Genomic DNA, 57,671 nt, shown 5'->3' on the forward strand with positions numbered 1-57,671 from the left:
TTGGCTTTGGAAACATGGGACAAACCTACGCAAATAGTTTTGTAGGTTCAGGCTTTGTAGCTTCGTCCGATATTATGGTGTTGAATCGCAGCGAAATTGTGGAAAAAGAAAAATTCCCGGTTAATGCTGCTAATTTTTTCACGCAACCCAACCCCAATGTTTTTGATGTCGATATTATTATTCTGGCTGTAAAACCTCAAGATTTTAATACGTTAGCACAAAGCGTAAAACCGTTCATTCATAAAGATCATTTATTGCTTTCTGTTATGGCTGGAATTACAATAAATAGTATTAGTCAAGCGTTTGCTAATACTAAAGTAGTGCGTTCAATGCCTAATATTCCAACGCAAATCGGGTTGGGAATGACCGTATTTTGCGCCTCAACTGATTTAGATCGAAAGGAATTGTTCATTATTCAAAATTTAATAAACACCACCGGAAAGTCAATTTATGTTGAAAAAGAAGAAATGCTGAATGCTGCAACTGCCGTTTCGGGAAGTGGTCCTGCTTATGTGTTTTATTTTATGAATGCAATGGTGGAATCGGCACTGAAATTAGGTTTTTCAAAATCAGAAGCTGAGTTTTTGGTAAACCAAACCTTTTTAGGAGCTGTTCAGTTGCAAAACAGAAGTAAGATTTCGCATCAGCAATGGATTGACAAAGTGGCATCTAAAGGAGGAACGACTGAAGCCGCATTAAAAGTTTTTACTCAATTTAACCTTTTTAATGGCATAGAAAATGGAGTAGAAGCTGCCAATACAAGAGCCATTGAACTTGGCAAACTATTTGATAATTTATAAGAAAAATAAAATATGCGATATATCCTTTTATTCATTTTAAGTTCGTTTCTAGTAACAGCTCAAGAGAAAATCAATCAGGTAGATACTAACGGCAAGCGCCACGGTTTGTGGAAAGGAACTCATGAAGAGTCAAAGCGTCCTCGCTATGAAGGAACTTTTGAGCACGGAAAAGAAGTGGGCGTTTTTAAATATTTTGACGATACCAAAGCGGGAACGGTTATAGCAACTCGCGATTTCTCTAAAGGAGACGGAACGTGTTATGTGATTTTTTACAATCAAAAGAGCAATAAAGTAAGCGAAGGTATTTTAAAGAATAAATTACCGGAAGGGCAATGGAAATACTATCATTTAGATAGTCCTCAGTTAATGACGGTCGAATTTTATAAAGCGGGAAAATTAGAAGGCGAAAGAAAAGTGTTTTATAAAGACGGTTCTCTTGCCGAGATTTCGCATTACAAAAATGGATTGTTGGAGGGAAATTATAAAAAATATGGTAAAAATGAAAAGTTGCTAGAGGATTTAAATTATAAAAAAGGAGAACTTCACGGAGCTGTCACTTATTATGATGGGAATGGACATATAGAGTTTAAGGGAACGTATAATAACGGACGTAAAGTGGGGTATTGGGAAACCTACGAAAAAGGAAAATTAGTTAAAAAAGAAAAAGTGACTCATTACACGCGTAAGACTTTCAAAATGGAAAATCCGGGTGAAATGGAAACTAAAAATGATAAAAAATAAATGAAACGAGTTGTAGTTGGACTTTCTGGAGGTGTGGACTCGAGTGTTGCGGCTTATTTGCTAAAAGAACAAGGTTATGAAGTTATTGGCTTGTTTATGAAAAATTGGCACGATGATTCCGTAACGATTTCTAACGAATGTCCATGGTTGGAAGATAGTAATGATGCATTATTGGTTGCCGAAAAATTAGGAATACCTTTTCAGACGGTTGATTTGTCGGAGCAATACAAAGAACGTATTGTAGATTATATGTTTCACGAATACGAGCAAGGACGCACGCCCAATCCGGATGTGTTGTGTAATCGCGAAATCAAATTCGATGTTTTCATGAAAATCGCCTTGTCTTTAGGAGCTGATTATGTGGCCACCGGACATTATTGCCGTAAAGGGACTATTGAAAAAGACGGTCAAGAAGTGTATCAGTTGTTAGCGGGTAAAGACGGGAATAAAGATCAATCGTATTTCTTATGCCAATTGTCACAAGAACAGTTGTCAAAAGCATTGTTTCCTATTGGTGAATTGACCAAACCGGAAGTACGCGAAATTGCAGCCCGATTAGATTTGGTTACTGCCGAAAAGAAAGATTCGCAAGGTTTGTGCTTCATCGGAAAAGTACGTTTACCTGAGTTCTTACAACAAAAATTAAAACCGAAAGAAGGCATAATTGTTGAAATAGCTGCTGAAGCTCCGATGTACGAAATTGAAAAACCGGAATTCCATTCGTTAGAAGAAGAATTAGAATTTGAAGCTCAAAATCGTTCGTATTCACAAGATTCAGGAAAAGTCGTTGGAAAACATCAAGGAGCTCATTATTTCACTAAAGGACAACGCAAAGGATTGAACGTTGGCGGAACAAAAGAAGGACTCTATGTAATTGAAACTGATGTGGAATCCAATGTGATCTATACCGGTCAAGGCAATCAACATCCTGGCTTGTTTAAAAAAGCACTGTTTATTCAACAAAGCGAAGTGCATTGGATTCGTGAAGATTTAGCTTTACAACCCGGAGAAACAATGGAAGTAAAAGCTAGAATTCGTTACAGACAACCTTTACAAAAAGCTACTTTATATCAGTTTGAAAACGGAATGTATGTTGTTTTTGAAGAACCGCAATCCGCTATAACAGAAGGGCAATTTGTGGCTTGGCATCACGAAGACGAAGTTTTAGGAAGTGGTGTTATTTCGTAACAACTAAAAAAATATTTTGAAAAGATTAAGGACTGTGGTTTTTAATCTTTTTTTGTTTTTATAAACATTAAGCTTCAACAAATAATTATCTTCGTATTATAAATACAAAACATGAATCTACTTTATATCGCAATCGGATTAACCTTGTTGGTTTTAGGAGGAAATTGGCTTTTAAAATCAGCAGTTGGCTTATCACTCAAGTTTAATGTTTCCAAAATTATTATAGGTTTAACCGTAGTTTCCTTTGCTACTTCGGCACCGGAAATGATTGTGAGTATCGAAGCGGCTTTAGATGGTTTTCCGGATATTGCAGTGGGAAATGTGGTAGGTTCAAACATTGGAAATATCGGTTTGGTTTTAGGAGTTGTTTTGTTGATTAATGCCATTCAGGTGGAAACCAGTTTTTATGCTACGGATTGGCCAATGAAAATGTTAGCTTCTTTCCTATTGTATATTTTTCTGATTGTTGATGGCATTTTGAGTCGAATAGAAGGCTTTATTTTTATGGTAATTTTAATTGCTTTTATTCTTTATCTGGTAAAGAAGAACAAGCAAATTACAGCCGAAACGGAAGAAATAAACGAAGAAGATAATATCAGTTATGTAATGATTTTTGGCTTGTTAATTGTGGGAAGTTTTGCGCTTTGGGCAGGTTCTGAATTGTTAGTAAAAGGAGCGGTTAACTTAGCAGAAAGCGTAGGGGTAAGCAAGCGTATTATAGCGATTACAGTGGTTTCTGTTGGAACAAGCATTCCTGAGTTAGCATCTTCTGTTATTGCTGCTTTAAAAAAGGAAAATGATATTTCTATTGGTAATATAATTGGTTCCAATATTTTTAATATCCTTAGCGTTTTAGGAATTACAGCTATGATAAAACCTATCGATCACATCGATCCGCAAATCATCAATAACGATATTTATTGGATGCTTGGTTTTGCAGTAGCGCTTTTGCCTTTAGTGTTTTTACCTAAGCGAAATAGCTTAAGTTTAAAAGAAGGTATTTTATTACTTTCAGCGTATTGTATTTTTATTTATTTGACTATTAAATAATTTGAAGTTTTCGTAAAGAAAAGTTGGTATCATTTCTGAGCTATTTTAGTTACCTTTACCAAAACTATAAATGGAAAAGAACAATGCTTAAAAAATTACTTTGTAGTGTACTATTTTTCGTTTCCCTAACGGTATTTGCTCAGGAAGATGCATGGGTATATTTTAACGATAAACCGGATACTGCTTATTATTTAGCCAATCCGCTTCAAATGCTTTCTCAAAGAGCATTAGACAGAAGAACAGCTCAAGGAATAGGTCTTGATGAAACAGATGTTCCCGTTTCCATAGCGTATGTCAATCAAGTGGCTGCTGCAACAGGAATTACCGTTATGGCTCAATCCAAATGGATGAATGCTGTACATGTAAGAGGAACACAAGCTGATATTCAAGCTTTAAATTCACTGGATTTTGTGGATTATATTTATTATGCTGATCATTCACTCAATAGTTTAACCGGAAATAGAGGAAGTTCAATTCCTACGGGATCAAGTAAAGTTGGAAAGGCAAAAGATAAATTTGAAATAGAAGCCAATTTTAATTATGGAAATTCTTCTAATCAAATTCAAATGTTGAATGGTCAATATTTGCACCAACAAGATTACACCGGTTCAGGTAAAATTATTGCGGTTTTAGATGCTGGTTTTCCTGGAGTAGATACGGCTGCACCTTTTCAAAGATTACACGATAATAACCTAATTTTAGGAGGATATAATTTTCCGGATGCCAATACTAATTTCTATACGCGTAATAGTCATGGAACAAATGTGTTATCTACCATGGGCGGCTATGTAGAAGGACAATTAGTAGGAACCGCTCCTGATGCCGCATATTACTTGTTTATTACCGAAGACGTGAATAGCGAAAATCCTGTCGAAGAATCGTATTGGGTAGAAGCTGCGGAAAGAGCCGATAGTTTAGGGGTTGATGTGATCAATTCTTCTTTAGGTTACGGAACCTATGATAATGATACATATTCGTATACTTATGCTATGCGAAACGGACAAATAGGATTTGCTTCCAGAGGAGCTTCCATGGCTTTTCAAAAAGGGATTGTTTGCGTAATTAGTGCCGGAAATGAAGGGAATGCATCTGAACCTCATATAGGTATTCCTGCTGATGCAGATAATATTTTAACAGTAGGAGCTGTAAATAGTACCGAAAATTATGTATCCTTTAGTTCTATAGGAAATACAGCTGATGGCAGAGTAAAACCCGATGTTTGCGCCAAGGGAGCGAGTGCAACAATTAGTTCTACAACAGGAACAATTACCACAGCAAATGGAACATCGTTTTCAAGCCCTATTTTAGCGGGAATGGTGGCTTCTTTTTGGTCGGCTTTGCCCAATTTAACTGCGGCAGAAGTCATTCAATTTGTCAAAGAATCGGCCGATCAATATACTACTCCCGATATTTATAAAGGATATGGCGTGCCCGATTTTCAATTGGCTTTAACCAATGCTTTGGATGTCGCTTCTTTTGAACAAAATAAGATTCGTCTTTATCCTAATCCGGTATCCGATTTTTTAACGATTCAGTCGGAAGATGCTTTTATAGGAACGATAGAAATTTACAATCAATTAGGACAAAAAGTTCTAACGCAATATGTTAATAGTGGAGTAATTCAAATACCAACACACGATTGGTCTTCCGGAATTTACTTTTATGATTTTTCTTCGAATAATGGTAAATTGCGAGGAAAATTAATCAAACAATAATGAACAGAATAACTCAACTTTTCAATATACAATATCCTATTATTCAAGGTGGAATGATTTGGAATAGTGGTTACAAATTAGCAAGTGCTGTGAGCAATGCCGGCGGTTTAGGTTTAATTGGCGCAGGTTCCATGTATCCCGATGTTTTGCGAGAGCACATCCAAAAATGCAAAAAAACCACAGATAAACCTTTCGGAGTGAATGTTCCCATGTTGTATCCCAATATTGAGGAAATCATGCAGATCATAAAGGAAGAAAGCGTGAAGATTGTTTTTACTTCGGCCGGAAATCCTAAAACGTGGACACCTTTTTTGAAGGAAAACGGAATTACCGTAGTACATGTGGTAAGTAGTACAAAATTTGCGTTAAAAGCTCAGGAAGCCGGCGTAGATGCTATTGTAGCGGAAGGATTTGAAGCCGGAGGACATAACGGAAGAGATGAAACCACAACGCTGACATTAATTCCTATGGTGAAAGAACAAATAACTATTCCATTAATTGCTGCCGGAGGTATTGCAACTGGAAGAGGGATGTTAGCAGCTATGGCTTTAGGCGCTGATGGCGTTCAAATGGGAAGTCGCTTTGCTGCTTCTGTCGAATCAAGTGCGCATGATAATTATAAGCAAACCATTTTGAATACTAACGAAGGCGATACAATGTTGACGTTAAAAGAGTTGGCACCTGTTCGTTTAATCAAAAATAAATTTTATAACGATTTACAGGAATTATATAAGCAATGTCCTACACCTGAGGATTTAAAAAATCTTTTAGGCCGAGCGAGAGCTAAAAAAGGAATGTTTGAGGGTGACTTAGTAGAAGGTGAATTGGAAGTTGGACAAATTGCAGGAGTGATTCACGACATTCTTCCGGTAGAAACCATTGTTAAAAATGTGATGGCTGAATTTAAACAAGCTCAACAGGAAATTACTAAAATTGAATTTTAAGAATTATGAAGTTTTTTAAATATTTTGTGCTTTTATTGTTGTTTAGCGGAGTTTTTGTTTCTGCACAATCGTTTCGTTTTAAAACATCAACAATTTCTATTTTAGAGAAAGATCGTTACGGAAAGTGGAAAAAGTGGTCGACACCCAAACCAACAGAAGTTATCGTCACACTAGATTATGATAAGAATAAAATTGTGATTTATTCCACAGAAATTCAGTATTATAAAATTGTAGAATATTTAGGGAAAGAAATTTCAGAGACAGACGAAATCAATTCGTATTTATGTAAAAACCCGGAAGGAATTGCAGTTAAAATTTCCTTCTTCGTTCGTAAAGACAAGAATAACAAAACACAATTGTATGTGTATCACAAAGATTTTTCTTTCTGCTACGATATTGAAGAAATTACAGAATAAAAAATAAAAAATGAAAACTAAAATCAGTGCTGTACTTTTGGCTTTAGCGAGTACATTTTCACAAGCACAAGAAAAGCCAAAACTAGTTGTAGGAATTGTAGTTGACCAAATGAAAATGGAATATCTGTATCGTTTTGCAGATGATTTTTCAAACGATGGTTTTAAGCGTTTAATGAACAAAGGTTACACTTTTCACAACACGCATTACAATTACATGCCCACATACACGGCACCAGGACATGCTTCGGTTTACACAGGAACAACACCTTCTGTTCACGGAATTGTAGGGAACGATTGGTTCAACAAAGCAACCGGAAAAGAAATGTACTGTACCGACGATGCCTCAGTAGCAACTCTTGGTGGCGGAACAAAAAGCGAAGGTGAAATGTCGCCTCGCAATTTACAAGCAACGACAATTACTGACGAATTGAAATTGGCTACTAAATTTGAGGGAAAAGTCATTGGAATCAGTATAAAAGACAGAGGAGCAATTCTTCCGGCCGGACATTTTGCCGATTGGGCATTTTGGTACAGCAAAACCGGAAATTTTGTAACTAGTACGTATTACGGCGAAAATATGCCAAAATGGGCTCAACAATTTAATGACGAAAAGCATTATTTGGAGTATACCAATCAAACTTGGGATCTGTTGAAACCAAAAGAAACGTATAACGAAAGTTTAAATGATAACAATCCTTACGAAGGGAAATTGTTTAAAAAACAAGCATTTTTTCCATACAATATGAAAGAAATGTACGAAAGCAACGATGCAGGAGTATTAAGAACCAGTCCTTTCGGGAATAATTTAATAGTTGATTTTGCAAAGAAAGCCATTCAAGGAGAGCAATTAGGACAAGATGCGATAACTGACTTTTTAACCGTGAGTTTTTCGTCAACCGATTATATCGGGCATGCTTTGGGACCACGTTCTATTGAATTGCAAGACACCTATTTGCGTTTGGATTTGGCTATTGCCGATTTCTTAAACTATTTGGATAAAACCGTAGGTAAAAATCAATATTTAGTATTTTTAACGGCAGATCATGCCGGAGCTGAAAACGTAACATACTTGAAAGATAACAAGTATGATGTAGATAATATTTTGTCTAAAAACTTTGAAAATTCATTACATGCTTTTTCAGAAGAGCATTTTGGAGCTGATTTGTTGTTGAACTATTCAAATTTCAATTTATTTTTCAATAAAGAATTAATTCAGCAAAAAGGCTTAGAATTGACTAAAGTAAAAGAAGCTTTCAAAACCTTTTTGTACCAACAGAAATTCATCAAACGCGTATATACAGAAGAAGAGATCATGAGTAATGGAGGAACCGATTATTACTTAAACTGTATTTCTCGTGGCTATGATCCGGTTCAAAACGGAGAATTGGTTTTTGTTTTCAAACCCGCTTATATTGAATATTCTTCAACCGGAACTTCTCATGGTTCGCCTTATGCTTATGATACGCATGTTCCTTTGCTTTTCTATGGTTGGAAAGTGCCAAAAGGAGAAAGTCATCAAAAGAAATACATTACACAAATTGCACCGACACTAGCACAAAAATTGAAGATTACCTTACCTAACGGAACAGAAGCTGAAGTTTTAGAAGAAGTGTTGACAAACAAATAATAAAACTTTAACAAAATATACAGAAAAACTGTACCGATATTAACATTTGACATCCTAACTTTGATATCGGTTAATAGCAGTAATTTTATTTCTTATCAAAGAAACATTGAGTCCCGAATCCTTCGGGACTTTTTGCTTTAAAATTTTTTCCTACAATAGATAAAATTTGATAATTAACATTTTTAATAGATAAAATATGTTTTTAGAGGAAAATATAATATATTTGAATTGTAGAACGTTTTAATTTATCACTTAATGAAACAACAACTATTCAAAAAATTCTCACTACTTTTAGTCTCAGTACTAGCTGTTTCCTGTTCTATGGAAGAAGACTACATTCAAAAACAAAACAGCGCTCAGCAGACGCAAGATTTTAAAATATCGCTTCTTACTAAAAGCGAGATCCATAAAAGAACTTCTTTGGCTGAAAGAATTAATCGGATTTCCGGTCTTAATCGTTCCAATGGTCTCAACAGAGTGGTATATGATTCCATATATGATTTTTATATTGATACAGACCAAGCCCTTTTGATAGAGAACGATTCTCTAACGTCATATACCTTTTCTGTAGTGAGACCGGAGCAAGAAATACAGACAGAAAACCTTGTAATTCAAACTAAAAATGACAGCACCGTTGTGTATTTAGTGGATTATCAAGAGGATTTGAACGTTGTGAAAAACATGACGGCGGAGGAAGCCATGACATTAAACACGCTTTTTTATGAATTGAACGGAACTGCCGACAGGTGTTCTGCTACCATCATTTGTAAGGACATTTATACCTACGAATATGGTGTTCCTTGTAACGAAGGAAATAATACAGGGGGACAGGTCTATTGTGACGGCTGGGTTTATCAGGGGTCTTCTTGTACTCTGGTGAGGTGTGGCGGAGGGGATTCCGGTAATGAAGAAGACAGCGGTACGACTTCTTTTCCTAATAATACAGGCGGTAGCAATCCTGATCCTGACGAGGAGGAAATAGTAACGACACCTTTACCTGTATTGGAGGAAAATTCAGGAACTACTCCTTGTGATGAACTTAATAAATTGACCAAAGCACCTTCTTATCCTACCAATCCCTATATGGACGACAACGACGTTCGCATAAGAACAGCCATCATCAACATGGCAGACGGTATGTCTACCAATGGAGAAGTCGGTTATGGCTTTTACAATCAGGGAAATTACCCTGAATATGGTCCTTTTGCCAACTATACGGAATCAACAAACGGAAGACATGTAAACTTTCCGACAAGAGGCTACCAGTTCGGTACCATACATACACATCCCAGTGAAGGGCATTTGCCCATGTTTTCACATGATGATATTTACAACTTGTATACTATAGCTTCACATTATGCTCTAAATACACCCGAATATAATCCAGCCGGAAATAATCTTTTTGTATGTGTTATGGTGGTCAAAATAGGCGTTTACTATTACACTTATGCCATTAAAATTGAAAATTTCTCTAAATTGGCAACGTTGAGTGCTATACATCCTTATTTTAACGGACTTGGAAGTGGAACAAAAACAACATGGAAAGATTATGGTGAAAAATTAGGAAGATATTACCAAAATAAAGCTAATGGAATCAATGGAACTCCTATGCAATATGAAAGAGCTTTGCTTCAATTTATCAAAGATCAGGACTTAGGAGTTTCGTTATATGAAATGGAACAAACCGGTTTTGGAACGCCTTTTGTAAAAGAAAATTGGAAAAAACTGGAGCTTGGAAGCGATAACAATACGATAAACGAAATACCGTGTAAATAAAAACGAAACATTATGAAAAATATATTTTTTACAATACTGACAATTTTTACAATCATTTCTTGTAAAGCGCAACAAATAGTGTCTTTAGATGCAAGTTATTGGGAATATCCACACGGAACATATATTAAAGATATAAATAATGAAATGGATAAATATGCAGGAACCTGGCAATATACTCATGGAACAGATACTTTGACTATTGTTCTTCAAAAAAATACTCATATTTATAATGGAGAATATTATTTTGATTTTCTAATAGGTGAATATCGTTTTGTTAATAATGGAATTGAAGTTGTTAATACTTTACCTGTATTAAATGATCCTGCAAACATAAATGGTGAGAATTGTAATATTCAAGGAGGGTTTATTCTTCCGAATAATATGTATCCTATCTGTAATGATTGTAATTCAAATGAAAAAAGATTTAAATTAAGTTTTTGGGATCCGGAACGTAATTATTTGTCCCTCTCTTTGGTTTTGCGATACTTGCCGCAAAGTTTTGGCACACCGGAAAAAATGACAGCAACACTTATTGATAATGATAGCGTTATGTTACCTGATGAGAACTCGCTTACCGTTCCTCGTGTTCCTTATGGCGAATATCTAATGGTAAAACAGTAAAACTCTTGGCAGATGTATGGCTATGGATCAATATTTTTTAGAAATGTTCCTTTCTCAAATGAGAAAAAAAATATTTTTTACAATACTGACAATTTTTACAATCATTTCTTGTAAAGCACAAACTGTAGCGTTAAACACTTACTATGAAGATGTTAATATAGGCGCATATTTTAAAGATTTAGACAATGAAATGGATAAATATGTAGGAACCTGGCAATATACCCATGGAACAGATACTCTAACCATTGTTCTTCAAAAGAATATACATGTTTTTGATGGGGAATATTATGAGGATTTATTAGTCGGTGAATATAGATTTGTAAATAACAATCAAGAAATAGTTAATACACTACCTAGATTTAGTGACTTTTCAATTCTAGGAAGAAAACATCTAATATCAGGAAGACGTCAAATAGCAAATAATATATATTTAGTCTGTAATGATTGTAATTCAAATGAAAAAAGATTTATGTTAAATTTTCATGATCCGGAACGCAATTATTTGTCCCTCTCTTTGGTTTTGCGATACTTGCCACAAAGTTTTGGTACACCGGAAAGAATGACAGCAACATTTATTGATAATGATAGCGTTATGTTACCTGATGAGAACTCGCCTACCGTTCCTCGTGTTCCTTATGGCGAATATCTAATGGTAAAACAGTAAAACTCTTGGCAGATGTATGGCTATGGATCAATGTTTTTTAGAAATGTTACTTTCTCAAATGAAAAAATATATATATATTACAATACTGACAATTTTCAGCTTTATTTCTTGCAAAGCACAAACTGTACCATTAAATACATATTATCATAATGTGTCAAGTGGAGCTTATTTTAAAGATACTTTTAACGAACTTGATAAATTTGAAGGAACGTGGCAATATACCCATGGAACAGATACTTTAACTATTGTTCTTCAAAAGAAAATACGCGTTTTTGATGAAGAATACTATGAGGATTTATTAATAGGTGAATATCGTTTTGTTAGTAGTGGACAAGAAATTGTTAATACTTTATCAAAACTAAATGATTCTACAATTGTAGGTGGAGAACATAGTACAAATGGAAGAAAATTTATTTCAAATGAAGAAATCATAAAATGTAATGATTGTAGTTCAAGCGAAAAAAGAATTAGATTATATTTTCATGATCCGGAACGCAATTATTTGTCCCTCTCTTTGGTTTTGCGATACTTGCCGCAAAGTTTTGGTACACCGGAAAAAATGACGGCAACACTTATTGATAACGACAGCGTTATGTTACCTGATGAAAATTCACCTACCGTTCCTCGTGTTCCTTATGGCGAATATCTAATGATAAAACAGTAAAACTTTTGACAGATGTATGGCAATGGATCAATGTTTTTTTAGGAATGTTCCTTTCTCAAATGAGAAACAAAAGATCATGAAAAATATATTTTTACTATTAATATGTGTTGTATTTGTAATTTCTTGCAAAGCACAAACAGTTTCGTTAACGACCCCTAGATATGAAGTTTTTCAAGGTGCATACTTTAAAGATTTAGACAATGAAATGGATAAATATATAGGAACCTGGCAATATACTCATGGAACAGATACTTTGACTATTGTTCTTCAAAAGAAAACTCATATTTATAATGGTAAATATTATGAAGATCTATTAATAGGGGAATACCGTTTTGCAAGTAATGGAATTGAAATTGTTAATACACTTTCTCTTTTAAGTAATACAACTATTATAGGTAGAGAACATAATATTTCTGGAAGATTTATACAACCTTACAATATGTATCCTATTTGTAATGATTGTAATTCAAATGAAAAAAGATTTATGTTAAATTTTCATGATCCGGAACGTAATTATTTGTCCCTCTCTTTGGTCTTGCGATACTTGCCGCAAAGTTTTGGTACACCGGAAAAAATGACAGCCACACTTTTTGATAATGATAGCGTTATGTTACCTGATGAAAATTCACCTACCGTTCCTCGTGTTCCTTATGGTGAATATCTAATGGTAAAACAGTAAAACTTGATGTTGAGCAATTCAATTTCCGATGTTTTTACCTAAAGTAGATCTGGTGCTGACACGGCAGTAAAAAAGTAATTTTTACTTCAACGACTTTTCAACGATAAAAAATACATTTTAATAAAATATACAGAAAAACTGTACCAATATTAACATTTAAGGTTCTAACTTTGGTATCGGTTAATAGCAGTAATTTTATTTCTTATCAAAGAAACATCAAGTCCCGAAGATTTCGGGACTTTTTGCTTTAACAGTATTTATAAAATTATTATTTAAATCGGTACTATTTCTATTAAAGCTTCACAATTAAATCCATCTTCCGGCATTTCTAAAATGTTGAATTGTACATTTTTTACTTTGTATTCTACCCCCATGAGCCATAGCGTTTTATCTTTTTTAAAAAGTATATTACTATTTAATTTATTGTTAACCAAAAGATAGAGCTCTTTTGTACTAAAAACAGTATTTATAGTAAGAAACGTTATTTTTGTTTTAAAATCTGCCATAGTCTTTAATGTTAGATTATATACTTTGCTTTTCTGCGCCTTTAAATTTTGATAAAAGTCAGATGTATTTTATTCCTTGAATATATATCGTACTGTTTTTCATGAATGCTTTTCAAGTATAAAAATATAGGCTTTTACATTTTTTTATTTGAAACTATATTTAATGGTTCATCGATTACAAGAATCAAACCTTTTATTGCTTATTTATGAGGGTTCAGCTCATTACATCCTGTTCATTATTTATTTCAGGAGGTGTATCGGTAAAATGACCATTCTTGTCTACATAAATGATCATACTTTCAAAGCCTTTACCTTTGCTGTTATTGGTTTTTCTCTCTTGTCTTTTTTGAGCTTTTAGTTTCTTTACTAAAGCTTTCTTCTTATTATTTTCTTTCTTAAAAAAGGAATCTCCCATATTTTTAAAGATTAAATTTTACAGATTTTTAGATAAACAGGAATTAATTCCCTTCATTTTTCATTATAGCCCATTGCTTTAAAGCAAGCTTTCCGTCAATAGCAGGATAACCTAGAACTGTTTTTCTGGCGGGAATATCAGAAACAACACCGGATCCTCCGCCAACAGTAACACCATCACCTAGAGTAACATGGTCTTTAATGCTACTACCTCCGCCAATTATTACACCATTTCCAAGGGTTACAGAACCTGCAAGACCACTGTTACCGGCTATAATACAATATTTACCTACGATACAATTGTGACCTATCTGTACCAGATTATCAATTTTACAACCATCACCAATGATTGTAGAACTGAATTTAGCTCGGTCTATACAAGTTGCCGCTCCTATTTCTACATTATTGCCAATAATGACATTGCCAATGTGCGGTACTTTAACTAATCCTTTTTCCGGACATTTTATAAATCCAAAACCATCAGCACCAATAGTCGCATTTGAGTGAATTATTGAATTATTACCTATTTTGCAACGTTCCCGGATTACAGTACCCGGCCATATTATAGTATTGTCACCTATTGTACATTCATCAAGTAAGGTAACATTAGGATAAATAGTTATTGCATCACCCAATATACAGCCAGCGCCTATATAAACACCTGCTCCTACACGAGTTGTTTTGCCTATTTTAGCAGTAGGGTGGATTATAGCTGAAGGATGTATATCATTGTCAAACACAGGCTGATCAGGAGCAAAAAGCTCCAATATGCGGCACATGGCTAGTTCTACATTGTCAACTTTTATAAATGCTTTTTCTTTACCAGGTTCGATAGTTATATTTTTATTCACTATTGCCACCAAAGCTTTAGATTTTAACCAAAGCTTTTCAAACTTTTTATGACCGATAAAAGTTATCTGATGAGGAAGAGCTATTTCAAGACGTTCAGGTGAAGAGACTATAAGTGATGCTTTACCAACAGTTTCTCCATTTAAATATGTGCAAAGAGTTTGCACCGAAAAGTTTTTCATTAAAAAAAAATTACACTGCTTATTCAGTATATATGAATTTCAGAATTATTAGAATACAATAAAGTTTTATACAATAGTTGAAACAGACAGTTTAAAACCAATAAGTTTTTCAATGTTCCTCAGATCTCCTTTTTCTTCGTTTCCACAAAAAGATACTGCGGTTCCGGTATTGCCTCCTCGACCTGTGCGACCTATTCTGTGTACATAAGTTTCCGGTACTTCCGGTAGATCATAGTTAATAACGTGCGGCAGTTCATCAATGTCTATGCCTCTTGCCGCAATGTCGGTTGCCACAAGTACACGCAATTGGTTTACTTTAAAACCTTGTAATGCTTTTTGCCTTGCATTTTGCGATTTGTTGCCATGTATAGCTGCTGCAAATATGCCTTGTTTAGCAAGAAGTTTTACAAGTTTATCAGCACTATGTTTAGTGCGTGTAAAGACTAATGATCGTGAAATTTCTTTATCGTTAAGTATATCAGAGAGTAGTTTTATTTTATCTTTTTTATCAACAAAGTAGACACTTTGGTTTACAGTTTCTGCTGCTGAAGATATAGGAGCTACACTAACATATTCAGGATTTTGTAATAAGTTATCGGCTAGTTTTTGTATAGCTTCAGGTATAGTAGCCGAAAAAAGTAGCGTTTGTCTTTGAGTGGGTAACATTGTAATAATCTTTTTTACATCATGTACGAAGCCCATGTCAAGCATGCGATCAGCCTCATCAAGTACAAATATTTCAAGAGAAGAAAGATTAATATGTCCTTGCTGTATTAAGTCTAACAGTCTGCCAGGAGTAGCAATAAGTATATCAATACCATTTCGTAATACTTTTATTTGATGGAAAGATGATACACCACCATATATTGCAGTATGTTTTAGTTTAAGATGTTTTCCGTAAGAAGTAAAATTATCATTTATCTGTATTGCAAGTTCTCGGGTAGGTGTAAGGATCAGTGATCTTATCGCTTTTGATTGTTTTGCAGGTTTCTTTGCCAGTTGTTGCAAAATAGGAATTGCAAAAGCAGCGGTTTTACCAGTTCCTGTTTGCGCACAGCCTATTAGGTCTTTACCGGAAAGAATTATTGGAATAGCCTGTTCCTGTATGGGAGTGGGTGTGCTATAATTTTGTTGTTCCAATGCTTTTAGTATAGGAACAATAATATTTAAATTTTCAAATGTCATAATAAAGTGTGCCGTAGTGGCTTTTGTTGTTTATAAGTTATAATTCAAATATTGACTAATATTTGAGTTGTATTGATAATCAGGTATTTCGAGTTTCTGTAAGAACAGATATGCTGAAGTGTAGCAAACTCTAATATCATTTTTACCTAATAAATTTTACAAATAAACACTTTATAAGCATCAAAATTTATTGGGTAAAAACTAAGAATAATTTTAGTTATTCTTAGTTAAAAAAAATGTGGTTAATATCTTTTGTCGTTGAATTTTGAGTAACCACCCTTGTTTGATTCGTTGTTTACACGAGATTTAGGTCTAGCTTCATCTACTATTATAAATTGACCATCAAGGGTTGAATTATTAAGCTCCTTAATAGCTTCTTTTGCTTCAGAACTGTCATTCATATCTATAAAGGCAAAGCCTCTAGATCTACCGGTAAATTGATCCATAATTAATTTTACCGATTGTACTTCACCATATGCTGTAAATGCAGTACGTAATTGTTCTTCTGAAGTACTTTTACTCAGATTTGTTACATAAATGTTCATAATGTAAATTGTTTAAGTTAAATAAAAAGGCAACTGAAACGCCTAAACTGAGAAGTAAGTGAGAACAAATTTTTTTACAAGATGAACAAATCTGCCAATCAGAGTGAGCATTGGCAGAGAGCCAACATTCTACAAATGTAGTTATAATATATTTAGTAATATCTTTTTTTAAGTTTTTTTTTGAAATAAAAAAATGAAAATCAATAAATTAGATATTTTAAATCAAGTAAATTGATGATCTTTTAGAGGTTTAATTAAGCTCAGTAGCAAATTTTTTAAGCACCCTATAGTGTGACTGTATTGCAGAGAAAAAATTAATATTCTCAATATATGGAATTTCATATTCATTTGCTGTTTGTTTTACTATTTTACCTAATTCAGCATAATGAATATGACAAATCTTAGGAAACAAATGATGTTCTATTTGACGATTAAGCCCTCCAAGAAAAAATGTAGCAATACAAGAATCAGAAGAAAAATTAGCTGTGGTACGCATTTGATGTTCTGCCCAAGCTTCTTCCATTGTTCCTGTTGGATTTGCATCTGGAAAATCTGTTTCTTCAACAACGTGAGCCAATTGAAAAACGAGGCCCATAGTAAGTCCCTGTGCCAGATGCATTACTATAAACCCAATGATAAATTGCCAGTACGTAATATGTAAAACACTTAAAGGTAAGACTATAAATAAAAAATAATAGAGTCCTTTTGAAGCAAATAGATTAAAATATTCTTTAATAGGATGTTTCACAGATACCTGTCCAATTTTTTGCTGAAAAATTTTTATAAAATCTTTGCGAAAAATCCATGAAAGACTTGCCAGACTATACAAAGGGAAAGCATACCAATGCTGATAACGTTGTATCTTTCTTTTAGGCGCATCTTCTTCAATGCGTATTAATCCGGGTGCGATGACAAGGTCTTCATCATGCCCGGAGATATTAGTGAAAGTATGATGTACTCTATTATGGGAAATGTTCCATATATAAGGACTTGCCCCTAATAAATTAAATAACATTCCTAAAGTTTTATTAATGTGTTTGTTGCTTGAAAATGACCCGTGTATAGCATCATGGCAGATGTTAAAACCAACAAATGCACTAAACATACCTAATAGTATAGCAAGACCTAGCATTACAGAAATGGGCAAAAAACCTGAAATAATGAATAAGTAACAACTAAAAAAGCCTACAAGGAATACAATTGCTTTTGTCCACATGGCAGTATTAGCATGTTTATTTTTGCCTGTTTCAGCAAAATATTTATCAACTCGATATTTTAATGTTGTAGAGAAAGTAGACTTAGAAGGAAACGTCAATTTTTTTGTCATATAAATTAGTATAGCTACAACTTTAAATTCACTACACAATAGATGTATATGATGGGGGAGAAGTTATTCTATAATTTATTGATCCAATAAATTTTTCAGAAGTATTTCTTATGTTGAAGTATACTATAAGAACGTAGCTTTATAAATTTTATTGTAGATAAAAAATAAAAAAAGAGACTGTTCTAATATTTAAAGATAAAATCTCCAATTTCAGAATATAATTTAATCTAAATGTTATAAATATGAGATAAACGATATTATCTATACAATAAATATTTAGATTAATAAAGACCTCTTGAACAATCTCTTTTTATAACCAATTTTAATCTAAACTTATAATAATCCTTCAACTTCCACTTGATTTCTCAAAATATCTTCAAAAGTTTCACGTTGACGAATCAAATGACCTTTGCCGTTTAACCATAAAACTTCTGCAGGTTTCACTCTTGAATTATAGTTTGATGACATCGAGAAGCAATACGCACCGGCATTGTGGAAACTTAAAATATCACCTTCTTTGATTTCAGCAATTTTTCGGTTAGAAGCAAAAGTATCGGTTTCACAAATATATCCTACCACCGAATAAAAGCGTTCTTTCCCTTTAAGGTTGCTGATGTTCTCAATGAAATGTTGTGAACCATATAGCATAGGTCTGATCAAATGATTAAAACCACTGTCAATTCCTGCAAAAACAGTTGATGTTGTTTGTTTAACTACATTCACTTTTGCTAAGAAGAAACCGGCCTGACTAACCAAAAACTTTCCTGGTTCAAATGCTAAAGTCAATGGGCGACCATATTCTTTTTCGAATGCCAAGAAACGTTTGGTTAGTTTTTTACCAAATTCCTCAACATTAGTTTCAATATCATCTTTTTTATAAGGAACTTTAAATCCGCTACCAAAATCAATAAAGTCTAAATCTTTAAAATGTTTAGCCGTTTCAAATAAGATTTCAGCGGCATACAAGAAAACATCAATGTCTAAAATGTCAGATCCTGTGTGCATGTGAATTCCGTTAATGTGCATTTTGGTGTTTTCAACAATGCGCAACAAGTGAGGCAATTGGTGAATAGAAATACCAAATTTACTATCAATATGCCCTACCGAAATATTAGCATTTCCACCAGCCATAACGTGCGGATTGATACGAACACAAACCGGAATTTTTGGATGCAAAGTACCAAACTGTTCTAAAATAGATAAGTTGTCAATATTAATTTGAACGCCTAGTTTGGCTACTTGTTCGATCTCTTCTAATGAAACACCATTTGGCGTATACATTATAGACTGAGGTTCAAAACCGGCATGTAAACCCAATTGAACTTCTTCGTAAGAAACTGTGTCAAGACCTGAACCTAATTGTTTTAGGACTTTTAAAATCGAAATATTAGAAAGTGCTTTTACAGCATAATGAACCTTAAAATTCTCAACCTTAGAAAAAGCTTTTGTTAATCTTTGATACTGCTGTTCAATTTTTTCCGCATCATATACATACAACGGACTTCCAAATTCTTCTACTAGTTGTAATAAATCCTGAGTTTTCATTTTTAAAATTAAATTTTGTGCAAAGTAAAGGAAATATTTTTAGTTAAATCAATATTATAACATGAATTAACAAATTATAACAAAAAGTTATTAAATTATAAATTTTAAGCATTTTATTAATGAATTATAACAAGAAATGTATATATCAATTTCCCAAATAATATACAAAAAAGTTAGCCATTTAAAAATTAGTTTTTTATTTTTGTTCCAAATAAATAAAGAATAACAATCAAAAATTATGAACTTACACGAATATCAAGGTAAAGAAATATTGTCGCGCTATGGTGTGCGTGTTCAGCGTGGTCATGTAGCTAACAATGCTGAAGAAGCAGTTGAAATGGCGAAACAGCTTACTGCTGAAACAGGTACTGGTTGGCATGTAATTAAAGCTCAAATTCACGCAGGTGGACGCGGTAAAGGCGGTGGAGTTAAATTGGCTAAAAATTTAGACCAAGTTAAAGAAATCGCCGGACAAATCATCGGAATGGATTTAATTACTCCACAAACTCCTCCTCAAGGAAAAAGAGTTCATAAAGTATTAGTAGCAGAAGATGTTTACTATCCTGGTGAAACGGAAACCAAAGAGTTCTACATGTCAGTTTTATTAAATCGTGGTAAAGGTCGCAATATGATTATGTATTCTACCGAAGGTGGTATGGATATTGAAGAAGTTGCCGAACATACACCTCATTTAATCTTTACAGAAGAAGTTGATCCTGCTGTAGGTTTACAAGCTTTCCAAGCAAGAAGAATTGCTTTCAACTTAGGTTGTGAAGGTGAAGCTTTCAAAGAGATGATCAAATTTGTTGATGCATTATACAAAGCTTATGTAGGTGCTGATGCTTCATTATTTGAAATCAACCCGGTTTTAAAAACTTCAGATAGCAAAATCTTAGCAGTAGATGCTAAAGTCGTTTTAGATGATAATGCTTTATATCGTCATAAAGACTTAGCTGAAATGCGCGATGTTAGAGAAGAAAATCCAATTGAAGTAGAAGCTAAAGAAGTGGGCTTAAACTATGTTGACCTTGACGGTACAGTAGGTTGTATGGTTAATGGAGCCGGTTTAGCAATGGCGACTATGGACTTAATTAAATATGCAGGTTTTGAGCCGGCTAACTTCTTAGACGTAGGAGGTACTGCTGATGCTAAACGTGTAGAAACAGCTTTCCGTATTATCTTAAAAGATCCGAACGTAAAAGCTATCTTAATCAACATTTTTGGAGGTATCGTTCGTTGTGATCGTGTTGCTCAAGGTGTTGTAGATGCGTACACTAACATGGGTGACGAAATTAAAGTGCCTATCATTGTACGTTTACAAGGAACAAATGCTGAAATTGCTAAAGAATTAATCGATAATTCTGGTATGCCGATTTTATCTGCAGTGCAGTTCCAAGAAGCAGCTGACCAAGTGAAAGCCGCTTTATCATAAGACAAAATTTAAGAAGTGTATATAGTAAAAAACGCCTGAAAAGGCGTTTTTTTTATTTGATATAATGCTGATAATTAGCAATCTTGATGTTTTGAGCTTTGATGTCGTGCATTAAATTGTATAAACCAAAAAATGTTCGGTTGATATAAATAAAATGTTTAGAACCTCTGTTGCTATTCATATTTCTGATTTCAGTGTCTTTAGAATATTTCTCGCCTAAAGCGGCTATTTTGCCAAAGAAAACTTCATCTGAAAAGTCAAACGTATCGTGATGAAACGGTTGGGTAAACAAACTCAACATTTCATGGAACAGCTTTTTGAAAAAGACTTTCTCTTCTTTAGAATCTTCCGGTTTTAGAATTTCTAATTCGTAAAGTTTTTGTTCAAATAATTCCGGATTATTGATATTATCTTTTTGTGCCAATTCAAAATACGGTTTATAAAAATCTTCAGGAACTGTTTTCATACAACCAAAATCAAGAATAATAAGTTCTGCATTTGCATTGACCAAAAAGTTCCCCGGATGCGGATCGGCATGTACTTTTTTCAAAACGTGCATTTGGTACATATAAAAATCCCAAAGCGCTTGTCCAATTTGATTTGCTTTCTCCTGATCGGTATTAGCAGCGGTAAACTCCGAAAGATGTAAACCTTCCATCCAATCCATTGTAATGATTCGTTCCGAAGATAATTCGCTGTAATATTTTGGAAATAAAAGATTAGGTAAGTGCTGGCAAGCTTCCGCTATTTCGATGCTTTGTTGTACTTCATTAATATAATCGGTTTCCTCAATCAACTTGTTTTCTACTTCTTTAAAATATTGATCCGAATCTTTTCCTTTGATATTAAACATCTTAATGGCAATGGGTTTTACTAATGCTAAATCGGAAGAAATACTTTGAGCTACACCCGGATATTGGATTTTTACCGCTAATTTTTTACCGTCTTTTTCTGCTTGATGCACTTGCCCGATACTTGCGGCATTGACAGAAACCGGATTGAAACTGTCGTAAATTTCATTTGGACTTTTGCCAAAATAATTTTTAAACGTTTTGGTAACCAACGGTGCAGAAAGTGGCGGAACGGAGAATTGTGATAACGAAAATTTTTCGACATACGCTTGAGGCAAAATACTTTTTTCCATGCTAAGCATTTGTGCTACTTTAAGCGCGCTTCCTTTTAACTGTTTGAGTCCGTCATAAATATCGGAAGCGTTGTCTAAATTGAGCTGTTCTTTGGCTTCTTCTTCCGTTTTTATGATTTTGTTGCCGTAATATTTTAAGTAATTAGCACCAACTTTTGCTCCGGTTTGCAATAATTTAGAAGCTCGCTCAATTTTTGAGGTCGGGATGTTGTCAATTGTTTTCATGACTTAACATTTTACTTTTTCCTGCCAGATGAATTTACCGAAATCAATAATATTTTTCAAAGGTTCAAGACTTAAGAAATCAAATCCTGCCTGAACAGATTTTTCAATGAAAACATCTGTTTTTTCAAATCCTGCAGACGTATCATCTATCCAAAATTTTAGTGTAGCCATTAATTGTAGCCAAGCCATTTCGGAAATACTTTTTTGTTGAATCTTTTCTAAACTTTCTTTAGGTAAGTCAATGGGTTTAATGCCTAATTGATCTACATATTCTTTAAATGAAACTCGAAGTGCACTCAATTTTTTAAGATTTTGAAGTGCAGGTTTTCCATTGTCAAGAAGCAATAAAACTAACGTTCTGTTTGCTGAAAGTTGTTCGAAAAAAGTAAAATAAAAACTCAAAAGTTTAGTTTTAGCATCATAAGATTCGTAATCTTCACTTTTGTGTAATACTGAAACAGTTGCTTCAAAGAAATAAGTAAAAATACTTTCTTCCAACTGATCAAAATTGGTGAAAAAAGCATAGAATTCTTTTTCACTGATTTTAATATTCTCGCAAAAAGCATAAACCGATTTTGGTCTCTCGTTTGTTTTAAGAAGTTCTTGAGTATAGGCTTCTAAAACTCCATTTTTATCTTTAATCATTTTTTTAGCCATGACTTTTTCTTTCAAATTTACTAAAAAAAACGCTGGATAAAGACTGAACAAATGTTAAACAAAAGACAATTTATAGCTTATATGTAAATAGAAAGCGTTAAAATTAAAATGGTATAAATCAATAAAATAAAAACCAATGGCATGACAAATTTCAGCCATTTGTTATAACCAACATTAATCATTGCTAAAGACGCCAAAATAAGTCCGGTTGGGTTGATAAAAGCAAACAATCCCATTCCGCATTGGTAAGCATTTACAATAACTTCTCTTCCTAAACCAAAAGAATCAGCTAAAGGAGCCATAATAGGCATGGTTAAAACCGCCATTCCGGATGAAGAAGGAATGAAGAATGATAAACCGCCATAGGTAACCAACATACTGTTCACAAAAACAAATTCGTTCATTCCTGAGGTAAAATTACTGGCGTAATATAAAAGTGTATCACTTATAAAGCCTTCTTCCATAATAACGGAAACACCGCGGGCAATACCAATAATTAATGCGACACCTAACAAATCAGCAGCGCCGGTAATGAAAGAACTGATAAAATCTTTTTCCTTGATTTTGGCTACGAAACCAATGAGAACAGCAGCTACTAAAAATACACTTGACATTTCAGTAAACCACCAACCTAATTGCGATACGCCATAAATCATGACTACAAAAGCCATTAAGAATAAAAATAGGATCAGTTTTAATCGGATGTTGAGTTGTAGAACAGTTTGTTCTAAGCTTTCATAATGTTTAAGAATGGCTTTGTTTTCTTCAAAAATAACTGATTTTGTAGCATCTTTTTTTACTTTATTGGCATACCAGATAATATAGGCTATACAGATAATTGTTCCGATGATTAGCGCAATGATCCTTCCTTCAATTCCGGTGGTCCAATTGATTCCGGCTGCATTGGATGCAATAATAGTACTAAACGGATTAACAGTGGAAAACATCGTTCCAATGGAAGAACCTAAGTAAATAGAAGCCAAGGCAACCATAGCATCGTATTTTGCAGCTAAAAATACCGGAATAAGAATAGGATAGAAGGCAATGGTTTCTTCGGCAAGACCAAAAGTGGTTCCGCCTAATGCAATTAGAAGCGTGATGAAAATAATTAGTAAATATTCTTTTCCTTTTAGTTTTTCGGCTAACCAATTAATTCCGGCGTTGAACGCTCCGGTTATATTCATGATTCCGACTAAGCCTCCTATGATTAAAACAAAGAAAATAATATCAGACGCCTGAATAATTCCTTTTATGGGGGATTGGATAAAATCGACAAGAGTTTGAGGTTTAGCTTCAATCTTTTGATAGGTATTCGGAATATTGATAGGTTTACGGATGTCCTCATTTTGAAACTTTTCAATAAGAATTTCAATCTTTCTTTGGGCTAAATTTTCCTGTGTAGCAGCAATAGTTTCCGTTCCGTTTGGAGTGGTGATTACAAAACTGTCAGAAGCTTTATCATACGCTAAAGTATCGTATTTTCCGGCAGGTATAAACCACGTTAAAAGCATGGTTAGTGCGGCAATGATAATTAAAATAGTTTGTGCTGTAGGGAATTTTAGTTTTTTCATCCGTTATCAATTGGATGGTAAAAATACTAAAAAAGAAACTGTCTAAAAAGAAGCAAAAAAAGTTTGTTTTGAAGAGCTCTTTTTAGACAGTCATAAAAATAAAACAACGAGGTTTTATGATTTTAATTCTTTATTGAAATACACTAAGTAGTAATACATTTGTTTTTCTTCGTCCCAACCTTTTTCTACAAATTTCTCAGCACTTTCCGGGTTGATGAAATCCATTTTGATTTGAATGTTGGTGTCTAATTCAATAGTGTTTTTGGTTTTCTTTCTTACGTCCGTTACTGCTGCATTTGCAATAGGGAAGTTTGAAACGTCCTCAATACTGTATTTAGCACCTTTGTCTACTTTGTAATTTTTAAATTCAGGAATGAATTCAGGATTTTCCATTACTTCGTTTAAGAAAGCGGTTTCTTCAAAATCATCATTTTTAGCAAAGTGATTGATAGCACGGTTCATAAACAAAACTTCTTGTTGTTTATCTTCGGCAGGTAATACCACGTCTTTTGCAAAATCTTTACAAAATTGAAGGTATTTTTTAGTCATGAAGTTTTCATCTTGGAAAACATCCACAGAAAGGAAATGTTCTAACCAGTAACGAGCATCATAACGGTTGCTATCAACGGTTAAAATTTTATAACCTTCTTCTTTTTGGTAATTGAAAATAATACAACCTTTGTCTAATTTATTCAAATTAACACCTTGTTGTAAAACCATATTTAGTGTACTTTCTTTTTCTTCAAACTGAAGGAAATCTGTTTTAATTTCACTTTTGAAAACACCGATGGCGTCTACAACATTATTATCAATAGAAACATGTGTTAAATACGTAACATACACTTCACCGCTTTTAATGTGGGGATGGTTGGATTGTTCAAATAAATGATTGGCAATTTTTTTAGAAATGTTGTGAATTTCAGAAGGATTTGTAAAAGCATCTGTAACCAAGTTATACATTTCGTTGTATTCTAAATCTACATCGTGCGCAAACTGATAATAGTTTTCTTCTTTATCACGAAAAGGTTTAAAAAAGAACTCTTTTAGCAAAGGCATGATTTCATCGTTTAAAGCATAAGGAGCTTCTGATAAAAAAATAGCTTCGTTGCGGCTTTTATTTCCAACGCGGTGGATGGAAAGGTTTTCTATGTGTGTATTGAATAAGTTTATCATGCTTTTTTAGAGAATAGACAAAAAGAAAGAGAAAAGATTTCTTAGCTGTCTATACATTTAATTTTGTTATTTTTTGTTTACAAAAATTAATTCCAGTTTTCGTCAAATCCAAAGTCTTCAAAGCTATCGTCGCCGTCAAACATATCAAGGTCTTCTTCATCAAAATCATCGTTGAATTCTCCGTAAATATCATCGTTAGACATGGCAGAACCTTTGAATCCGGATGCCGGAGCTTCTGTTGGTAAGTTTCCGTGAGCAAATAAAACTGTCGGGTAATTTTCACCTTCTTCTTTTTCATCAATGGCACCTAATTCTACAAAGAAAGTCCACATGTTGAAGAAATCGTAGACATAAATAATTTTAGTTTGATTTTCATCTAAAACATTTTCTAATACGAAATCTTTCATAATACTCATTTCTCCCGGCACATCTCCGGTGTCAAACAACGGAATTTCCTCATCTTGCGTCCATTCATCGTCACAAGTGTAAAAAGCGGCCATTTCAGTTCCGTCAAACCCGAAAGCGTTTACAATTGCATCATGTAAATCTTCTAAAGTTGCTTCGCTTTCAATAGCAATATCTCTAAAAATATCCTCTTCGGCATCGAGTATAACTCTAAATTTATAAATCATAACATGGGTATTAGATGAACTACAAAAGTAAACATAATTTTAGATTTGCGATTTTAAAGTTGTCAACATTATTTTTCGTAGAACTCAAGTGGAAGATTGTCAGGGTCTTCTAGAAAAAAGAATTTTTTTCCGGTAAATTCATCAATTCTGATGGTTTCTGTGGTAATGTTTTGGGTTTGAAAATAATGAAAAGCATCTTCAATGGAATCTACTTCAAAAGCTAAATGGCGCAAACCGCAAGCTTCCGGTCGGGAAACTCTTTCTGGCGGATTGGGAAACGAAAAAAGTTCAATACAATACTGATTACCTAATGCTAAATCAAGTTTATAAGAATTGCGTTCTTTCCGATAGATTTCCTGAACTATTTTGAAACCTAAAATTTCAGTATAGAATTTTTTAGAAACAGCATAGTTACTACAAATGATAGCAATATGGTGTATTTGGTTGATTTTTAACATAAAAAAGGTTTCTGATGGGCAAAGATAAGGAAGATGAATGGCTGGGAACGAAACTTTTTAATGGCTTTTAAATGAAAAATTACAGTTCGTCATCAAAATTCAACAGTTCGGTAAGGATGATTTTAAAAACCGATGGCAGTAATGCAACTTTGTCCTGTAAATCAACAAAAACAAAAATTATGAAATCGAAGATTCACGAGAACCTTTTAAAAACAATGAAATTATGAGTACACGATTAATTACCATGATTGCAATACTGATAGTAGGACTACTTTCGGCGCAAGCGGCAAACGAATCTAAAATGGAAAAAGCGATACAGCTTTGGAACGAAAAAAAAGCAGAAGAAGCTAAAGTTATATTCCAAGATATAGCGCAGGCAGAACCTGAGAATTGGTTGCCTTTTTACTATTTATCTTTATTGAATACGAATGAAGCATTCGAGCAAAAAGGAAACGAGGAAGCAATGACAAAAGCATTAGAAACAGCACAAGGTTTTCAAGATAAAGCGAATGCTTTACAACCTGAAAATGCTGAAGTTTTAGTGGTTCAAGCACGGATTTTAATAGGTTGGATTTTGGTTAATCCAATGGTTTATGGGCGACAAAATTCAGCAGATGCATTGTATATTTTGAACAAAGCATCAAAATTGGCTCCTGAAAATCCAAGAGTTGCTTTAGTAAAAACGCTTTTTGAAATAGGAATGGCAAAATATATGGGACAAGATGTAAAAGGCTTTTGCAATGACTTACAAAACGTGAAAGAACTTTTTGCTACCTTTAAACCTGAAACAGCTTCTCATCCTAATTGGGGACAAGAAAGATTGATAGAAGCTTTAGCGAAATGTAATCCATAAAATAATGAATTATCAAAAAGAACTTATAAAAGCGTTAAGTATTGGGGGGATAATTTTTATTGTAATTCAAACGATTAATTATATCTATAATTTGCAATTTCCTGATTTTGAAGGGTTAAAATTCAATTTCATTTTTACAATTTTATACAGTGTAGTCTTGTATTTTTCGAATGCATTAGTTTTTATACAACTCGACAAGTACTTTGAAAAAAACAGATTTCAGTTAAAGCGATTGGTTGTTGGCTTTTTAGCATCGTTTTTAATTTCGGGAATTGCCATTTTCTTTCTGAGAATTTTTGAAGAGGTTTTAGTTGAAAAATTAAGCTTAGAAGAATTTTTTAAAGAAGAAACGGTTTCCAATTATGTTGTAGCGATGATCATAACTTTAGTGGTTACGTTAATTGTGCACTTAATTTATTTTTATAAAAACTACCAAGAAAACCGAGTTAAACAAGAAAAAATTATTGCCGGAACAGCATCGGCGCAGTTTGAAAGTTTAAAAAATCAGCTCGATCCACATTTTTTGTTCAACAGTTTAAATGTCTTAAGTTCTTTAATTGAAGAAAATCCGGATAACGCACAAAGGTTCACCACTTCGTTATCAAAAGTATATCGTTATGTTTTGGAACAACGCGATAAAGAATTGGTAACGGTTCAAGAAGAATTGGCTTTTGCAAAAACGTACATGAATTTATTGAAGATGCGTTTTGAGAATAGTATTTCATTTGAATTACCAAATGATTTTGAAAATATTGAAGCTAGAGTAGTGCCGCTTTCGTTACAGTTACTTTTAGAAAACTGTATCAAACACAATATTGTGAGTGAACAAAAACCGCTTCATATTAAAATTTATATCGAGAATAACGAATTAATAGTAGAAAATAACAAACAAAAGAAAGAAGTTTTACAAGATAGAAAAGGCGTTGGATTACAAAATATAGTAAATAGATATGCCATTTTAACGGATCGAAAAGTTGCTGTTTATGAAACAGACAAAGTGTTTCGCATAAAACTTCCCATTTTAACTAAACAAGTAAATATCATGCAAACAATAGAAACTTACAACGAAGATATGGCTTATATAAGAGCCAAAGACAGAGTAAAAAAGATTAAAGAATTTTATAGTAGTTTAATTTCATACTGTATTGTAATTCCGTTCTTGTTTTTCATTAACTACAAAACATCCGATTTTCAATGGTTTTGGTTTCCAGCATTAGGTTGGGGAATGGGATTGGTTTTTCACGGATTTCAAACTTTTGGTTTTGCCCAAGATTGGGAAGAAAAAAAGATTAATGAAATTATGAATAAAGATAAAGATAACAAACGTTTTAACTAATTAAAAAATAGACAATGAGCAACTATAAATCGGAATACGAACGTTACGAAGAAGCAAAAAAGCAAGTAAAAGAAATAAAGGGTTTTTATAGACATTTGTTGGTTTACATTTTGTGTATAGGCTTTATGATTTATATAAACTTAAGATTTTCACCACAATATTTATGGTTTTTATGGTCGGCTTTTGGTTGGGGAATTGGACTTTTATTTCACGGATTAGCTGCTTTTAAAGTAGTTCCATTTTTTGGGAAAGATTGGGAAAAAAGAAAGATTGACGAATTAATGGATAAAGATCAAAAAAACAAGTGGGAATAGTTTTAAGTAAAAAGTTTTTTAAACTCATAATTAATAATTCAAAACCATCATGACATCAGAAGAAATAAGATATAAAGAAGCGCAAAAAAGAGTAAAAAGAATCAAAGGCTTTTATACACACGCAACGATATATGTTGTAGTAAACATTATGATCTTTATTATAAATGCAAGAGAAATTCCTGCCGGAGAAAGCATTTTACAATGGAGAACATTAACGACACCATTATTTTGGGGAATCGGACTTTTAGCGCATGGATTATCGGTGTTTTTACCCAACTACATTTTAGGTAAAGATTGGGAAGAACGAAAAATTAGAGAATTCATGGAAAAAGAAAGAAACCTACAAAACAAGATGTAATTAATTTTCAATGAAAAAGAAATATGTTTTAGCAATAATAATACTTGTATTGATTAAGTTGATTGTTCATGTTTTCGGGAATGGAAATTATGGTTTTCATAGAGATGAATTATTACATTTAAGTGTAAGTGAACATTTAGCCTCAGGATATTTTGAATTTCCGCCATTTATAGCCTTTGTTGGGAAATTTGCGCATGAGCTATTCGGGTACAACTTATTTTGGATACGAATGTTTTCCACTTTAGCAGGTGTTTTAATACTAGTATTAACGTGTTTAATGACTTATAAAATAGGAGGAAAGTTAAAAGCCGTAGTTTTATCAGGAATTTTAGTTTTAGCTTTTCTTCCTTTCTTTAGAAATCATTTACTTTTTCAACCGGTTGCTTTTGACCAACTTTTCTGGACATTAAGTTTCTTTTTCACGGTTTTGTATTTAAGGGAAAAGAAAAATTTATACTTGGTTTTATTAGGAGTTTCTCTTGGCTTAGGATTTTTAAACAAGTACATTATTTTCTTATTGATAGTTTCTCTTTTTATGGCTTTAATAGTAACGCATCGTGAGAAAATTTTAAAGAATAAATGGTTTTATATTTCAGGATTCATTGCATTAGTAATGGTTTTGCCTAATTTAATCTGGCAGTACGAACATCATTTTCCAGTATTCTTACATTTTCAAAAGCTAAAAGAAAGTCAACTCGATGCCACAACAGGATTAGATTTCTTAAAAGATCAATTGGCATCACCATTTACTTTTATAGTAGCATTATTTGGTCTAATAAGTATATTTTTTATTGATTCTATCAAAAAATATAAAGCAATTGGTATCACGGTTGTGCTAGTATTTTTGAGTATGTGGTTACTGAAATCAAAAGGATATTATTTCTTTTCAGCTTATCCGGTATTGTTTGCTTTTGCAGGTTTTGCTGTCGAAACCATAACTCAAAAGCGGAAGTATTTCTATTATATAGTTGCTTCAATTGTTGTATTGCCAAGTATTTATTTTGTTCCAAAAGCAATTCCGATTTTGTCAATTCAGGGTTTTATTGAATATGAAAACATCAAACCGGATATAAACGGAAGATATCAGTTGACAAGCGATTATGCCGATATGTTTGGATGGGAAAAACAAGTACAATTGGTAGATAGTATTTATAAATCTTTTCCGGAAGCAAAAAGGAAAAATGTTGGCATTATGGCAGAAAATTATGGAGAAGCCGGAGCGATTACTGTTTTAGGTAAAGCTTATAATTTGCCACAGCCAGTTTGTGCCCACGGAAGTTTTTGGACAGTTGGACCTGGTGAACCCAAAGAAGAATATATAACAATTGGATTAGAACCGGAAATCGTCGATTTTGTATTTAAAGAACGAAAATTGGTAAAAACAATTCATCATCCGTATGCAATTGAGGAAGAAAACGAAATTCCGGTTTATATTTGTTCAAAACCCAATATCAATTTCAAAGAAATTTGGCCAACACTAGAAAGTAAAGTTTTTGATTAAATTTAGAAAGATGAACATCATTATTATAGAAGACGAAAAACCTGCAGCACGATTATTACAACGAAAAGTTGAAAAATTAGGTTTTACTGTAAAACAAATGTTACATTCTGTTGAAGAAGCGATAAATTGGTTTTCAAATAACGCGCAACCCGATTTAATTTTTTTGGACATTCAATTGTCTGATGGTTTGTCTTTTGAAATTTTCGAACATTTTGATAAAGTCAGCAAGTCATTACAAAGTGCTATTATTTTTACAACCGCTTATGATGAATATGCTTTGCGCGCTTTTAAATTGAACAGCATCGATTATTTGTTAAAACCCATTGATGAAGACGAATTGGAAGTTGCTATTTCAAAATTTAAAAATCAGTTTCAAAAAAATACGATTGCAACTTTAGATTTTGAAGCTATTAAAAGAATGTTGGTTAATCCGGTGGAGAAGGAATACAAAGAACGTTTTTCGGTAAAAGTCGGGAATCAAATTAAAGTCATTACTATCGATGAGGTAGAATGTTTTTACAGTGAAAATAAAGGAACTTATTTACATACGTTAGACAATCGTGATTATTTGGTCGATAGTTCTTTAGAAGTCGTTGAAAGTGAGTTAAAACCAAAAGATTTCTTCCGTATCAATAGAAAGTTCATTGTTCCGTTAAAGGCAATTAGAGAAATTCAAATGCATACCAATTCGCGTTTAAAACTCATTCTTCCTACTTATAAAGCTGATGAAGTTATTGTAGCTCGCGAGCGTGTAAACGAATTTAAAGATTGGATTGGCTAATTAGAAAAACATTTGCCAATACACAAAAAATCCGATTAAAACCAAGTACAAAATAGTATTGAGACTTAAAGTTAGTATTGAAACTATTTCCCAAGTTTTTTCTTTAATTATTTTATAGTTCACAAACAATAACGGAATAATTGCAATTGCCAATAAATGTGGCAAATAGGAAGCTAAGGTTATTGTTACGCTATGAAAATCATAATAAGGCGCAGGAAAATAAAAAATATTGGTATTGGTGCTCAATATAAACATGTAATATAATAATAAAGGACCAATTAGGATTAAAAATAATTTAACCCAATTGTGTTTTTTCTGTTTTCTAGTTCTAATGTAATTTATGAAGAAGTAAAGTGAATTTAAGACAAAAAACAATCCGCTTAAAACAAGAAATAATCGTATTGCATTAGAGTTTTTTGGTGTTTTAAATTGTATAAGTTTTTCAAATTCTTCATTCTTGGGAAATAACGAATCAACTTTTAAAATATGATTTCCTTTAGCTAATTCTTCTTTAAGATTAAACTGAACAGTTTGGTTGTAATCATGATAAAAATAGATGTTTACCGTTCCGTTATTCGAATCAAAAATTGAAGTTATTAAAGTTCCGTCGCCTATTTTCTCACGACAAACGTGCATGGTATCGGAAACATTTCTGCAAAAGTCTAAATTTGCTTCGTAATTACCTTTTAAAAAGTCAGAACCCTTTTTATAACGTTCTATTCTTCTTGCATCATCTTCAGAAGTAATAGACGGACAAAAATTAGCCAAAACATAAGTAGGGTCGTTTCCTTCAATAATTTTGTAAGGTTCCACTACAATATAATCGCCCGATTTGTCGATGTAAATAAAAACATCTTCCATGAAATAGCTTTGGTCATATTCTTCAATATAAGCTTTTACTTCAGCTATTGTTTTACAGTTATGAAGAATGTCTTTCAGATAAAATGTCGGATTAGTAATTTTTGTTCTCGAATCCATTATTGAATTTTCAATTTTTGGATGATAAGAAGCTAAACGCGAAAAAACTAAACCATGTTCGTTCATTCCCGATTGCGGAGCATAACCATTCTCACCATCAAATCTTGAACCTGTGAAAACTGTTCCGTAAGGAGCATTTTTTGTTCCAATTTCAAACCAAATTTGTGGAGTTGTGAGCCAAGCATCATGATTACAACCTACAAATGTTTTACCATTTTTAGTTATTTTATACATGCTACAAGCATTACCAAAGCTAATTGATAAAACGAAAAAGATGTTGAATAGAACTTTTAAACACTTCATAATAGTTGGTTTTATTTAATTAAAACGACTGAAGTGATTAATTGTTACAAGTTTAGTTTTTTGATCATTATTTTAACTCTAAACGATCTATTTTATTACCAATGCTGAAGTTTTTCATTTCTGTTTCAAATGAAGGGAAATGCTCTTTTAAAATTCTCTTAGAAAATTTTCCGTTTTCTAAAAGTAAAATTTCATCACAAGTTTCGCTTAGCGTAGAAAAAATATGTGAAGAAATAAGAATTGTCTTTTGTAAACCTTTTAGTTTATGAATTATTTCTGTAATGACAAGATTGCTATGGATATCAACACCATTAAAAGGTTCGTCTAAAATGAAGCAACTATTTCCTTGAAGCAAAATTGCTGTTAAAGCCAGTTTTTTCTTCATTCCAGTGGAATAAGTAGTAGCATATTGATTGAGTGGTAAATCAAAAATGTTTTTAGCTTCAATAGTATCAATAGTGATATTTCGTGCATTACAAAGCAATTGTAAATATTCTTTACCTGTCATTTTCTGAAAAAAGAAAGGTTCGGTTGTTAAGAATCCTAATTCATTTTTTAAAACCTTTAAATCCGAATTAATTTCTCCGTCAAATTTTTCTAAACCTGCAATGCAATTAAATAGCGTTGTTTTTCCGGCACCATTTTCACCCATAATTCCGTAAACCTTACCTGTTTCAAAAAGTATTGAAATGTTTTTTAAGATTTCTTTAGAACCATATTTTTTTGACACATTTTTTAGTTCAATCATTTCAGAATGGTTTTAAGGTTTTTGATCGCTTGAAAATAAAATATTGGAATTACAATAGCTAATAATGGAGGAAAATATACGCTAAAAGCTAGAAAAACTCCTTGAACAACATTCATTTTTTCCGGATAAGCCGAATATTTTGCTAAAACTATGGCAATTAAGAAAACGTAGCCAAGAAAGGTAAAAATCAGTATAGATTCGAATTCCTTAAAATAGAAAAAGCATAAAATTGCTACTAAAGGAAAAACCAGATAGGTTGCATATTGTAGTGAGATTCTAATCTTATTCCATAAAAACTCTTTAGGAGTTAAGCTGAAATTCCAAACGTAGTAAGCGTTCTCCGGAGAACTATAGTAACTAAATATAATGGCAAAACAAGCTACAATTGAAAAGATACCTAAGTTTAAATTTGACACTTCAATTGCTTTAAATAAGATAAAAAATAATAATATGAAAATGTAAAACGTTTTACGAAAACCTATTGTAAACTCAAATGGTTTTTTAGAAAATGGAGTAGGTATAGTTTTTTGAAATACGCCATTGAATTTCACAAAACTTAATAAAGTAGCATCAATAATAATTATTACACCGATTAAAAACAACTGTTTGTATAAAACGTAAGCTATAAAAGGAAAGGCAATACTATAGTTCTCAATCAAACGTAGTTTTATATAATCGTTTTTACTAAAGCAAAATTTTAAAAATTGTATTCTGCTTGCATTATTTAATTGTAATGCTATTCCCAGATGCAAAGCAATATAAACTAAGTTAGCATATTCAATTTCTTTGAATAATTTCTCAGCACCTATAAAAAATCCGCCAAAAATTAGAAGATACCCAATAGAAACAGGCAACCCAAATTCGACAAAAGAGCGATTTATAATTTTATATTGCAGATAGAAATAGTTTTTCATTTCTATTTACTCAATCGATGCAAAGCGTAAACCATAGTGGTCAACAGTACAAAAGCTACTAATTGATGCGCTAACCCTAACCAAAGCGGAACGTGGAACAACAAGGTTAAAACACCCAAAGTGAATTGGACTAAAACCACTGCAATTAACACGTTGACTCCTTTTTGCTGTTGTGCATCTAAACTGAATTTTTTGCTTTTGAAAAACAATAAAAACATCATAAAAACCACCACATAAGCAAAAGTTCGGTGAACAAACTGAACACCACTTTTACCTTCTGTAAATGATAATAAAAGATTAGGTTGTTCTAACGTTATACTTTCGTGGAAAAACTGTCCGTCACTCATTAAAGGCCAATGATTATGTACTAAACCAGCGTCTAATCCTGCTACAAAACCACCATAAATGATTTGGATAATCAAAACAATTAATGCAATTCGGGCAATTTTTCGTAAAGGTTCGATAGCTGCTTTTCTTTCAGGATAGATTAAATCCAAAGCGACCCAAAAAGTATATGCAAAAGTGATAAATGCAAAAGTTAAATGTAAAGCCAAGCGAAAATGACTCACATCAGGATTGTCAATTAAGCCGCTTTTTACCATAAACCAACCCAAAAATCCTTGAAAAGCACCCATTCCTAAAAGAATAATACATTTGTTGATGGTTTCGCGATTCAATTTCTTTTTAGCTAAGAAATATACAAACGGAATAATGAAAACAACACCGATAATTCGTCCGATGAAACGATGAAACCATTCCCAAAAATAGATGAATTTATAATCTTCAAGATTGAATCCGCCCGATTTAAACTGATTGATTTTTTGATATTCAGGAAATGTTTTATACGCTTCAAAAGCATCATTCCATTTTTCTTCTGAAGTAGGAGGAAAGGTATCAGTAATCAAATGCCAGTCGGTCATTGATAAACCCGAATTGGTTAAACGTGTAATTCCGCCTACCATGACCATTACAAAAAGTAGGACACAACCTGAAAGTAGCCAATAAATTACGGCTTTATTTTTTTGCATAATTTTTATGAATTCCTGTTATTTTGTCATATTGAACGAAGTGAAATTTCTCATAAATGATCTGACTTTTCGACTCTGCTCGAAGTGACAAATTAATGTCTAATTATTTTATTGATTTCAATCCCATTTTTTCGGCTCTTGCCAATACAAATTGTAAAGCGGCATCATATTCATTCGGAATTTCTCCTTCTAAAATAGCTTCTTTTACGGCTTCTTTTAAAACACCAATTTCTCGTCCTGGTTTTAAATCAAAGAGCTGCATAATTTCTTCGCCATCGATAGGTGGTTGAAAATTGCGAACACGATCTTTTTCTTCTACTTCCACAATCTTCTCGCGAACAATCTTGAAGTTATTATGGTATTTTTGAAATTTCTTAGGATTTTTGGTCGTAATATCGGCCTCACAAAGCGTCATTAAATCTTCAACATCTTCCCCGGCATCAAAAACCAAACGGCGTACAGCAGAATCCGTTACTTCTTCTTGTGCTAAAACAATAGGACGTGAACTCATGGTAACCATTTTTTGAACGAACTTCATTTTTTGGTTCAAAGGCATGTGCAAACGCGTGAAAATTCTCTTTACCATTTTTCCGCCTAAAAACTCATGTCCGTGAAAAGTCCAACCTTGTTTTTTGTGGAATTTTTTGGTAGGTGCTTTGCCAATATCGTGTAATAAAGCCGACCAACGCAACCACAAATCATCTGTATTCGGACAAATATTATCGACTACCTCTAAAGTGTGGTAAAAATTATTCTTGTGTGTATGACCTTCCACTTCTTCCACATTATTCAAAGCAGTTAATTCAGGAAGAATAATATCCAGAAGTCCCGTTTTATGTAATAATAAAAAGCCGATAGAAGGTTTTGGCGTTGCCAAAATTTTATTCAATTCATCTACAATTCGTTCGCCAGAAATGATTTTGATACGTTCTGCATTGCGAGTAATTGCATCAAGCGAATCTTTTTCGATTTCAAACTGCAATTGGGTAGCAAAACGAACCGCTCGCATCATACGCAACGGATCGTCGGAATAGGTAATATCCGGATTTAATGGCGTGCGAATGATTTTGTTTTCTAAATCTTGAACTCCGTTAAAAGGATCAACCAAATCTCCAAAATTGCTTTCGTTTAAGGAAAAAGCCAATGCGTTTATGGTAAAATCGCGGCGTTCTTGGTCGTCTTTCAACGTTCCGTTTTCCACAACAGGATTTCGACTTTCAAAGTTGTAACTTTCTTTTCGCGCGCCAACAAATTCAACATCAATATCTTTATAGCGCAACATAGCCGTTCCATAGTTTTTAAATACCTGAACTTTAGGGTTATTAGGCAACAATTCGGAAACTTTTAAAGCTAAATCAATACCACTGCCGACGGCAACAATGTCGATGTCCTTTTTGTGATTGCGCTGCAGTAAAATGTCGCGAACAAATCCGCCAATGACATAACTTTCAAGATTGAGTTCTTGTGCTGCTTGCGTTACAATTTTAAATATAGTATTGTCTAAATGTTGTTTGTAATTCATTGTTTTTTGTCCTTTTTGTCACTTCGATTGCAGTCGAGAAGCAAATATTATGAGATTCTTCACTTCGTTCAGAATGACAAAGAATCACTATTTTCTAATAATCTTCACTTGGCTATCAAGGGTTAATTTGATAATAGTTGAAGGTTTATCGCAAATTTTATCGCGGTGCAAATTTACAACATAGTCGACACCTTTTATAATTTCGGGAGAAATTTCTTGAAAGGATTTTGGTGTGGGTTCTCCGGAAATATTAGCTGAAGTGGAAACCAAAGGTTTTTTCATGCGTTCCATGAGTTTAAAGCAAAAAGGTTCATTTACCATGCGAACACCTAAAGTATTATCTTCGGCAATGATGTTTTTAGCAACATTTCTAGGTTTGTCTAAGATAAGTGTAGTTGGCTTTTGGGTGTTATCCCAAATTTCCCAAGCTACTTGTGGCACTTCATTGAAAACCTGATACAGCATGCGTTCTCCGTTTACTAAAACGAGCATGCTTTTGCTTTCTTCGCGTTGCTTTAGCGCATAGATTTTTTTTACGGCTTCTTCATTGGTTGCATCGCATCCTAAACCCCAAACGGTATCGGTCGGGTAAAGAATAATTCCGCCATTTTTGATGACTTCGAATGCATTGTGGATCTCTGTATTCATTATATTTTGTAAAATCGGTGTATTGTTTTTCTATTTATTAAGTAGCTTATTTTTAAAATTATGGTTAAATATTTTTTGACCCAATAGTTATTTTTGTTTTCATTTTTTAAGAAAAAGTTGATTAATGATGTATTTGTAAAAGTTAATATGAAAAAACTCCTGTAAAAACTTTCTACGGATTCATTGAAAAGAATTCTATTTCTTTCTGAAATATTTTTTTTAAAAGTATCAATTACTTTTCTTTTTAGTTTTTTTTGATCACGTTTATTGGAAAGATTAAAACTTAAAATGACAATTAATTTAAAATATAGTAAATAAGCTGAAATGGTTTCTTTCTTTTTAACCTCCTTTTCGTTCAAATAGTATTGATAGATTATTTCAAGAATTTTTAAAAGATCGTTGATATTTTTTTCTCCTCTATTATTGGTGATTGAAGAATTGATATTATCGTAATGAAAATATGTAATTGAATCAGTAGAAAATAAGTTTTTGACTTTAGAGAAAACTTCAAACTGCCAAAGTTCATCTTCATGCAATAGCTCTTTATTGAAAGATAATGAGTTGTTTAAAATAAAATCTCTTTTGTATAATTTATTCATTACTACAGGGCTAAATCCTTTTTCGATAATTCCTAGTAATAATGATAGATCTTTGTTTTTAAGAATTTTATGAGTTTCTAAGTTATGTCTAAGAACCCCCATTTCTTTATTATTATTGAAGTTAAGTATCTGAATTTTTCCAGCAATTACATCTGTGTCATATTTTATATATTTTGTAAGTTCCATTAATGAATTCTCAGGAAGAAAATCATCAGCATCTAAGAAAAAAATGTAATCACCTTTTGCATGATTTAATCCTTTATTTCGAGCTTCTGCAACTCCGCTATTGGTTTGATCAATTAAAAAAAACCTGTCATCTAATTTACAGAATTCTTCAATGATTTTTTTTGAGTTATCAGTACTTCCATCATTTATAATGATACATTCCCAATTTTTATATTCTTGGTTTAAAACAGAATTAAGCGTTTTATGTAAAATAAAATCTGAATTGTAACAAGGAATAATAATGCTGATGAAATAATTGTCCATTATAATTTTACTATTAGGCAAAGATAATTTATATTTTTACAAAAAATATTTAAAAAATGAGCGTTTCAGACATCCTTGTTAGTATAATTGTACCTACTTATAATCAATCTAAATATATAGCTTATACTTTAGAATCTATTAAAAATCAGACATATTTAACTTGGGAATGTATTATAGTAGATGATGATTCCAATGATGGTACAAAGGAATTGGTAGAGGCAATCATTAAAGATGATTCCAGATTTAAATATTTTCATAAAAAAAATGAAGGTGTAGCAGCGGCAAGAAATTATGGTTTTTCTAAAGCAAGAGGGAAATATGTTCAATTCTTAGATTCTGACGATTATTTAGCAAAAGAGAGACTTCAACGTTGTTTGGAAATCATGGAAAATGACAGCCAAATTGATTTAACTATTACGAGTTTTAGAATGTTTGTAAACAATATTGAAGATGCAACGGATCCTTTTTGCGATTTATCGTCCTACACACTTAGTTTTGAAACTGTTTTACTTAATTGGGATAGAGGAATAGCTTTTCCTCCTCATTCTGTTTTTTTAAAGAAAGAAGCTGTTGAGAATGTTCGATTTAATGAAAAAACCAGATACAAAGAAGATTGGATTTATTGGATTAATGTTTTAAAAGAAAAGAAGAATGTCTATTTTTTAAATGAGGAATTAGCATATTATAGAATGAATCCGAATGGAAAGCATAAGAAGAGTATTGAAAATTTCGCGAATGTTTCCAATTTAATTTATCAAGAATTAAACGATCATGATAAGGCTCTTTTTTTTGATAGAATGGTTCAGGAATTAACTGAGACAAAAAGGAAGTTACAAGAATGTTCTTATTACAATGATGAGAAGGAAGTAGAGTTAACAAGATTGAGAGAAAAAAGTAAACCTTTTTTAAAAAGAGTTTATGTAAAAATTAAAAAAAGTATCAGAAAAATGTTTTAGTACTATAAAAAAGGAGCTTTAAATCTCCTTTTTTGACACTATCCTAAAAAGTGTGTAAGTTAAAAAAAAATGATAGTGGTTTAATAACCCCATCATTTTTTAACTTACACAGTTAGTGAGACACTACCCCTTTTTTATAGTATATATTTAACTCTTTATTGTATTTTATTATTCAAAGACATTTATTTTTTTGGAAGATAGGCTATCTGAGATTAATTCGCAAAACTCAAAACTTAAATGGTTACTATCATACGTCATCGGAGCATTTTGATCTGTAAAAAGGATGCAATCATTAATATCATTACTATTGTTTTTAGAAAGCAATTTCTTTTTACTAATATATTTATACAAGCCAGTTGATTTTTGTATTAACTCATCTTCATATAGCGCTATGCTCTTAATGTCTTCTTTTTTAATTTTTTTACCTTTGTACGCAATATCGACCAAATCTTTGTTTAGAATTATATAATTACCAAAAACAATGAATTTTGCATTAGTTTTTCTTTTGAGTTCTTTAATATAATTTACAAGATTATCAGGAGTATACCATTCAAACATTACATTGATAACAATATATTCATAACCTGATAAATCCATGTGCTTAATTTTATCCATCAATTCATAACAATTATTTTTCATCTCAGGCGGATGATTAATAATAAGTTTAAGATCTGATTGAATCATAGGTGGACAACCACCTTCAGTTAGCATTCTATAATCATAATCAGGATAAGTAAGTTTTAAAAAGTTAAGAGCATCCGGAGCATGGCTATCACCAATTATAAGGACTTGTTTTTTGTACTTTGTTTCTTTTAAATCAATATCATTTAAAACCGTATCATTACAAAATTTAAATCTTAATTGCTTTCCGTCTTCAATTTGTTTTAAGCTATAATCGGTTGAATTTTTATTGTTTGAAATGATAATGTTGAATTTTAGAACTAATATGTTAAATAGAACTATTAATGAAATTGTTATAAAAACGTATGTAACTGTTTTTGAAGATTTCTTTTCTTGTTTACTTTCTCTAAAAGGAGTTTCAATAAATTTATAAATAATATATCCAAATAATGTAGATGCAATAAAAAGAATGGATTGGTCATAAATGTTTAAATCTTGAGAAAATAAAAATTTATAAAAAACAATAAAAGGCCAGTGTATTAAGTATAGAGAATAGGAAATTTTGCCAAACCACCTTAATAAAGCGTTGTTGTAAAGTAAACTAGTGTATCTTGATTGCCCTGTATTATGGATTAATATTGCTGAAAAAAGACATGGAAGTAATGCATTTATTCCTGGAAAAGGGATATTATTATTGTAAAGATAACTGAGTGTTAATAAGCCTAAGAAACCAATTAATGAGAGCAATTCTTTTAGAAAAGCCTTTAATTCTATTTTACTAACCCAATATAAAAGTGTACCTATTAAAAATTCAAAAACTCTAAAAGGAGTTAGATAGAAGGCTGCTGAACTATTAATGTTCAAATAATATTCACTAAAATATAGACTTATTATTCCTATCACAAATAATATTAAAACTCTATAAATAGTTTTTTTAGCTTTCAATGTTAAGAACAATAAAATAGGCCAGATCAAATAAAATTGTTCTTCAACAGCTAATGACCAAGTATGTAGTAAAGGTTTTAAATGAGCACTGGAATCAAAGTAACCGGATTCTTTGAAAAAGAAAATATTTGAAAAGGAAAGTACTGCTGCTGTTGATGATTTTAATGATCTCTCAAATAAAGACAAAGGAAAAATCACGTATGCCATAAGCATCGACAATATAACAACAAACAACATTGAAGGCATTAATCGTTTAACTCTTCTCAAATAGAAATCTTTAAATGAGAACGTTCCATTATCTATTTTGTTAATAAGTATGGTACTAATTAGATAACCACTAATCACAAAAAAGACATCAACACCAATGTACCCTCCTTCAAAAGGAGAAAGGTCGAGATGAAAAAACAGAACAAGTAAAACGGCAACCCCTCTTAATCCGTCAATGTGAGGATAGTAAGTACTTTTAGACATTATTTTTATAAGATCTTTAGGGGATTAAAAAAATGCCTTTATTGTTTCATTAACTTTTTCCTTGGAAAAAGGATATAAACTCTTTTCGGAATTATTTGAAAGTGAATTCCATTTTTCTTCATTTTCGTATAATTCCAAAATGGCTTGTGCAAAATGTTCAGCTGTATCAGCAATCAATACATTTTCCTGATCTTTTAAGAACATTCCTTCCGCACCAATCGTAGTAGTGACAACTGGTAGGTGATATTCAAATGCTTGTCCTATTTTTCCTTTAACACCGGCGCCAATTTGCAAAGGAGCGACCATTAGCCTTGTATTTAAAAAATACTCTTCTACAGATGGTAAAAAGCCATGAAATATAAAATTGTCATGATGTATATCAGTAACGATTGTATCAATATTTCCAAGGACGTGGACTGTTAAATCAGGATTTGACTGCCATACAATAGGCATAATTTCATGATATAAAAAGTTTAGGGCATTTACATTTGGATGATGAATAGAACCAATAAAAAGTAAGTCTTTACGTTCCGCAAAAGGCTTGATATCTGATTTTAATATTTTAGGATAATGAATGTTGGATACGGTAACGAGTTTGTCAATATCAAAAAACTTAGCCATAAACTGTTTTTCAGAATCAGATATTGTAATAACATAATCTGATTTCTTTATTAACTTCGTCTCTATCTTAGTATATTTTCTGAGTTTCTTTTTATGAGATAATCTTCTAGGTTCAAGTTCTAAAGCTCTTTGATATCTTAAATGGTGAATGTCTACCATATCGTATACTTTCTTAGATTGAGGTATAAATTTCTTAGCAGCATTGATATATAATTCAAAAGCTCCCGGACCATAGAACCAACTTACTCTATAATTTGAACAAAGTGTTTCTAGGAAATAAGTAAAGTCTTTGTATTTATGATATTCATAAAAAACCTGAACGCCTAATTTTTGGTAAAATTCAATATATGGATTACCTTTTCCCCAAAAAGTATCTTTGGCTACTAAAGAGACATGATATCCATTGTCTTTAAAGGCTCTTATGATCTCATAAAATCTATTTGAACCACTATCTTTATCATATTCAGGAACATTTTCTGAAAAGAAAATAATTGATTTATTTTCATATAGTTCTAAAATTCGGTTATTTATGGAATCTGCTTGAATATCATAAATTTGTTTAGACCATTTTTTTTCGAATTTTGCCTTATTGATCTCAAAAAGTTCTTCTTTTCTCTTTACTTTCTCTAATGTTGTGTTTTCTTTGCTGTTATATGTTGCACCATTGTAATGCATTACAACTGAAAAGGGAGTAAAATAAACATCTTTTCTCTGGTTGTATTTTAAATCAAAGCAAAAGTCTGTTTCTTCAAAATAAGCAGGGGCAAACTGTTCATCAAGTAAATTTAAACTTTCACCATCTTCTTTATATCTTTTGAAAAGCAGACTGCATCCGGAACAGTAATCTACTTTTTTTACATAATTTACTTCAGGGAAAAAGGATTTTCTTTTCTTGAAAATTTGATGAATTCCGAAATCTTTAAGAAAAACAACTCCTGCTTCTTGTAGTGTGTTATCTGGATTAATAAGTTTTGATCCTACAGCACCAACATTTTCATAATTCTCAAAAACAAAAAAAAGCTCGTCAAGAAAACCTTCTTGTACTTTAGTGTCGTTGTTTAATAAGTAAATATATTCTCCTTTTGCTGCTTGAATTCCGATATTTACATTCTTAAGAAAGCCTTTGTTTTCTTCGTTATGAATTACCTCGATTCCTTTTACAAGGCTAAGATCTATATTTTCCGAGCTATTATCATCAATTAGTATAATTTCATAGGAATACTTGTCTGTAAGATTTTTTTGTAATGAGTCTAAACAGTTTTTTGTATAAATCTCTTGATTGTAAAATGGAATAATAATGGATACTTTAGGTTTTGCGGAAGGATTAAAACAGATTTCTTTTTTTAAGACTGTATAATCTAACTCTAAGTCAGTTAAGGCAAATTGTATATCTAATTTTTTAACTCTTCTAATTCTCCTGAAGAAAAGCTTTATTTTTTTTTTTATTCTCATAAAATGATAAGTAATAGTATCCTTTTTTGCAAAAATACTTAAATAAAAACATTACACAACCAATTTTGTTAGATTCATATTCTTTATAAATTAGAAAATAGACGCAACCAAATACATTCTTTATCATCTAAAAAGAATAGATTTGTTAAATTTGCAAAAAATTGCTAGAATGAATTATAAACATCTTGTTAAAGTTGTTATTCCTGTTTACAAAGGAGATTTATCTGACGAAGAGAAATTATCCTTATATTTCTGTAAAAAGTATTTAAAAGATTATCCTATAGCGTTTGTTCAACCTGAAGGATTAAATAGTTCTGCATTTAATGAACATAGAGATGTTGAAGTAATAAGTTTTCCTAAGGAAAATTTCGTTAGTTTGGAAAGCTATAATAAGTTAATGTTGTCTAATTCTTTTTATGAGCGTTTTTTAGATTGTAAATATATATTAATTTATCAGTTAGACGGACTGATCTTTAAAGATGAATTAAAATATTGGTGTGATAAGAATTATGATTATATAGGTGCTCCTTGGTTAGTTCAACCTAGAGGGATTATTAGGACGATATCAAATTTTTTTAATCCCAAGTTTGACGAAAACAGAAAAGTTATTTTTAACAAAGTAGGTAACGGAGGAGTTTCTCTTAGAAAAGTGGAGTCTTTTTATAAAATTTCAAAATCCTTAGGAGATCTAATTCAACGTTATTTGAAAAAAGATGAACACTTTATTTATAGAACAGAAGATGTCTTTTGGTCTATAAGAGTTTCTGATTTTTATCCAGATTTTAAAATACCGGATTATAAAGAAGCCGTAAGATTCTCTATTGATAGAAAACCTAAATTAGCTTTTCAGTTAAATAATCAAATATTACCTTTTGCGTGTCATGGCTTTACAAAACCTAAAGTAAAGAATTTTTGGAACGAAAAGTTAAAACAGAATAAAATTGAATTAAAAGAGCTTTAACAAACAATTAGATATCAATTATTTTTTGTTTCTGTTTTAAAGAGTCGGATAGACGAGCTCCTTTCAGCAAGACTTTGAAAATGTGCCAATATTTAGGCTTAACAATACTGCTGATAAAATATCGGAATTGTAAATGAGTTAGAAGTAGCTTGTAACTTATATAACCAGAGTGTTTATTGATAACATATAATAGTGAAATTTTTAATTCGGTTTTTATCAATATTGACTTTGGAGTACTCACACCATGGTAATGTAAAAATTGAGCTTCCGGAATGAGATAAGCATATCGATTTATTTTTCGAAGCCTTTTACATAAGTCTGTTTCTTCATGATATAAGAAAAGGTTAGTATCAAAACCGCCTACTTCATTAAAATCTTCAGTTCTCACTACCATAAAGCTACCAGATACGAACTGTCCTTTTTGAGGTTGTGTAAACGTTTTTTTACGTTGAGGATATTCTTTAGGATTAATTAACTCCAAAAATTTCCTTCCTAGTAATTCTCGGGAAAGAGAAGCAAAATGATCTAATGTAGGGAGATGTTTTCCGTTTTCTGTAAATGCAGCTGGACCACATATTCCATAAGAATGATTCTCTCTCATTTCATTAATGATAATATTCAAACAATCGTTAAGAAAAATAGAATCATTATTTATGAAAGCATAATACTCAGCATTAACTTCTTGTATGCCCAACATGTTTCCGCCTCCAAAACCAGTATTGATTTTACTGCGTTTTAAAATAATATTGCTAAAAGTAGATTGATCGATGTAATCTTTTAAGTTTTGAAAAGATTCCGTCTCAGAAGCATTGTCAACAACAATGATCTGATAGTTTAAGGTTGTTGAATCTGTTTTTTCAAATATACTTTCAATACACTTTATAGTGTAAGCAGTAGAATTATAATTAATTAAGATTATAGCAACGTCAAACATTATAGATACTGATTAACTCCTTTTTCAATAAATTGTATTTTGTTTTTTCGAACATCTTCTTCAATAGCCAGATTAAAAGAAACTTTACTCTTGTCTTGTTCTTTGTGATAAATGTGATAGGCAATTGCACAATGTTTCAATCTTCTTCCGACAACTCCTATGTTGTGCAACCTTTGAATCATTTCTGAGTCATCAATTCCCCAACCAACTAAGTTTTCATTAAACCCGTTAATTTTAATAAAATCTTCTTTCCAAAAAGACATATTGCAACCTCTTAATTTTTTAGACAGATGGTTTGAAATCTTGATGAAATGCATTAAAAAAGGAAGTCGTATAGTTCTGTTACGTTTTTTAATACCGGATGAAAAGAAATTAAAATCAATCTTCTTATTTATAATAACATTAGTAAGCGCTTTTTCTTGTATGTTAGCTCGGGAACCAAATAAATATTGCCCTTTTTTAGCATAATTTAAATGATCTTTTACAAAGTCTTTGTGCATTATAATGTCACCATCGATCTCTATGATATAATCATATTTTGAATGTGCAATAGCTTTGTTCATAATACTTGGCTTCTGATTGCCATTATCTTCATGCCAAATGTGAATGAGTGGAACGGGGAAGTTTTTTTGAAACTTTTGTATAAGTATAGTGGTATCTTCGGTAGAACCATCATCAGCAATGATTACTTCGTCGGGCAAATGAGATTGCCTTATTACACTCAATAACAATAGTTCTAAAGCATCAGGCCAATTATAAGTTGGTGTAACCAGAGAACATTTGGGTAAAGTTTTCATCATTTTATTGTGTTTTTCCTAAAAAGTAAATTTATTCAATATGGCGGTATTGCATCCATAAAAACAGATTAACTTTTAGTGTTCTAAAAGCTAAAAGATTAGCCAAAATCAATCCTTTAAAACCATTAAAAATACATTTTTTAAAAAAAAGCTCTTTGATAAAAGTAATGAAAGGAGAGAAAAATATTTTTATGAAACTAACTTTTTCATCTTGTTGGTATTGTTTAAAAGCCTGTGATTTAGCATTAATAGTTAAAACTAAATTGAATTGATCATAATCTTGATACAGATTATATGGCATAATATATTTTGACTCGTTTATTTTTAAAGAAACAGACGAATCACTTATAAAATAATTCACAAATGCTTCTTTAGAATACAAAACAGTTTCTGTTAATGTAGATAAACTACTGTAATTAATATACTCATCTATAAAAAAGGTCTTCTTTTTAAAAGCAAGGCAGATATTATTAGTAGAGTTATTGGTTACAAAAGATTCAAGATCCTTAAGAATAACATCATCAATAACATCATAAGGTGTAAGTAGTAGAAACCAATCGGCGTCAGATTGCTCCAGAACATTCTGAAACGATTTTTTGATGTTGAAATCAAAACATGAAATGATTTTAGCGTTTTGATTTGTTATATCATTTATAACGGGTTTTTCATCAAATGATAGAATAAAAACTTCAGTAATGAAGTCTTTTAACGAGTTGATAAGCGGCTCAAAATTAATATTTTGATGGTATTGAAATGTAATTAAGGCAACTTTGTTTTTCAACTGTTTTTTTATTAAAATGAAAACAAATTTAGTAAAATAATGAGTACTTTTGCAAGTATTGCAAAAATATGAGAAAGTTACCTGTTTTAATGTACCATAATTTCACCTTTCTAAAAGAAAAGGGGAGTGGATTAACTATTGATAAAGATCTTTTTGAAGCTCAATTACAATATTTGGTTAAAAATAATTATAACGGACTACATTTTAAGGATGTAGAAGAGAATAGAACTCTTCCCCAAAAGAGTATTATGTTAACTTTTGATGATGTAACGGTAAACCAATTAGAAATAGCATTGCCGCTGCTGCAGAAGTATAATTTTAAAGCGGTTTTCTTCGTTCCTTTTGCTTATGTAGGAAAATCAGATTTATGGAATTCAGGAGCCGAAAAAATCATGACAATAGAACAGTTGAAGTCTTTGCCAGCTGATTTAATAGAACTAGGACATCATTCTTTCGAGCATAAAAGATTTAAGACATTATCTAAAGAAGAAATAGAAGAAGATTTAAAAAAGTCAAACCAATTTATAAATGAAAATCAACTAAATGTGGTTTCGGCTATTGCGTATCCTTACGGAAGTTACCCTAAAGACAAAAATAAATTTCAGGAGTTCAAGACGATTCTGAAAGAAAACGGAATCCAATTTGGATTGAGAATTGGCAACAAAATAAGCAGATTTCCATTTAAAGAACCTTACTTGATAAAAAGAATTGATATAAAAGGAGAGGACTCTATTTTTAGGTTTAAAATCAAATTATTGTTTGGCAGAACCAAATTATTTTAATCCCTTTTTAATCAAGTACATTTTAGCATATCGCGAAAAAACACCATAGGCATTAATACTGGCAATAGCTAAACCGGGAACACCGTCCAAAAAACCTCTTTTCAGAACAAAAGAAGAAAAGAAACGATAAAAAGGTTTAAAAATAAGCTTAAAGGAAGATACTTTTTTCCCTTTTTTGGTTTCCATATTCGCCTGAAACCATGCGTAAGAATCTTTTTTCTGTAAAAAATGATTAAGTCCTTTATAAGTATAGTGAAGCATGAAATTTTTTAAAATTCCGATTTCACCTTCTACATGTAATTTTTCGTGAACGTCACCCGAAAAAGAAACCCCATTGTTTCTTACAAGTCTTAAAACACGATCTACTTTATGATATAAAAAACGATTCATATAAAAATGAGGGAAATTAATTTTATATCCTTCATATCTATTGGATTTTATCGCTTTTAAAATTTCTGTTTTAAGCCTTTGAGTTACCCTTTCGTCAGCATCAATAAACAAAATCCAATCACTTTTAACCTGAATCAACGCAAAATTTTTCTGATTGGAAAAATTATCAAACTTTCGTTTTAAAACTTTACAGCCTAGTTTTTCCGCTAATTCCGCCGTGCCATCTGTACTATAAGAATCGACAACAATAATTTCATCAGCAAAATCAACAGAGCTGACAGCATCTTCCAGATAGTCAATTTCGTTATAAGTAGGGATGATAACGCTTAAAGATGGCATAATTAGTTTTTCTAAAATAGTAAGCAAATTTAAAAAAATGAAGTAAATTTGCCCTATGAAAAAAGAAATTTCTGTAATTATCAGTACATATAACTCACCAGAGTGGCTGCAAAAAGTCTTATGGGGGTATAATACCCAAAACTATAGAAACTTTGAGCTGATTCTTGCCGATGATGGTTCTAAACAACCCACTTTTGATTTAATTGAGCAAATGAAAAAAGAGGTTTTCTATCCGATAGTTCATGTTTGGCATGAAGATAATGGCTTTCAGAAATCTCAAATTTTAAATAAAGCTATTGAAGCTTGTTCTACTGATTATATTTTGATGTCAGACGGAGATTGTATTCCAAGACCTGATTTTGTAGAGCAACATATCAAATATAGAGAAGAAAATCATTTTTTGTCCGGAGGCTATCATAAATTACCGATGAATCTTTCTAAGATGATTACAAAAGAGGATATTTATTCTAATAAATGTTTTGACTTGTTTTGGTTAAAGAAAAATGGAATGAAAACGTCATTTAAGAATTTAAAAGTATATGCAAAAGGTTGGTTTAGCGATATTTTGAATTTTTTGACACCTACAACACCAAGTTGGAACGGACATAATTCGTCGGGTTGGAAGAAAGATATTGTGGCTATCAATGGTTTTGATGAACGAATGCAATATGGCGGACAAGACAGAGAGCTAGGAGAACGTTTAGTAAACTATGGCATCAAACCTAAACAGATCAGATACAGTACGGTTTGTCTGCATCTAGACCATCCAAGAGGTTATGCCACAAAAGAATCTATCGATAAAAATAAAAATATCAGAAAAGAAACACGTACTGAAAAGAAAAAGTGGACATCTTATGGTATTGTAAAATCATAATTTATCCGCTAAAAACTTTTTCATTTTCGGAATCATAATTTCAGGGGTTAATTCTCTATACATTATAGTAGGATTAGCCTCTATTTTTTTGCGTTCTTCAAAAGTAAATGCCGAATATAGATCGGGTTTCTCTTCTAATAAATGAACTGAAGTGTGGAATTTTCCATCTTCAAAACTAGCCCAATGATCTTTGTTGACATAAGGAGAGAAAATAGTGAACGTAGGCTTGTTTAACGCTTTTGCAATATGCACAGCACCACCTTCGTTACCTATAAAAACATCACATTGATACATTAAAGTAATAAAATCGCGGATGCTTGGTGCATAAAGATCAACAAGAATATGGTCTTTGAATTCACAAAGATTATAAATTTTTAACGCTTCTTCTTTCTGTTTTGGAGCATAATTGAATATGATATTTACATTGTATTCTCGAACTAAAAAATCACAGATTTGAGCCACGTAATCATAAGGCATTGACTTTTGAGGCGTACTTCCTAAAACACCTAAAACAACAGTTTTCTTTCCGTTTGCGTCAAACCATTTTTTGTTTTTTTCTGTTTCCGATAGAAATAACTTGGGTTCATAATCAAATTCAGCGTTAGGCTCAATTTGTTGGATTAAATGAATTCGATCTTCAATAGCTTTTCCGCTAATGTGACTTTTCTCTTTTAAATGCTCTACCGGATGGGTATAAAAACCTAAGTTTCCTGCTTTTTTACGGCTTTTGTTGCCAATGGTGATTTTTGCCCCGCCAAATTTGCAAATCAAACGGCTTTGTGTTTTAGAATAAGGATCAAAAATGACATCATATTTCTCTTTTCTAATTTGTCCGATAAAAAAGAAAAGATTCTTTATTTTTTTTAATTTTTTCTCTTCAACAGAAATAATCTTATCGATGTTAGGATTATTTTCCAGAACACCCGTTGTAAAATCGTAAGCCATAAAATGGATTTCAGCATTCGGATGTAATTTTTTATAATTGTTCGCAATTATAGAGCTGATTAATACATCGCCAATTCGCTTGTTCTGGATAATTAAAACTTTCATGTTAAAAAAATAATTTCTTGGTGCAAAGTACTATTTTTTATACTTTTAAGCCAAAATTTAATTCAACATTTGTGAATATACGCATTTATACGAATCATAATATTGATCAAGGTATTATAAAACAATTAATTACAGAGCTTCCTGCGAACAAAGAAGTTTTAGTTGAAGGAAAGCGCAATGTGATTAAAAAGGTTTCGTATAATGGAACAACCATCACAATAAAGCAATTTAAGAAACTAAATTTCTTAAAAGCTGTCATTTATACATATTTTAGGGAAAATAAAGCTAAACGGTCTTTTGAATATGCAAAATATTTATTAGAACATGATATCTTAACTCCTAAACCTTATGCTTATGTTGAAGTCAGAAACGCTATTGGTTTATTATGTGAATGCTATTATGTATGTGAATTAATTCAATATGACTTTACAATCAGAGAAATTATTCACGATCCTCTATTTCCTGATAGAGAGCAGATACTAGAAGGATTTACAGAGTTTTCATTTAAACTACACGAAGCCGATGTTAATTTTTTAGATCATTCGCCGGGAAATACATTAATTGTCAAAGAAGGTAATGAGTATAAGTTTTATTTGATTGATTTAAATCGGATGAAATTTCAAAAAATGTCACTTCAAGACAGAATGAATAATTTGAAAAAACTTTGGTTTTCCAAAGACATGATTCGACTGATTTCTAAAAAGTATGAGCAATTAAGCGGTTTTTCAGCAGCTGAATTATCAGAAGAACTATTGAAAAAAACCAATCAGTTTAAAAAGAAGATCTACAGAAAGAAATATTTAAAGAGAAAACTAAAAGGAATATTTTAAACAGGTTAAAATTTTTATTCAGGTTGTCTTAGAAAAAGAGGGCAGCTTAAAAGACTGCCCCGGTTGGTTCAATGTCATAAACATTGAGAAGTTAACAGCTTAGTTATAAATCAAACCTATCTAAATTCATTATTTTACTCCAGGCAGCAATAAAATCATGAATAAACTTTTCTTTGGCATCAGCGCTTCCATATACTTCTGCAATTGCTCTAAGCTCCGAATGAGAGCCAAATACTAAGTCAGCTCTGCTAGCTGTCCATTTTACTTCTCCTGTTTTACGGTCTTTGCCTTCAAATAGTTCTTTCGTATCATCAACTGCTTTCCAAACAGTATTCATGTCTAACAAATTAGTAAAGAAATCATTAGAAAGCGTTTCATGTTTAGTTGTGAATACACCAAGTTTTGAATTATCATAGTTTGCTCCTAAAACTCGAAGACCTCCAAGTAAAACTGTCATTTCCGGTGGTGTAAGGGTTAACAATTGCGCTTTGTCGAGTAGTAGACTTTCCGTAGAAGCATTAGATCTGGATTTTAAATAATTTCTAAAACCATCAGCAAAAGGCTCTAGAAAAACAAATAAAGCAATATCTGTTTGCTCTTGTGTAGCATCTACTCGTCCTTTAGAAAAAGGAACTGTAGTTTCGATGCCGGCATTTTTAGCCGCTTTTTCAACACCAACATTCCCAGCTAAGACAATTAAATCTGCTAAAGATATTTTTTTGGAACCTTGACGACTATTAAACTCATTTTGAATAGCTTCTAATTGTTCAATAACCTTATTAAGCTGAGTAGGATTGTTTACAGCCCAAAACTTTTGAGGAGCCAATCGAATTCTGGAGCCGTTTGCGCCCCCTCTTTTATCAGATCCACGGAAAGTAGAGGCAGAAGCCCAAGCAGTAGAAACTAATTCAGATACAGATAATCCCGATGCTGCAATCTTATTTTTTAATTGTACAATGTCATTTTCATCAACCGCTTCATAATCTGCTTTTGGAAGCGGATCCTGCCAAAGAAAATCTTCTGAAGGAACTTCTGTACCTAAATAACGCGATTTTGGTCCCATATCACGATGGGTGAGTTTAAACCAAGCTTTTGCAAATGCATCTGCAAATGCATCAGGATTTTCATAAAAATGTCTTGAAATTTTTTCATACACAGGATCAAAACGCAACGACAAATCTGTAGTTAACATGTAAGGAACTTGTTTTCCTTTTCCAAAAGCATGAGGAATGATTTCACTCGCATTTTTAGCTATCCATTGATGAGCACCTGCCGGACTTTTGGTAAGTTCCCATTCAAATTCGAATAAATGTTTGAAAAAATCATTTGTCCATTGTGTTGGTTTGGTTGTCCAAGTTACTTCCAAACCACTGGTAATGGCATCGGCACCAACACCACTTTTAAATGTACTATTCCAACCGATTCCTTGATTTTCTAAATCAGTTTCTTCAGGATCGGCACCAACGTGAGTGGTTTCTCCGGCTCCGTGTGTTTTTCCAAAAGTATGACCACCGGCAATTAAAGCTACCGTTTCTTCATCATCCATCCCCATATTTCCAAATGTTTTTCGAATGGCTTTTGCGGCTAAAATAGGATCAGGATTAGCTTCCGGTCCTTCAGGATTTACATAGATCAATCCCATTTCGGTAGCCGCAAGAGGATTTTCTAAACTTTCAGGGTTTCTATGGGCTAACCAGGTTTTCTCATCACCCCAGTAAACATCTTTATCAGCTTCCCAAACATCGGCTCTACCGCCTCCAAATCCTAAAGTTTGAAATCCCATTGATTCTAAGGCTACATTTCCGGCAAGGATCATTAAATCGCCCCAAGAGATTTTGTTCCCGTATTTTTGTTTAATCGGCCAAAGTAATCTTCGAGCTTTATCTAAACTCACGTTATCCGGCCAACTGTTCAAAGGTGCAAAGCGTTGCTGTCCGCGTCCACCGCCACCCCTTCCGTCTTGCTGACGATAAGTTCCTGCACTGTGCCAAGCCATTCGAATGAATAAAGGACCATAATGCCCGAAATCTGCCGGCCACCATTCTTGGGAATCAGTCATTAAATCAGCTAGATCTTTTTTTATGGTAGCTAAATCTAAACTTTTGAAAGCTTTGGTATAATCGAAATTATTATCCATAGGACTAATTTCAGAAGAATGTTGTCGTAAAATATCTAAAGTTAACTGTTTAGGCCACCAATCTTTGTTTTGAGTTCCGTTGACACTAATGTTCTCTTTTTCCATAGAGCCATTGTGAAAAGGACATTTTCCGTTGCTGTTTGTGTTGTGTTCCATATTTATTTAGTTTTTGATTTCATTTTAAAAATAATCTGCTATAAGCCAATGACTTATTTGTGCATTTCAAAATTACCCAAACTAAAGTTACGAAAAATATAAAAGAAATTGATTGTCTTTATTTTATAATAAAAAAAAATTATAGCTTAAAATTTTGAAAAGATTTACATTTGAAGAAATATTAATTTTATGAAAAAACTAGTTTTAATTCTTTCCGTGTTCGTATTCTCTGCTTGTTCTGAGATGCAGCAAGTTTTAGATCAATTACCTCAATCGGGTGTTTTAAGTCAAGCTGAAATCGGAAACGGTTTGAAAGAGGCTTTAAATAACGGGATAACCAAACAAGTGTCTAAATTAACGGCAACAGATGGATTTTATAAAAATGCGGCAGTGAAGATACTTTTGCCGGAAGAACTACAAAAAGTAGACAAAACGCTTCGAGATATTGGCTTATCAAGTTTAGCAGATGAAGGTTTAAAAGTAATTAACAGAGCAGCTGAAGATGCTGTTAAAGAGGCAACACCTATTTTTGTTGATGCAGTAAAGCAAATGACTTTTACCGATGCTAAAAACATTTTAATGGGAAGCGATAATTCGGCAACGCAATATTTACAGAATACCACTTCTTCTGCGTTGTATTCAAAATTTAATCCGGTTATTCAAAATTCATTTGCTAAAGTAGGAGCAGATAAGGTCTGGACAAATATTATTACAAAATATAATAGTATTCCATTAGTGAGTAAAGTTAATCCTGATTTAACAGATTATACAACTAATAAAGCAATGGAAGGTGTTTTTAAAATGATTGCCGTTGAAGAGAAAAATATCCGAACTGATTTATCTTCAAGGACTAGTGATTTATTAAAAAAAGTATTTGCTTTACAAGATAGTAAGTAAGACTTTAAATTTTTAATAATCAATAACATATAAATAACATAACGTTAACACAATTAACCGAAAAATCGTTGGATCTTTGTACCAAGAAAGAAGAAAGATAAATTTCTCATTTTGGTTAGGGTTAGTTAAAAAAATAAGCTCCGCTGTAAAGCGGAGCTTATTTTTTATATGTCTATTCTGTTTCTGCTAATCTTTCATGAATGTGCTTAAAGTATTCAAAAGCTCTGAATAAGTGCGTTCCATGCCAAGAAAACATCTCTCCGTCCACAAAAACCGTTTTAGCATGATGGGTAAATCGACCGATTTCAAAAGCGTGTTCGTCTTTAAAAGGAAAAGGTTCTGACGAAAGAAACACAAAATCAGGGTCGCCGTCCAAACGCATTTTTTTCAATTCAATTTCGGGATATCGACCTTCTTTGGCTTCGTAAATATTATTCCAATGATTTAGTTGCAATAGCGTATTGATAAAAGTATTATTTCCGGCAGCCATATAAGGCTTTGCCCAAATCATATAAGCCACTTTTTTTTCGGGTTGTTGTGCTATAAAATTTTTGAAATCTTGATGCGCGAACTGGATTTTGTCTAACCATTTTTGGGCTTCTACTCGTTTTCCCAAAAGCAAACCAAAATCTTCTATCATTTTTAAATTATCTTCGATAGTTACCACATCAGTAACCCAAACCGGACAAATTCCTTGTAATGATTTTACTATTTCTTGGGTGTTTTCTTCTTTGTTGGCAATAATAATATCAGGTTGAAGTTCTTTAATCACTTCTAGTTTTACATTTTTAGTTCCGCCAACAATGGTCTTGGTCGATTTAAAATGAAACGGATGTACACAAAATTTGGTAATTCCCACAATTGCATCTTCCAAACCCAAATCAAATAACAATTCGGTTTGCGAAGGAACCAATGAAACAATACGTTTAGGCGTTGTTTCAAACTGATGTTCTGTTCCTAATTGGTCTTTAAGTATTTTTGCCACTAATTCAATTTATTTCGCTAAAATTTGTTCCATTTCTTGTTGTAATTTCAAGGCTTCAGCTCTGGCTTTCTCGGCAAAATCAGTTCCGTTTGAAGCATAAATAATTCCTCGGGAAGAATTAATCAAAAGCCCCACATTTTTATTCATTCCATATTGGCAAACGTCTTGTAAACTTCCGCCTTGTGCGCCAACACCCGGAACCAATAAAAAACTATCGGGAACAATTTTTCGGATTGCTGTAAAATATTCGGCTTTAGTTGCTCCTACAACATACATTAAGTTGTGTGCATTTTGCCAAGTTTTAGACGTTTCTAAGACGTTCTTGTACAATTCTTTCCCATTGGCTTCCAAAGTTTGAAAGTCAAATGCGCCTTGATTAGAGGTTAAAGCCAATAAAATGGTGTGTTTGTCTTCAAAAGCTAAGAAAGGTTCAACCGAATCTTTTCCCATATAAGGAGCCACAGTAACTGAATCGAACGCTAAATCTTCAAAAAAAGCTTTGGCATACATGGTCGACGTGTTTCCGATATCACCTCTTTTAGCATCGGCTATGGTAAAAATTTCCGGATAATTAGTATTGATATAATCAATCGTTTTTTGTAAAGCTTGCCAACCTTTTAAACCATAAGCTTCATAAAAAGCAGTATTCGGCTTATAAGAAACACATACATCATGCGTGGCGTCAATAATAGCTTTGTTGAATTCAAAAATAGGATCTTCTGTCGCTAATAAATGTTGAGGAATTTTATTCAAATCGACATCTAAGCCTATACATAGAAACGATTTTTTAGTGTTGATTTGTTCAATAAGTTGTTGTGTTGTCATGTTGTTGTTTTGGTTGTGCAAATTTACAAAGCCTAATGCAAAAAAGTAAATATTCTATAAAATTATCTGAAAATCTTATAAGAAGACACTCTGATAGTAGAATTAACTTTGTGATAAATCAAAAAAAGAAATGTTATGAGAGTGAATTTAGGAATCAACCCAACCGACTTACAAACGAGTATCGATCATTTAACTGTTGTTTTGGCAAACGAAATGCTTTTGTATGTTAAAACCCGAAAATTCCATTGGAATGTTGCCGGAAACAGTTTTATGGAGCTGCATAAAATTTTTGAAAACCAATATGCAAAATTGGCACTTACCGCCGATGAAATTGCAGAACGAATAAGTGCTCTGGGCGGAAAAACAATTGGAACGATGCAGGAATTCATCAAGCATTCTGTTTTGGAAGAAAAACCAAATAAACAATATGTACAAAGTGAAATGATCACGGAACTTTTAGAAGATCACGAAAAAGTGATTATTTCATTAAGAGATGCTATTGAACAGATTGAAAACGGAAAAGATTTTGGTACGGAAGATTTTTTGACCAGTTTATTGAGAAATCATGAAGAAACCGCTTGGATTTTGCGCAAATACTTAAATTGAACTCGAAATTAACATTTCATTCACTTTTGTTTAAAGAAACTAATGCTTAACTTTACCAAACTATCATTTGTTTATGAAGCTATTTTTAAAAGTTGATAATAACCGCTTAGCTCAAAAAGTATTGGATGAAAAACTTTCAGCTTTTGGAATCAAATATAC

General features: G+C 32.2%; 58 protein-coding genes (2 of these 58 cut by a window edge). 28 read left to right on the forward strand and 30 right to left on the reverse strand.

The features are described from left to right. The 13 genes from proC to ACUSJC_RS03460 all read left to right on the forward strand — a co-directional run. A protein-coding gene (proC, locus tag ACUSJC_RS03400) for a pyrroline-5-carboxylate reductase (RefSeq protein ID WP_449268149.1) crosses the window boundary here: on the forward strand, positions 1-800 show its 3' portion. Its footprint begins 16 nt before the window's first position; only the last 800 of its 816 coding nucleotides appear in the window; the start codon falls outside the window, past its left edge; it ends in the stop codon at positions 798-800. 12 nt (positions 801-812) lie between these two features. Further along, positions 813-1,541 (forward strand): toxin-antitoxin system YwqK family antitoxin, encoded by a 729-nt coding sequence (locus ACUSJC_RS03405; protein ID WP_449268150.1) that lies wholly within the window; start codon positions 813-815, stop codon positions 1,539-1,541. Beyond that, positions 1,542-2,729 (forward strand): tRNA 2-thiouridine(34) synthase MnmA, encoded by a 1,188-nt coding sequence (gene mnmA / locus ACUSJC_RS03410; protein ID WP_449268151.1) that lies wholly within the window; start codon positions 1,542-1,544, stop codon positions 2,727-2,729. A 111-nt stretch (positions 2,730-2,840) separates the two neighbouring features. Beyond that, positions 2,841-3,779, forward strand: a complete 939-nt coding sequence (locus ACUSJC_RS03415) for a calcium/sodium antiporter (RefSeq protein WP_449268152.1) — start codon at positions 2,841-2,843, stop codon at positions 3,777-3,779. An 83-nt stretch (positions 3,780-3,862) separates the two neighbouring features. Beyond that, the gene (locus ACUSJC_RS03420; RefSeq protein ID WP_449268153.1) at positions 3,863-5,494 is read left to right on the forward strand and encodes a S8 family serine peptidase; all 1,632 of its coding nucleotides are present in this window, start codon (positions 3,863-3,865) and stop codon (positions 5,492-5,494) included. Continuing rightward, positions 5,494-6,438 carry an NAD(P)H-dependent flavin oxidoreductase gene (locus tag ACUSJC_RS03425; RefSeq protein WP_449268154.1) on the forward strand — a complete coding sequence of 315 codons (945 nt, stop codon included), beginning with the start codon at positions 5,494-5,496 and terminating at the stop codon, positions 6,436-6,438. The genes ACUSJC_RS03420 and ACUSJC_RS03425 overlap by 1 nt, the downstream gene beginning before the upstream one ends. A gap of 5 nt (positions 6,439-6,443) precedes the next feature. Then, positions 6,444-6,854: a hypothetical protein gene (locus tag ACUSJC_RS03430; protein WP_449268155.1), complete on the forward strand. Its 411-nt coding sequence runs from the start codon at positions 6,444-6,446 to the stop codon at positions 6,852-6,854. A gap of 10 nt (positions 6,855-6,864) precedes the next feature. Continuing rightward, positions 6,865-8,481 carry an alkaline phosphatase PafA gene (gene pafA, locus ACUSJC_RS03435; protein ID WP_449268156.1) on the forward strand — a complete coding sequence of 539 codons (1,617 nt, stop codon included), beginning with the start codon at positions 6,865-6,867 and terminating at the stop codon, positions 8,479-8,481. A gap of 255 nt (positions 8,482-8,736) precedes the next feature. Then, positions 8,737-10,257: a hypothetical protein gene (locus ACUSJC_RS03440; RefSeq protein WP_449268157.1), complete on the forward strand. Its 1,521-nt coding sequence runs from the start codon at positions 8,737-8,739 to the stop codon at positions 10,255-10,257. A gap of 12 nt (positions 10,258-10,269) precedes the next feature. Further along, positions 10,270-10,878: a DUF6705 family protein gene (locus ACUSJC_RS03445; RefSeq protein WP_449268158.1), complete on the forward strand. Its 609-nt coding sequence runs from the start codon at positions 10,270-10,272 to the stop codon at positions 10,876-10,878. 16 nt (positions 10,879-10,894) lie between these two features. Beyond that, positions 10,895-11,542, forward strand: a complete 648-nt coding sequence (locus tag ACUSJC_RS03450; RefSeq protein WP_449268159.1) for a DUF6705 family protein — start codon at positions 10,895-10,897, stop codon at positions 11,540-11,542. 58 nt (positions 11,543-11,600) lie between these two features. Beyond that, on the forward strand, positions 11,601-12,206 hold the full coding sequence (locus ACUSJC_RS03455; RefSeq protein ID WP_449268160.1) for a DUF6705 family protein: 606 nt from the start codon (positions 11,601-11,603) through the stop codon (positions 12,204-12,206). Between the two features lie 76 nt (positions 12,207-12,282). Then, positions 12,283-12,885 (forward strand): DUF6705 family protein, encoded by a 603-nt coding sequence (locus ACUSJC_RS03460; RefSeq protein WP_449268260.1) that lies wholly within the window; start codon positions 12,283-12,285, stop codon positions 12,883-12,885. Between the two features lie 272 nt (positions 12,886-13,157). Here ACUSJC_RS03460 and ACUSJC_RS03465 read toward each other — a convergent pair whose 3' ends face one another. From ACUSJC_RS03465 to lysA, 7 genes are all read right to left on the reverse strand, one after another. After that, the gene (locus tag ACUSJC_RS03465; RefSeq protein WP_449268161.1) at positions 13,158-13,391 is read right to left on the reverse strand and encodes a hypothetical protein; all 234 of its coding nucleotides are present in this window, start codon (positions 13,389-13,391) and stop codon (positions 13,158-13,160) included. Positions 13,392-13,605: 214 nt separating this feature from the next. After that, positions 13,606-13,806 carry a hypothetical protein gene (locus ACUSJC_RS03470; RefSeq protein WP_449268162.1) on the reverse strand — a complete coding sequence of 67 codons (201 nt, stop codon included), beginning with the start codon at positions 13,804-13,806 and terminating at the stop codon, positions 13,606-13,608. A 43-nt stretch (positions 13,807-13,849) separates the two neighbouring features. Beyond that, entirely contained in the window at positions 13,850-14,836 is a 987-nt protein-coding gene (gene lpxD / locus ACUSJC_RS03475; RefSeq protein ID WP_449268163.1) for a UDP-3-O-(3-hydroxymyristoyl)glucosamine N-acyltransferase, read from the reverse strand. Between the two features lie 66 nt (positions 14,837-14,902). Next, a complete protein-coding gene (locus tag ACUSJC_RS03480; RefSeq protein ID WP_449268164.1) occupies positions 14,903-16,021 on the reverse strand; it encodes a DEAD/DEAH box helicase in 1,119 nt (372 codons plus the stop codon). 242 nt (positions 16,022-16,263) lie between these two features. After that, complete coding sequence (locus ACUSJC_RS03485) at positions 16,264-16,566, reverse strand: RNA recognition motif domain-containing protein (protein ID WP_449268165.1); 303 nt, start codon at positions 16,564-16,566, stop codon at positions 16,264-16,266. A 250-nt stretch (positions 16,567-16,816) separates the two neighbouring features. Beyond that, entirely contained in the window at positions 16,817-17,893 is a 1,077-nt protein-coding gene (locus ACUSJC_RS03490) for a fatty acid desaturase family protein (RefSeq protein ID WP_449268166.1), read from the reverse strand. 333 nt (positions 17,894-18,226) lie between these two features. Continuing rightward, on the reverse strand, positions 18,227-19,438 hold the full coding sequence (lysA, locus tag ACUSJC_RS03495; RefSeq protein WP_449268167.1) for a diaminopimelate decarboxylase: 1,212 nt from the start codon (positions 19,436-19,438) through the stop codon (positions 18,227-18,229). 238 nt (positions 19,439-19,676) lie between these two features. Here lysA and sucC point away from each other — a divergent pair, with 238 nt between their 5' ends. After that, positions 19,677-20,870: an ADP-forming succinate--CoA ligase subunit beta gene (sucC, locus tag ACUSJC_RS03500; protein WP_449268168.1), complete on the forward strand. Its 1,194-nt coding sequence runs from the start codon at positions 19,677-19,679 to the stop codon at positions 20,868-20,870. Positions 20,871-20,922: 52 nt separating this feature from the next. Here the strand turns inward: sucC and ACUSJC_RS03505 are convergent, their stop codons facing one another. From ACUSJC_RS03505 to gloA2, 6 genes are all read right to left on the reverse strand, one after another. After that, positions 20,923-22,239: an ABC1 kinase family protein gene (locus tag ACUSJC_RS03505; protein ID WP_449268169.1), complete on the reverse strand. Its 1,317-nt coding sequence runs from the start codon at positions 22,237-22,239 to the stop codon at positions 20,923-20,925. Between the two features lie 3 nt (positions 22,240-22,242). Further along, positions 22,243-22,884: a TetR family transcriptional regulator C-terminal domain-containing protein gene (locus ACUSJC_RS03510; protein WP_449268170.1), complete on the reverse strand. Its 642-nt coding sequence runs from the start codon at positions 22,882-22,884 to the stop codon at positions 22,243-22,245. An 89-nt stretch (positions 22,885-22,973) separates the two neighbouring features. Beyond that, complete coding sequence (locus ACUSJC_RS03515; protein WP_449268171.1) at positions 22,974-24,467, reverse strand: YfcC family protein; 1,494 nt, start codon at positions 24,465-24,467, stop codon at positions 22,974-22,976. 114 nt (positions 24,468-24,581) lie between these two features. Next, positions 24,582-25,640 (reverse strand): nucleoid-associated protein, encoded by a 1,059-nt coding sequence (locus ACUSJC_RS03520; protein WP_449268172.1) that lies wholly within the window; start codon positions 25,638-25,640, stop codon positions 24,582-24,584. 86 nt (positions 25,641-25,726) lie between these two features. Beyond that, on the reverse strand, positions 25,727-26,272 hold the full coding sequence (locus ACUSJC_RS03525; protein WP_449268173.1) for an IS1096 element passenger TnpR family protein: 546 nt from the start codon (positions 26,270-26,272) through the stop codon (positions 25,727-25,729). Positions 26,273-26,340: 68 nt separating this feature from the next. Beyond that, on the reverse strand, positions 26,341-26,730 hold the full coding sequence (gene gloA2 / locus ACUSJC_RS03530) for an SMU1112c/YaeR family gloxylase I-like metalloprotein (RefSeq protein ID WP_449268174.1): 390 nt from the start codon (positions 26,728-26,730) through the stop codon (positions 26,341-26,343). Between the two features lie 223 nt (positions 26,731-26,953). On the opposite strand from gloA2, the gene ACUSJC_RS03535 reads away from it, so the two are divergent. Genes ACUSJC_RS03535 through ACUSJC_RS03560 form a run of 6 tightly spaced genes read left to right on the forward strand, consistent with a single transcriptional unit; the run spans position 26,954 to position 31,873 of the window. Beyond that, a complete protein-coding gene (locus tag ACUSJC_RS03535; RefSeq protein ID WP_449268175.1) occupies positions 26,954-27,583 on the forward strand; it encodes a tetratricopeptide repeat protein in 630 nt (209 codons plus the stop codon). A gap of 4 nt (positions 27,584-27,587) precedes the next feature. Then, on the forward strand, positions 27,588-28,919 hold the full coding sequence (locus ACUSJC_RS03540; protein WP_449268176.1) for a 2TM domain-containing protein: 1,332 nt from the start codon (positions 27,588-27,590) through the stop codon (positions 28,917-28,919). 14 nt (positions 28,920-28,933) lie between these two features. After that, positions 28,934-29,233, forward strand: coding sequence for a 2TM domain-containing protein (locus ACUSJC_RS03545; RefSeq protein WP_449268177.1), 300 nt, complete (start codon positions 28,934-28,936; stop codon positions 29,231-29,233). A gap of 49 nt (positions 29,234-29,282) precedes the next feature. Then, positions 29,283-29,591, forward strand: coding sequence for a 2TM domain-containing protein (locus ACUSJC_RS03550; RefSeq protein ID WP_449268178.1), 309 nt, complete (start codon positions 29,283-29,285; stop codon positions 29,589-29,591). 10 nt (positions 29,592-29,601) lie between these two features. Further along, complete coding sequence (locus tag ACUSJC_RS03555) at positions 29,602-31,092, forward strand: ArnT family glycosyltransferase (protein WP_449268179.1); 1,491 nt, start codon at positions 29,602-29,604, stop codon at positions 31,090-31,092. 10 nt (positions 31,093-31,102) lie between these two features. Beyond that, positions 31,103-31,873, forward strand: a complete 771-nt coding sequence (locus ACUSJC_RS03560) for a LytR/AlgR family response regulator transcription factor (RefSeq protein WP_449268180.1) — start codon at positions 31,103-31,105, stop codon at positions 31,871-31,873. Here the strand turns inward: ACUSJC_RS03560 and ACUSJC_RS03565 are convergent, their stop codons facing one another. From ACUSJC_RS03565 to ACUSJC_RS03595, 7 genes are all read right to left on the reverse strand, one after another. Beyond that, positions 31,874-33,154, reverse strand: coding sequence for a hypothetical protein (locus tag ACUSJC_RS03565; protein ID WP_449268181.1), 1,281 nt, complete (start codon positions 33,152-33,154; stop codon positions 31,874-31,876). A gap of 67 nt (positions 33,155-33,221) precedes the next feature. Beyond that, positions 33,222-33,902, reverse strand: coding sequence for an ABC transporter ATP-binding protein (locus ACUSJC_RS03570; RefSeq protein ID WP_449268182.1), 681 nt, complete (start codon positions 33,900-33,902; stop codon positions 33,222-33,224). Continuing rightward, a complete protein-coding gene (locus ACUSJC_RS03575) occupies positions 33,899-34,816 on the reverse strand; it encodes an ABC transporter permease (RefSeq protein ID WP_449268183.1) in 918 nt (305 codons plus the stop codon). The genes ACUSJC_RS03570 and ACUSJC_RS03575 overlap by 4 nt, the downstream gene beginning before the upstream one ends. A gap of 2 nt (positions 34,817-34,818) precedes the next feature. Continuing rightward, the gene (locus ACUSJC_RS03580; RefSeq protein WP_449268261.1) at positions 34,819-35,847 is read right to left on the reverse strand and encodes a COX15/CtaA family protein; all 1,029 of its coding nucleotides are present in this window, start codon (positions 35,845-35,847) and stop codon (positions 34,819-34,821) included. A 100-nt stretch (positions 35,848-35,947) separates the two neighbouring features. Further along, on the reverse strand, positions 35,948-37,366 hold the full coding sequence (locus ACUSJC_RS03585) for a CCA tRNA nucleotidyltransferase (protein ID WP_449268184.1): 1,419 nt from the start codon (positions 37,364-37,366) through the stop codon (positions 35,948-35,950). Between the two features lie 87 nt (positions 37,367-37,453). Continuing rightward, entirely contained in the window at positions 37,454-38,014 is a 561-nt protein-coding gene (locus tag ACUSJC_RS03590; protein ID WP_449268185.1) for an L-threonylcarbamoyladenylate synthase, read from the reverse strand. Further along, positions 38,014-39,102, reverse strand: coding sequence for a glycosyltransferase family 2 protein (locus ACUSJC_RS03595; protein ID WP_449268186.1), 1,089 nt, complete (start codon positions 39,100-39,102; stop codon positions 38,014-38,016). The genes ACUSJC_RS03590 and ACUSJC_RS03595 overlap by 1 nt, the downstream gene beginning before the upstream one ends. A 56-nt stretch (positions 39,103-39,158) precedes the next feature. Here ACUSJC_RS03595 and ACUSJC_RS03600 point away from each other — a divergent pair, with 56 nt between their 5' ends. Beyond that, positions 39,159-40,058 carry a glycosyltransferase family 2 protein gene (locus ACUSJC_RS03600; RefSeq protein WP_449268187.1) on the forward strand — a complete coding sequence of 300 codons (900 nt, stop codon included), beginning with the start codon at positions 39,159-39,161 and terminating at the stop codon, positions 40,056-40,058. Positions 40,059-40,226: 168 nt separating this feature from the next. On the opposite strand, the gene ACUSJC_RS03605 is transcribed toward ACUSJC_RS03600, so the two are convergent. Next, complete coding sequence (locus tag ACUSJC_RS03605) at positions 40,227-42,095, reverse strand: acyltransferase family protein (RefSeq protein ID WP_449268188.1); 1,869 nt, start codon at positions 42,093-42,095, stop codon at positions 40,227-40,229. A 24-nt stretch (positions 42,096-42,119) separates the two neighbouring features. Then, complete coding sequence (locus ACUSJC_RS03610; protein ID WP_449268189.1) at positions 42,120-44,168, reverse strand: glycosyltransferase; 2,049 nt, start codon at positions 44,166-44,168, stop codon at positions 42,120-42,122. A gap of 169 nt (positions 44,169-44,337) precedes the next feature. Between ACUSJC_RS03610 and ACUSJC_RS03615 the strand changes: the two genes are divergently transcribed. Next, a complete protein-coding gene (locus tag ACUSJC_RS03615) occupies positions 44,338-45,129 on the forward strand; it encodes a DUF5672 family protein (RefSeq protein WP_449268190.1) in 792 nt (263 codons plus the stop codon). Positions 45,130-45,136: 7 nt separating this feature from the next. On the opposite strand, the gene ACUSJC_RS03620 is transcribed toward ACUSJC_RS03615, so the two are convergent. Genes ACUSJC_RS03620 through ACUSJC_RS03630 form a run of 3 tightly spaced genes read right to left on the reverse strand, consistent with a single transcriptional unit; the run spans position 45,137 to position 47,641 of the window. After that, complete coding sequence (locus ACUSJC_RS03620) at positions 45,137-46,063, reverse strand: glycosyltransferase family 2 protein (protein WP_449268191.1); 927 nt, start codon at positions 46,061-46,063, stop codon at positions 45,137-45,139. Beyond that, positions 46,063-46,860 carry a glycosyltransferase family 2 protein gene (locus ACUSJC_RS03625; RefSeq protein ID WP_449268262.1) on the reverse strand — a complete coding sequence of 266 codons (798 nt, stop codon included), beginning with the start codon at positions 46,858-46,860 and terminating at the stop codon, positions 46,063-46,065. The genes ACUSJC_RS03620 and ACUSJC_RS03625 overlap by 1 nt, the downstream gene beginning before the upstream one ends. A gap of 31 nt (positions 46,861-46,891) precedes the next feature. Continuing rightward, entirely contained in the window at positions 46,892-47,641 is a 750-nt protein-coding gene (locus ACUSJC_RS03630; protein ID WP_449268192.1) for a hypothetical protein, read from the reverse strand. Positions 47,642-47,709: 68 nt separating this feature from the next. On the opposite strand from ACUSJC_RS03630, the gene ACUSJC_RS03635 reads away from it, so the two are divergent. Continuing rightward, a complete protein-coding gene (locus ACUSJC_RS03635; protein ID WP_449268193.1) occupies positions 47,710-48,423 on the forward strand; it encodes a polysaccharide deacetylase family protein in 714 nt (237 codons plus the stop codon). Here ACUSJC_RS03635 and ACUSJC_RS03640 read toward each other — a convergent pair. Then, a complete protein-coding gene (locus tag ACUSJC_RS03640; RefSeq protein ID WP_449268194.1) occupies positions 48,415-49,152 on the reverse strand; it encodes a glycosyltransferase family 2 protein in 738 nt (245 codons plus the stop codon). The genes ACUSJC_RS03635 and ACUSJC_RS03640 overlap by 9 nt on opposite strands. A gap of 55 nt (positions 49,153-49,207) precedes the next feature. Here ACUSJC_RS03640 and ACUSJC_RS03645 point away from each other — a divergent pair, with 55 nt between their 5' ends. Then, positions 49,208-50,026 carry a glycosyltransferase family 2 protein gene (locus ACUSJC_RS03645; protein ID WP_449268195.1) on the forward strand — a complete coding sequence of 273 codons (819 nt, stop codon included), beginning with the start codon at positions 49,208-49,210 and terminating at the stop codon, positions 50,024-50,026. Here ACUSJC_RS03645 and ACUSJC_RS03650 read toward each other — a convergent pair. Continuing rightward, a complete protein-coding gene (locus tag ACUSJC_RS03650) occupies positions 50,021-51,076 on the reverse strand; it encodes a glycosyltransferase family 9 protein (RefSeq protein ID WP_449268196.1) in 1,056 nt (351 codons plus the stop codon). The genes ACUSJC_RS03645 and ACUSJC_RS03650 overlap by 6 nt on opposite strands. 71 nt (positions 51,077-51,147) lie before the next feature. Here ACUSJC_RS03650 and ACUSJC_RS03655 point away from each other — a divergent pair, with 71 nt between their 5' ends. After that, positions 51,148-51,906: a lipopolysaccharide kinase InaA family protein gene (locus ACUSJC_RS03655; protein ID WP_449268197.1), complete on the forward strand. Its 759-nt coding sequence runs from the start codon at positions 51,148-51,150 to the stop codon at positions 51,904-51,906. 103 nt (positions 51,907-52,009) lie between these two features. On the opposite strand, the gene katG is transcribed toward ACUSJC_RS03655, so the two are convergent. After that, positions 52,010-54,199, reverse strand: coding sequence for a catalase/peroxidase HPI (gene katG / locus ACUSJC_RS03660; protein ID WP_449268198.1), 2,190 nt, complete (start codon positions 54,197-54,199; stop codon positions 52,010-52,012). A 189-nt stretch (positions 54,200-54,388) separates the two neighbouring features. Between katG and ACUSJC_RS03665 the strand changes: the two genes are divergently transcribed. Then, positions 54,389-55,096 carry a DUF4197 domain-containing protein gene (locus tag ACUSJC_RS03665; RefSeq protein ID WP_449268199.1) on the forward strand — a complete coding sequence of 236 codons (708 nt, stop codon included), beginning with the start codon at positions 54,389-54,391 and terminating at the stop codon, positions 55,094-55,096. Positions 55,097-55,268: 172 nt separating this feature from the next. On the opposite strand, the gene ACUSJC_RS03670 is transcribed toward ACUSJC_RS03665, so the two are convergent. After that, on the reverse strand, positions 55,269-56,081 hold the full coding sequence (locus ACUSJC_RS03670; protein ID WP_449268200.1) for an ABC transporter substrate-binding protein: 813 nt from the start codon (positions 56,079-56,081) through the stop codon (positions 55,269-55,271). 9 nt (positions 56,082-56,090) lie between these two features. Further along, positions 56,091-56,906 (reverse strand): orotidine-5'-phosphate decarboxylase, encoded by an 816-nt coding sequence (gene pyrF / locus ACUSJC_RS03675; protein ID WP_449268201.1) that lies wholly within the window; start codon positions 56,904-56,906, stop codon positions 56,091-56,093. Positions 56,907-57,041: 135 nt separating this feature from the next. Between pyrF and ACUSJC_RS03680 the strand changes: the two genes are divergently transcribed. Further along, positions 57,042-57,512: a Dps family protein gene (locus ACUSJC_RS03680; RefSeq protein WP_449268202.1), complete on the forward strand. Its 471-nt coding sequence runs from the start codon at positions 57,042-57,044 to the stop codon at positions 57,510-57,512. Positions 57,513-57,585: 73 nt separating this feature from the next. Beyond that, on the forward strand, positions 57,586-57,671 hold the 5' end (the start) of the coding sequence (locus ACUSJC_RS03685; protein ID WP_449268203.1) for a helix-turn-helix domain-containing protein. The gene runs 478 nt beyond the window's last position; the window shows 86 of its 564 coding nt (coding positions 1-86); its start codon is at positions 57,586-57,588; its stop codon lies off the right edge, out of view.

The sequence above is a fragment of the Flavobacterium sp. U410 genome (assembly GCF_053570605.1).

What these genes read in the sequence shown, in the direction of transcription:
- ACUSJC_RS03405 (WP_449268150.1), top strand. Translation starts at nt 813, where the DNA reads ATGCGATATATCCTTTTATTCATTTTAAGTTCGTTTCTAGTAACAGCT.
- mnmA (WP_449268151.1), top strand. Translation starts at nt 1,542, where the DNA reads ATGAAACGAGTTGTAGTTGGACTTTCTGGAGGTGTGGACTCGAGTGTT.
- ACUSJC_RS03415 (WP_449268152.1), top strand. Translation starts at nt 2,841, where the DNA reads ATGAATCTACTTTATATCGCAATCGGATTAACCTTGTTGGTTTTAGGA.
- ACUSJC_RS03420 (WP_449268153.1), top strand. Translation starts at nt 3,863, where the DNA reads ATGCTTAAAAAATTACTTTGTAGTGTACTATTTTTCGTTTCCCTAACG.
- ACUSJC_RS03425 (WP_449268154.1), top strand. Translation starts at nt 5,494, where the DNA reads ATGAACAGAATAACTCAACTTTTCAATATACAATATCCTATTATTCAA.
- ACUSJC_RS03430 (WP_449268155.1), top strand. Translation starts at nt 6,444, where the DNA reads ATGAAGTTTTTTAAATATTTTGTGCTTTTATTGTTGTTTAGCGGAGTT.
- pafA (WP_449268156.1), top strand. Translation starts at nt 6,865, where the DNA reads ATGAAAACTAAAATCAGTGCTGTACTTTTGGCTTTAGCGAGTACATTT.
- ACUSJC_RS03440 (WP_449268157.1), top strand. Translation starts at nt 8,737, where the DNA reads ATGAAACAACAACTATTCAAAAAATTCTCACTACTTTTAGTCTCAGTA.
- ACUSJC_RS03445 (WP_449268158.1), top strand. Translation starts at nt 10,270, where the DNA reads ATGAAAAATATATTTTTTACAATACTGACAATTTTTACAATCATTTCT.
- ACUSJC_RS03450 (WP_449268159.1), top strand. Translation starts at nt 10,895, where the DNA reads ATGGCTATGGATCAATATTTTTTAGAAATGTTCCTTTCTCAAATGAGA.
- ACUSJC_RS03455 (WP_449268160.1), top strand. Translation starts at nt 11,601, where the DNA reads ATGAAAAAATATATATATATTACAATACTGACAATTTTCAGCTTTATT.
- ACUSJC_RS03460 (WP_449268260.1), top strand. Translation starts at nt 12,283, where the DNA reads ATGAAAAATATATTTTTACTATTAATATGTGTTGTATTTGTAATTTCT.
- ACUSJC_RS03465 (WP_449268161.1), bottom strand. Translation starts at nt 13,391, where the DNA reads ATGGCAGATTTTAAAACAAAAATAACGTTTCTTACTATAAATACTGTT.
- ACUSJC_RS03470 (WP_449268162.1), bottom strand. Translation starts at nt 13,806, where the DNA reads ATGGGAGATTCCTTTTTTAAGAAAGAAAATAATAAGAAGAAAGCTTTA.
- lpxD (WP_449268163.1), bottom strand. Translation starts at nt 14,836, where the DNA reads ATGAAAAACTTTTCGGTGCAAACTCTTTGCACATATTTAAATGGAGAA.
- ACUSJC_RS03480 (WP_449268164.1), bottom strand. Translation starts at nt 16,021, where the DNA reads ATGACATTTGAAAATTTAAATATTATTGTTCCTATACTAAAAGCATTG.
- ACUSJC_RS03485 (WP_449268165.1), bottom strand. Translation starts at nt 16,566, where the DNA reads ATGAACATTTATGTAACAAATCTGAGTAAAAGTACTTCAGAAGAACAA.
- ACUSJC_RS03490 (WP_449268166.1), bottom strand. Translation starts at nt 17,893, where the DNA reads ATGACAAAAAAATTGACGTTTCCTTCTAAGTCTACTTTCTCTACAACA.
- lysA (WP_449268167.1), bottom strand. Translation starts at nt 19,438, where the DNA reads ATGAAAACTCAGGATTTATTACAACTAGTAGAAGAATTTGGAAGTCCG.
- sucC (WP_449268168.1), top strand. Translation starts at nt 19,677, where the DNA reads ATGAACTTACACGAATATCAAGGTAAAGAAATATTGTCGCGCTATGGT.
- ACUSJC_RS03505 (WP_449268169.1), bottom strand. Translation starts at nt 22,239, where the DNA reads ATGAAAACAATTGACAACATCCCGACCTCAAAAATTGAGCGAGCTTCT.
- ACUSJC_RS03510 (WP_449268170.1), bottom strand. Translation starts at nt 22,884, where the DNA reads ATGATTAAAGATAAAAATGGAGTTTTAGAAGCCTATACTCAAGAACTT.
- ACUSJC_RS03515 (WP_449268171.1), bottom strand. Translation starts at nt 24,467, where the DNA reads ATGAAAAAACTAAAATTCCCTACAGCACAAACTATTTTAATTATCATT.
- ACUSJC_RS03520 (WP_449268172.1), bottom strand. Translation starts at nt 25,640, where the DNA reads ATGATAAACTTATTCAATACACACATAGAAAACCTTTCCATCCACCGC.
- ACUSJC_RS03525 (WP_449268173.1), bottom strand. Translation starts at nt 26,272, where the DNA reads ATGATTTATAAATTTAGAGTTATACTCGATGCCGAAGAGGATATTTTT.
- gloA2 (WP_449268174.1), bottom strand. Translation starts at nt 26,730, where the DNA reads ATGTTAAAAATCAACCAAATACACCATATTGCTATCATTTGTAGTAAC.
- ACUSJC_RS03535 (WP_449268175.1), top strand. Translation starts at nt 26,954, where the DNA reads ATGAGTACACGATTAATTACCATGATTGCAATACTGATAGTAGGACTA.
- ACUSJC_RS03540 (WP_449268176.1), top strand. Translation starts at nt 27,588, where the DNA reads ATGAATTATCAAAAAGAACTTATAAAAGCGTTAAGTATTGGGGGGATA.
- ACUSJC_RS03545 (WP_449268177.1), top strand. Translation starts at nt 28,934, where the DNA reads ATGAGCAACTATAAATCGGAATACGAACGTTACGAAGAAGCAAAAAAG.
- ACUSJC_RS03550 (WP_449268178.1), top strand. Translation starts at nt 29,283, where the DNA reads ATGACATCAGAAGAAATAAGATATAAAGAAGCGCAAAAAAGAGTAAAA.
- ACUSJC_RS03555 (WP_449268179.1), top strand. Translation starts at nt 29,602, where the DNA reads ATGAAAAAGAAATATGTTTTAGCAATAATAATACTTGTATTGATTAAG.
- ACUSJC_RS03560 (WP_449268180.1), top strand. Translation starts at nt 31,103, where the DNA reads ATGAACATCATTATTATAGAAGACGAAAAACCTGCAGCACGATTATTA.
- ACUSJC_RS03565 (WP_449268181.1), bottom strand. Translation starts at nt 33,154, where the DNA reads ATGAAGTGTTTAAAAGTTCTATTCAACATCTTTTTCGTTTTATCAATT.
- ACUSJC_RS03570 (WP_449268182.1), bottom strand. Translation starts at nt 33,902, where the DNA reads ATGATTGAACTAAAAAATGTGTCAAAAAAATATGGTTCTAAAGAAATC.
- ACUSJC_RS03575 (WP_449268183.1), bottom strand. Translation starts at nt 34,816, where the DNA reads ATGAAAAACTATTTCTATCTGCAATATAAAATTATAAATCGCTCTTTT.
- ACUSJC_RS03585 (WP_449268184.1), bottom strand. Translation starts at nt 37,366, where the DNA reads ATGAATTACAAACAACATTTAGACAATACTATATTTAAAATTGTAACG.
- ACUSJC_RS03590 (WP_449268185.1), bottom strand. Translation starts at nt 38,014, where the DNA reads ATGAATACAGAGATCCACAATGCATTCGAAGTCATCAAAAATGGCGGA.
- ACUSJC_RS03595 (WP_449268186.1), bottom strand. Translation starts at nt 39,102, where the DNA reads ATGGACAATTATTTCATCAGCATTATTATTCCTTGTTACAATTCAGAT.
- ACUSJC_RS03600 (WP_449268187.1), top strand. Translation starts at nt 39,159, where the DNA reads ATGAGCGTTTCAGACATCCTTGTTAGTATAATTGTACCTACTTATAAT.
- ACUSJC_RS03605 (WP_449268188.1), bottom strand. Translation starts at nt 42,095, where the DNA reads ATGTCTAAAAGTACTTACTATCCTCACATTGACGGATTAAGAGGGGTT.
- ACUSJC_RS03610 (WP_449268189.1), bottom strand. Translation starts at nt 44,168, where the DNA reads ATGAGAATAAAAAAAAAAATAAAGCTTTTCTTCAGGAGAATTAGAAGA.
- ACUSJC_RS03615 (WP_449268190.1), top strand. Translation starts at nt 44,338, where the DNA reads ATGAATTATAAACATCTTGTTAAAGTTGTTATTCCTGTTTACAAAGGA.
- ACUSJC_RS03620 (WP_449268191.1), bottom strand. Translation starts at nt 46,063, where the DNA reads ATGTTTGACGTTGCTATAATCTTAATTAATTATAATTCTACTGCTTAC.
- ACUSJC_RS03625 (WP_449268262.1), bottom strand. Translation starts at nt 46,860, where the DNA reads ATGAAAACTTTACCCAAATGTTCTCTGGTTACACCAACTTATAATTGG.
- ACUSJC_RS03635 (WP_449268193.1), top strand. Translation starts at nt 47,710, where the DNA reads ATGAGAAAGTTACCTGTTTTAATGTACCATAATTTCACCTTTCTAAAA.
- ACUSJC_RS03640 (WP_449268194.1), bottom strand. Translation starts at nt 49,152, where the DNA reads ATGCCATCTTTAAGCGTTATCATCCCTACTTATAACGAAATTGACTAT.
- ACUSJC_RS03645 (WP_449268195.1), top strand. Translation starts at nt 49,208, where the DNA reads ATGAAAAAAGAAATTTCTGTAATTATCAGTACATATAACTCACCAGAG.
- ACUSJC_RS03650 (WP_449268196.1), bottom strand. Translation starts at nt 51,076, where the DNA reads ATGAAAGTTTTAATTATCCAGAACAAGCGAATTGGCGATGTATTAATC.
- katG (WP_449268198.1), bottom strand. Translation starts at nt 54,199, where the DNA reads ATGGAACACAACACAAACAGCAACGGAAAATGTCCTTTTCACAATGGC.
- ACUSJC_RS03665 (WP_449268199.1), top strand. Translation starts at nt 54,389, where the DNA reads ATGAAAAAACTAGTTTTAATTCTTTCCGTGTTCGTATTCTCTGCTTGT.
- pyrF (WP_449268201.1), bottom strand. Translation starts at nt 56,906, where the DNA reads ATGACAACACAACAACTTATTGAACAAATCAACACTAAAAAATCGTTT.
- ACUSJC_RS03680 (WP_449268202.1), top strand. Translation starts at nt 57,042, where the DNA reads ATGAGAGTGAATTTAGGAATCAACCCAACCGACTTACAAACGAGTATC.